This window comes from Mammaliicoccus vitulinus (assembly GCF_029024305.1).
In the GTDB taxonomy this organism is placed as follows: domain Bacteria; phylum Bacillota; class Bacilli; order Staphylococcales; family Staphylococcaceae; genus Mammaliicoccus; species Mammaliicoccus vitulinus.
This window is the reverse complement of sequence record NZ_CP118974.1, coordinates 922,741-980,411: the sequence shown is the minus strand read 5'-3', so window position 1 is coordinate 980,411 and position 57,671 is coordinate 922,741. Positions and strand designations below refer to the sequence as shown.

The 57,671-nt window shown below is 31.2% G+C and carries 56 protein-coding genes, 9 tRNA genes, 1 pseudogene and 1 riboswitch (2 of these 67 only partly in view); of the genes and pseudogenes, 20 read left to right on the top strand and 46 right to left on the bottom strand.

Annotation, left to right across the window (positions count from 1 at the left end):
* Nucleotides 1-423, bottom strand: partial view of a peptidoglycan release complex glucosaminidase SagB gene (sagB, locus tag PYW35_RS05005; RefSeq protein ID WP_016912411.1) — the 5' end (the start) only. It extends 516 nt beyond the left edge of the window; 423 of the gene's 939 nt are visible here — the first part of the coding sequence; the start codon lies at nucleotides 421-423; its stop codon lies off the left edge, out of view.
* Nucleotides 424-609: 186 nt separating this feature from the next.
* Nucleotides 610-831 (bottom strand): hypothetical protein, encoded by a 222-nt coding sequence (locus tag PYW35_RS05000; RefSeq protein WP_016912412.1) that lies wholly within the window; start codon nucleotides 829-831, stop codon nucleotides 610-612.
* Between the two features lie 287 nt (nucleotides 832-1,118).
* Between PYW35_RS05000 and PYW35_RS04995 the strand changes: the two genes are divergently transcribed.
* Together PYW35_RS04995 and PYW35_RS04990 are read left to right on the top strand one after the other, a co-directional pair.
* The gene (locus PYW35_RS04995; RefSeq protein WP_204107807.1) at nucleotides 1,119-1,595 is read left to right on the top strand and encodes a sigma-70 family RNA polymerase sigma factor; all 477 of its coding nucleotides are present in this window, start codon (nucleotides 1,119-1,121) and stop codon (nucleotides 1,593-1,595) included.
* Nucleotides 1,596-1,668: 73 nt separating this feature from the next.
* Nucleotides 1,669-2,124 carry a competence protein ComK gene (locus PYW35_RS04990; protein ID WP_103323491.1) on the top strand — a complete coding sequence of 152 codons (456 nt, stop codon included), beginning with the start codon at nucleotides 1,669-1,671 and terminating at the stop codon, nucleotides 2,122-2,124.
* Nucleotides 2,125-2,365: 241 nt separating this feature from the next.
* On the opposite strand, the gene PYW35_RS04985 is transcribed toward PYW35_RS04990, so the two are convergent.
* Both PYW35_RS04985 and PYW35_RS04980 read right to left on the bottom strand, forming a co-directional pair.
* Nucleotides 2,366-3,199, bottom strand: a complete 834-nt coding sequence (locus tag PYW35_RS04985) for a DUF5996 family protein (RefSeq protein ID WP_204107806.1) — start codon at nucleotides 3,197-3,199, stop codon at nucleotides 2,366-2,368.
* Nucleotides 3,200-3,220: 21 nt separating this feature from the next.
* Nucleotides 3,221-3,676, bottom strand: a complete 456-nt coding sequence (locus PYW35_RS04980; RefSeq protein WP_016913081.1) for a hypothetical protein — start codon at nucleotides 3,674-3,676, stop codon at nucleotides 3,221-3,223.
* 98 nt (nucleotides 3,677-3,774) lie between these two features.
* Here PYW35_RS04980 and PYW35_RS04975 point away from each other — a divergent pair, with 98 nt between their 5' ends.
* Complete coding sequence (locus PYW35_RS04975; RefSeq protein WP_103323490.1) at nucleotides 3,775-4,461, top strand: helix-turn-helix domain-containing protein; 687 nt, start codon at nucleotides 3,775-3,777, stop codon at nucleotides 4,459-4,461.
* Here PYW35_RS04975 and PYW35_RS04970 read toward each other — a convergent pair.
* Both PYW35_RS04970 and PYW35_RS04965 read right to left on the bottom strand, forming a co-directional pair.
* Nucleotides 4,452-5,084, bottom strand: coding sequence for an HAD-IA family hydrolase (locus PYW35_RS04970; RefSeq protein ID WP_103323489.1), 633 nt, complete (start codon nucleotides 5,082-5,084; stop codon nucleotides 4,452-4,454). The genes PYW35_RS04975 and PYW35_RS04970 overlap by 10 nt on opposite strands.
* A 54-nt stretch (nucleotides 5,085-5,138) precedes the next feature.
* Nucleotides 5,139-5,528, bottom strand: coding sequence for a hypothetical protein (locus tag PYW35_RS04965; protein ID WP_103323488.1), 390 nt, complete (start codon nucleotides 5,526-5,528; stop codon nucleotides 5,139-5,141).
* A 212-nt stretch (nucleotides 5,529-5,740) separates the two neighbouring features.
* On the opposite strand from PYW35_RS04965, the gene PYW35_RS04960 reads away from it, so the two are divergent.
* Nucleotides 5,741-7,084: a PepSY-associated TM helix domain-containing protein gene (locus PYW35_RS04960; RefSeq protein WP_103323487.1), complete on the top strand. Its 1,344-nt coding sequence runs from the start codon at nucleotides 5,741-5,743 to the stop codon at nucleotides 7,082-7,084.
* 303 nt (nucleotides 7,085-7,387) lie between these two features.
* Here PYW35_RS04960 and PYW35_RS04955 read toward each other — a convergent pair whose 3' ends face one another.
* The 3 genes from PYW35_RS04955 to PYW35_RS04945 all read right to left on the bottom strand — a co-directional run bounded on the left by PYW35_RS04955 (nucleotide 7,388) and on the right by PYW35_RS04945 (nucleotide 9,396).
* On the bottom strand, nucleotides 7,388-7,552 hold the full coding sequence (locus PYW35_RS04955) for a hypothetical protein (RefSeq protein ID WP_016913116.1): 165 nt from the start codon (nucleotides 7,550-7,552) through the stop codon (nucleotides 7,388-7,390).
* A 96-nt stretch (nucleotides 7,553-7,648) separates the two neighbouring features.
* On the bottom strand, nucleotides 7,649-8,506 hold the full coding sequence (locus tag PYW35_RS04950) for a cation diffusion facilitator family transporter (RefSeq protein WP_016913117.1): 858 nt from the start codon (nucleotides 8,504-8,506) through the stop codon (nucleotides 7,649-7,651).
* A 179-nt stretch (nucleotides 8,507-8,685) separates the two neighbouring features.
* Nucleotides 8,686-9,396 carry a transaldolase gene (locus tag PYW35_RS04945; RefSeq protein WP_016913118.1) on the bottom strand — a complete coding sequence of 237 codons (711 nt, stop codon included), beginning with the start codon at nucleotides 9,394-9,396 and terminating at the stop codon, nucleotides 8,686-8,688.
* A 196-nt stretch (nucleotides 9,397-9,592) separates the two neighbouring features.
* On the opposite strand from PYW35_RS04945, the gene PYW35_RS04940 reads away from it, so the two are divergent.
* Genes PYW35_RS04940 through PYW35_RS04925 form a run of 4 tightly spaced genes read left to right on the top strand, consistent with a single transcriptional unit; the run spans nucleotide 9,593 to nucleotide 11,543 of the window.
* On the top strand, nucleotides 9,593-10,441 hold the full coding sequence (locus tag PYW35_RS04940; protein WP_016913119.1) for an MBL fold metallo-hydrolase: 849 nt from the start codon (nucleotides 9,593-9,595) through the stop codon (nucleotides 10,439-10,441).
* Between the two features lie 46 nt (nucleotides 10,442-10,487).
* Entirely contained in the window at nucleotides 10,488-10,790 is a 303-nt protein-coding gene (locus tag PYW35_RS04935; RefSeq protein WP_016913120.1) for a hypothetical protein, read from the top strand.
* A gap of 43 nt (nucleotides 10,791-10,833) precedes the next feature.
* On the top strand, nucleotides 10,834-11,199 hold the full coding sequence (gene crcB / locus PYW35_RS04930; RefSeq protein WP_103323496.1) for a fluoride efflux transporter CrcB: 366 nt from the start codon (nucleotides 10,834-10,836) through the stop codon (nucleotides 11,197-11,199).
* Nucleotides 11,196-11,543, top strand: coding sequence for a fluoride efflux transporter FluC (locus PYW35_RS04925; protein ID WP_103323497.1), 348 nt, complete (start codon nucleotides 11,196-11,198; stop codon nucleotides 11,541-11,543). Before crcB ends, PYW35_RS04925 begins: the two co-directional genes overlap by 4 nt.
* A gap of 261 nt (nucleotides 11,544-11,804) precedes the next feature.
* Here the strand turns inward: PYW35_RS04925 and PYW35_RS04920 are convergent, their stop codons facing one another.
* The 4 genes from PYW35_RS04920 to metK all read right to left on the bottom strand — a co-directional run bounded on the left by PYW35_RS04920 (nucleotide 11,805) and on the right by metK (nucleotide 16,442).
* Entirely contained in the window at nucleotides 11,805-12,647 is an 843-nt protein-coding gene (locus tag PYW35_RS04920; protein ID WP_103323498.1) for an aldo/keto reductase, read from the bottom strand.
* 30 nt (nucleotides 12,648-12,677) lie between these two features.
* Nucleotides 12,678-14,060, bottom strand: a complete 1,383-nt coding sequence (locus PYW35_RS04915; RefSeq protein ID WP_103323499.1) for an NAD-dependent succinate-semialdehyde dehydrogenase — start codon at nucleotides 14,058-14,060, stop codon at nucleotides 12,678-12,680.
* Between the two features lie 60 nt (nucleotides 14,061-14,120).
* Entirely contained in the window at nucleotides 14,121-15,032 is a 912-nt protein-coding gene (locus tag PYW35_RS04910; RefSeq protein WP_016912166.1) for a nuclease-related domain-containing protein, read from the bottom strand.
* 216 nt (nucleotides 15,033-15,248) lie between these two features.
* Complete coding sequence (gene metK, locus PYW35_RS04905; protein ID WP_103323500.1) at nucleotides 15,249-16,442, bottom strand: methionine adenosyltransferase; 1,194 nt, start codon at nucleotides 16,440-16,442, stop codon at nucleotides 15,249-15,251.
* Nucleotides 16,443-16,545: 103 nt separating this feature from the next.
* Nucleotides 16,546-16,659, bottom strand: a riboswitch (SAM riboswitch).
* Nucleotides 16,660-16,840: 181 nt separating this feature from the next.
* On the opposite strand from metK, the gene pckA reads away from it, so the two are divergent.
* Entirely contained in the window at nucleotides 16,841-18,439 is a 1,599-nt protein-coding gene (gene pckA, locus PYW35_RS04900) for a phosphoenolpyruvate carboxykinase (ATP) (RefSeq protein WP_016912168.1), read from the top strand.
* Nucleotides 18,440-18,535: 96 nt separating this feature from the next.
* Here pckA and PYW35_RS04895 read toward each other — a convergent pair whose 3' ends face one another.
* Both PYW35_RS04895 and ytkD read right to left on the bottom strand, forming a co-directional pair.
* Complete coding sequence (locus tag PYW35_RS04895) at nucleotides 18,536-19,300, bottom strand: alpha/beta hydrolase family protein (RefSeq protein ID WP_204107804.1); 765 nt, start codon at nucleotides 19,298-19,300, stop codon at nucleotides 18,536-18,538.
* On the bottom strand, nucleotides 19,284-19,748 hold the full coding sequence (ytkD, locus tag PYW35_RS04890) for an RNA deprotection pyrophosphohydrolase (RefSeq protein WP_103323501.1): 465 nt from the start codon (nucleotides 19,746-19,748) through the stop codon (nucleotides 19,284-19,286). The genes PYW35_RS04895 and ytkD overlap by 17 nt, the downstream gene beginning before the upstream one ends.
* Nucleotides 19,749-19,814: 66 nt before the next feature.
* Here ytkD and PYW35_RS04885 point away from each other — a divergent pair, with 66 nt between their 5' ends.
* Together PYW35_RS04885 and yidD are read left to right on the top strand one after the other, a co-directional pair.
* Nucleotides 19,815-20,600: a hypothetical protein gene (locus PYW35_RS04885; RefSeq protein ID WP_204107803.1), complete on the top strand. Its 786-nt coding sequence runs from the start codon at nucleotides 19,815-19,817 to the stop codon at nucleotides 20,598-20,600.
* Between the two features lie 10 nt (nucleotides 20,601-20,610).
* The gene (gene yidD, locus PYW35_RS04880) at nucleotides 20,611-20,841 is read left to right on the top strand and encodes a membrane protein insertion efficiency factor YidD (RefSeq protein WP_016912172.1); all 231 of its coding nucleotides are present in this window, start codon (nucleotides 20,611-20,613) and stop codon (nucleotides 20,839-20,841) included.
* Between the two features lie 40 nt (nucleotides 20,842-20,881).
* Here the strand turns inward: yidD and menC are convergent, their stop codons facing one another.
* The 4 genes from menC to PYW35_RS04860 form a co-directional block, all read right to left on the bottom strand.
* On the bottom strand, nucleotides 20,882-21,880 hold the full coding sequence (gene menC, locus PYW35_RS04875; RefSeq protein ID WP_103323502.1) for an o-succinylbenzoate synthase: 999 nt from the start codon (nucleotides 21,878-21,880) through the stop codon (nucleotides 20,882-20,884).
* A complete protein-coding gene (menE, locus tag PYW35_RS04870) occupies nucleotides 21,873-23,270 on the bottom strand; it encodes an o-succinylbenzoate--CoA ligase (RefSeq protein WP_103323503.1) in 1,398 nt (465 codons plus the stop codon). Before menE ends, menC begins: the two co-directional genes overlap by 8 nt.
* A gap of 243 nt (nucleotides 23,271-23,513) precedes the next feature.
* Nucleotides 23,514-24,671 (bottom strand): MFS transporter, encoded by a 1,158-nt coding sequence (locus tag PYW35_RS04865; RefSeq protein ID WP_103323504.1) that lies wholly within the window; start codon nucleotides 24,669-24,671, stop codon nucleotides 23,514-23,516.
* A 137-nt stretch (nucleotides 24,672-24,808) separates the two neighbouring features.
* Nucleotides 24,809-25,651: a DegV family protein gene (locus PYW35_RS04860; RefSeq protein ID WP_103323505.1), complete on the bottom strand. Its 843-nt coding sequence runs from the start codon at nucleotides 25,649-25,651 to the stop codon at nucleotides 24,809-24,811.
* A gap of 415 nt (nucleotides 25,652-26,066) precedes the next feature.
* Here PYW35_RS04860 and PYW35_RS04855 point away from each other — a divergent pair.
* Both PYW35_RS04855 and PYW35_RS04850 read left to right on the top strand, forming a co-directional pair.
* Nucleotides 26,067-26,409, top strand: a pseudogene (locus PYW35_RS04855) (helix-turn-helix domain-containing protein).
* A gap of 60 nt (nucleotides 26,410-26,469) precedes the next feature.
* Nucleotides 26,470-27,018, top strand: coding sequence for an Ltp family lipoprotein (locus tag PYW35_RS04850; RefSeq protein ID WP_103322745.1), 549 nt, complete (start codon nucleotides 26,470-26,472; stop codon nucleotides 27,016-27,018).
* Nucleotides 27,019-27,372: 354 nt separating this feature from the next.
* Here PYW35_RS04850 and PYW35_RS04845 read toward each other — a convergent pair.
* From PYW35_RS04845 to hemE, 12 genes are all read right to left on the bottom strand, one after another.
* Nucleotides 27,373-27,461, bottom strand: a tRNA-Ser gene (locus PYW35_RS04845).
* Between the two features lie 42 nt (nucleotides 27,462-27,503).
* Nucleotides 27,504-27,575 (bottom strand) — tRNA-Glu (locus PYW35_RS04840).
* 3 nt (nucleotides 27,576-27,578) lie between these two features.
* Nucleotides 27,579-27,653, bottom strand: a tRNA-Asn gene (locus tag PYW35_RS04835).
* A 7-nt stretch (nucleotides 27,654-27,660) separates the two neighbouring features.
* Nucleotides 27,661-27,734 (bottom strand) — tRNA-Gly (locus tag PYW35_RS04830).
* Nucleotides 27,735-27,750: 16 nt separating this feature from the next.
* Nucleotides 27,751-27,826, bottom strand: a tRNA-His gene (locus tag PYW35_RS04825).
* 18 nt (nucleotides 27,827-27,844) lie between these two features.
* Nucleotides 27,845-27,917: transfer RNA gene (locus PYW35_RS04820), tRNA-Phe, on the bottom strand.
* 10 nt (nucleotides 27,918-27,927) lie between these two features.
* Nucleotides 27,928-28,003, bottom strand: a tRNA-Asp gene (locus PYW35_RS04815).
* A gap of 16 nt (nucleotides 28,004-28,019) precedes the next feature.
* A tRNA-Met gene (locus PYW35_RS04810) sits at nucleotides 28,020-28,093 on the bottom strand.
* An 87-nt stretch (nucleotides 28,094-28,180) separates the two neighbouring features.
* Nucleotides 28,181-28,255: transfer RNA gene (locus tag PYW35_RS04805), tRNA-Glu, on the bottom strand.
* A 206-nt stretch (nucleotides 28,256-28,461) separates the two neighbouring features.
* Nucleotides 28,462-29,856, bottom strand: coding sequence for a protoporphyrinogen oxidase (gene hemY / locus PYW35_RS04800; protein WP_103322746.1), 1,395 nt, complete (start codon nucleotides 29,854-29,856; stop codon nucleotides 28,462-28,464).
* Between the two features lie 32 nt (nucleotides 29,857-29,888).
* Nucleotides 29,889-30,809 carry a ferrochelatase gene (gene hemH / locus PYW35_RS04795; RefSeq protein WP_103322747.1) on the bottom strand — a complete coding sequence of 307 codons (921 nt, stop codon included), beginning with the start codon at nucleotides 30,807-30,809 and terminating at the stop codon, nucleotides 29,889-29,891.
* Nucleotides 30,810-30,854: 45 nt separating this feature from the next.
* Nucleotides 30,855-31,904 carry a uroporphyrinogen decarboxylase gene (gene hemE, locus PYW35_RS04790; RefSeq protein WP_103322748.1) on the bottom strand — a complete coding sequence of 350 codons (1,050 nt, stop codon included), beginning with the start codon at nucleotides 31,902-31,904 and terminating at the stop codon, nucleotides 30,855-30,857.
* Nucleotides 31,905-32,070: 166 nt separating this feature from the next.
* Here hemE and PYW35_RS04785 point away from each other — a divergent pair, with 166 nt between their 5' ends.
* On the top strand, nucleotides 32,071-32,577 hold the full coding sequence (locus PYW35_RS04785; protein WP_016912886.1) for an antibiotic biosynthesis monooxygenase family protein: 507 nt from the start codon (nucleotides 32,071-32,073) through the stop codon (nucleotides 32,575-32,577).
* 379 nt (nucleotides 32,578-32,956) lie between these two features.
* Here PYW35_RS04785 and ecsB read toward each other — a convergent pair whose 3' ends face one another.
* Nucleotides 32,957-34,177 carry an ABC transporter permease EcsB gene (gene ecsB, locus PYW35_RS04780; RefSeq protein WP_103322749.1) on the bottom strand — a complete coding sequence of 407 codons (1,221 nt, stop codon included), beginning with the start codon at nucleotides 34,175-34,177 and terminating at the stop codon, nucleotides 32,957-32,959.
* Nucleotides 34,170-34,907, bottom strand: a complete 738-nt coding sequence (locus PYW35_RS04775; RefSeq protein ID WP_103322750.1) for an ABC transporter ATP-binding protein — start codon at nucleotides 34,905-34,907, stop codon at nucleotides 34,170-34,172. The genes ecsB and PYW35_RS04775 overlap by 8 nt, the downstream gene beginning before the upstream one ends.
* A 128-nt stretch (nucleotides 34,908-35,035) precedes the next feature.
* Between PYW35_RS04775 and PYW35_RS04770 the strand changes: the two genes are divergently transcribed.
* From PYW35_RS04770 to PYW35_RS04750, 5 genes are all read left to right on the top strand, one after another.
* Nucleotides 35,036-35,458 carry an HIT family protein gene (locus PYW35_RS04770; RefSeq protein WP_103322751.1) on the top strand — a complete coding sequence of 141 codons (423 nt, stop codon included), beginning with the start codon at nucleotides 35,036-35,038 and terminating at the stop codon, nucleotides 35,456-35,458.
* 64 nt (nucleotides 35,459-35,522) lie between these two features.
* Nucleotides 35,523-35,900: a YtxH domain-containing protein gene (locus tag PYW35_RS04765; RefSeq protein WP_016913027.1), complete on the top strand. Its 378-nt coding sequence runs from the start codon at nucleotides 35,523-35,525 to the stop codon at nucleotides 35,898-35,900.
* A 96-nt stretch (nucleotides 35,901-35,996) separates the two neighbouring features.
* Entirely contained in the window at nucleotides 35,997-36,542 is a 546-nt protein-coding gene (locus PYW35_RS04760) for an HTH-type transcriptional regulator Hpr (RefSeq protein ID WP_016913026.1), read from the top strand.
* 37 nt (nucleotides 36,543-36,579) lie between these two features.
* A complete protein-coding gene (locus tag PYW35_RS04755; protein ID WP_016913025.1) occupies nucleotides 36,580-37,143 on the top strand; it encodes a DUF3267 domain-containing protein in 564 nt (187 codons plus the stop codon).
* A gap of 71 nt (nucleotides 37,144-37,214) precedes the next feature.
* On the top strand, nucleotides 37,215-38,183 hold the full coding sequence (locus PYW35_RS04750; RefSeq protein WP_016913024.1) for a peptidylprolyl isomerase: 969 nt from the start codon (nucleotides 37,215-37,217) through the stop codon (nucleotides 38,181-38,183).
* Between the two features lie 606 nt (nucleotides 38,184-38,789).
* Here the strand turns inward: PYW35_RS04750 and yhaM are convergent.
* The 11 genes from yhaM to PYW35_RS04695 all read right to left on the bottom strand — a co-directional run bounded on the left by yhaM (nucleotide 38,790) and on the right by PYW35_RS04695 (nucleotide 52,983).
* Complete coding sequence (yhaM, locus tag PYW35_RS04745) at nucleotides 38,790-39,731, bottom strand: 3'-5' exoribonuclease YhaM (RefSeq protein WP_103322752.1); 942 nt, start codon at nucleotides 39,729-39,731, stop codon at nucleotides 38,790-38,792.
* Nucleotides 39,728-42,661: an ATP-binding protein gene (locus PYW35_RS04740; RefSeq protein WP_103322753.1), complete on the bottom strand. Its 2,934-nt coding sequence runs from the start codon at nucleotides 42,659-42,661 to the stop codon at nucleotides 39,728-39,730. The genes yhaM and PYW35_RS04740 overlap by 4 nt, the downstream gene beginning before the upstream one ends.
* A gap of 4 nt (nucleotides 42,662-42,665) precedes the next feature.
* Nucleotides 42,666-43,850 carry a metallophosphoesterase family protein gene (locus tag PYW35_RS04735; protein WP_016912005.1) on the bottom strand — a complete coding sequence of 395 codons (1,185 nt, stop codon included), beginning with the start codon at nucleotides 43,848-43,850 and terminating at the stop codon, nucleotides 42,666-42,668.
* Nucleotides 43,851-43,901: 51 nt separating this feature from the next.
* Nucleotides 43,902-45,683, bottom strand: coding sequence for an IS1182 family transposase (locus tag PYW35_RS04730; RefSeq protein ID WP_233709560.1), 1,782 nt, complete (start codon nucleotides 45,681-45,683; stop codon nucleotides 43,902-43,904).
* Between the two features lie 293 nt (nucleotides 45,684-45,976).
* Nucleotides 45,977-46,345, bottom strand: a complete 369-nt coding sequence (locus tag PYW35_RS04725; protein WP_103323112.1) for a YlbF/YmcA family competence regulator — start codon at nucleotides 46,343-46,345, stop codon at nucleotides 45,977-45,979.
* A 74-nt stretch (nucleotides 46,346-46,419) separates the two neighbouring features.
* Complete coding sequence (locus tag PYW35_RS04720; RefSeq protein WP_103323113.1) at nucleotides 46,420-47,550, bottom strand: DUF445 domain-containing protein; 1,131 nt, start codon at nucleotides 47,548-47,550, stop codon at nucleotides 46,420-46,422.
* Nucleotides 47,551-47,614: 64 nt separating this feature from the next.
* A complete protein-coding gene (xdrA, locus tag PYW35_RS04715; RefSeq protein ID WP_016912008.1) occupies nucleotides 47,615-48,073 on the bottom strand; it encodes an XRE family transcriptional regulator XdrA in 459 nt (152 codons plus the stop codon).
* A gap of 159 nt (nucleotides 48,074-48,232) precedes the next feature.
* Nucleotides 48,233-49,513, bottom strand: a complete 1,281-nt coding sequence (locus tag PYW35_RS04710; RefSeq protein WP_103323114.1) for a dicarboxylate/amino acid:cation symporter — start codon at nucleotides 49,511-49,513, stop codon at nucleotides 48,233-48,235.
* Nucleotides 49,514-49,669: 156 nt separating this feature from the next.
* Complete coding sequence (locus tag PYW35_RS04705) at nucleotides 49,670-50,299, bottom strand: response regulator (protein ID WP_016912010.1); 630 nt, start codon at nucleotides 50,297-50,299, stop codon at nucleotides 49,670-49,672.
* Between the two features lie 18 nt (nucleotides 50,300-50,317).
* Nucleotides 50,318-51,427 carry a GAF domain-containing sensor histidine kinase gene (locus PYW35_RS04700; protein WP_016912011.1) on the bottom strand — a complete coding sequence of 370 codons (1,110 nt, stop codon included), beginning with the start codon at nucleotides 51,425-51,427 and terminating at the stop codon, nucleotides 50,318-50,320.
* A gap of 17 nt (nucleotides 51,428-51,444) precedes the next feature.
* Complete coding sequence (locus tag PYW35_RS04695) at nucleotides 51,445-52,983, bottom strand: bifunctional GNAT family N-acetyltransferase/carbon-nitrogen hydrolase family protein (protein ID WP_103323115.1); 1,539 nt, start codon at nucleotides 52,981-52,983, stop codon at nucleotides 51,445-51,447.
* A 104-nt stretch (nucleotides 52,984-53,087) separates the two neighbouring features.
* Here PYW35_RS04695 and PYW35_RS04690 point away from each other — a divergent pair, with 104 nt between their 5' ends.
* Entirely contained in the window at nucleotides 53,088-53,909 is an 822-nt protein-coding gene (locus tag PYW35_RS04690) for an RluA family pseudouridine synthase (RefSeq protein WP_103323116.1), read from the top strand.
* Between the two features lie 69 nt (nucleotides 53,910-53,978).
* Here PYW35_RS04690 and PYW35_RS04685 read toward each other — a convergent pair whose 3' ends face one another.
* The gene (locus tag PYW35_RS04685) at nucleotides 53,979-56,144 is read right to left on the bottom strand and encodes an RNA degradosome polyphosphate kinase (RefSeq protein ID WP_016912014.1); all 2,166 of its coding nucleotides are present in this window, start codon (nucleotides 56,142-56,144) and stop codon (nucleotides 53,979-53,981) included.
* Nucleotides 56,145-56,215: 71 nt separating this feature from the next.
* Nucleotides 56,216-57,671, bottom strand: the 3' portion of a protein-coding gene (gene ppx / locus PYW35_RS04680; RefSeq protein WP_103323117.1) for an exopolyphosphatase. The gene runs 71 nt beyond the window's last position; the window shows 1,456 of its 1,527 coding nt (coding positions 72-1,527); its start codon lies off the right edge, out of view; the stop codon is at nucleotides 56,216-56,218.

The following is a 57,671-nucleotide window of genomic DNA, read 5'->3' as shown; positions in this document are numbered from 1 at the left end:
ATGCTCTTTCTTCGCTGCTTTTAAAAATTCTGTTGTATATTGCTCAAGTACTTCTTGTTTTCTTAGCATATGATGTATTCTTTTTTCTTCAATACCTTGATATTCTGATAGATTCAAGAATTGATAGACTTGCTTTTCATCGTTCAAGATTTTTTCTACATCCATCACTTCATGAATTTCACTTCTCGAAGCGTTTTTCCAATTGCCTGACTCTGTTGCTACTTGCATTCTAGTATCATTTTTATATTGTTTATTTACTGCTTTACTTAAAGTTAATGGTACTTCGACATTATCTTCTTGTTTATCTACTTCATAAAACTTCAAATGATCTGAAATCAAATAATAAAACAGGCCAACAATAATTGATAAAACTAATAATAATACAACTATATTCTTAATTGTTTCTAGCCTGGCATTTTTCATCGTTTCACCTCAAAATTTGTAAACCAACGACCAATTATAATCTATTAACTTGTTTTTATAATCGCAAAAAGTTCACTCTCTATATTCTATAGGATTACTACTTATTATTCAAAAATAAATATGTTACGTTTTAATTACTATTATATTTCAACAAAAAAAGCAAACATGCTTTAAAAGTATGTTTGCTTATTTATACGGTGTGTAATCCATAAATATAAATGACATTGCTGCTGATCTATTTTTATAGTTATAATGACTAAGGTTTATCGTTCCTTCTTCTTCGCCATTTCTATAATTCATAAATCTGTTTACATTATTAATCATAACAAAATCTGCATTATCTCTAATTTTATTTAATTCATTGTTTCTTGCAAAAAAATGTTCCAAATTTAGATGTTCGTAATCCATATGATGAGCCTCCTAATCTTTGCCCCAATAAAACATATGTCCATATATACCCAAATATACACGTTTATATAAGAATTGTAAATCATTTAAATCTATATTTTCAGCACTTATTTTCTTGATATTCGTAACTTTAAATGCACTTTTTTATAATATTGGTTGTATTTATTACAACTATTGTTATTTTACTTCGATTTTATCATTAATCACAAATTTTAAAGCTTTTTTATTATCACTTACAATACTTCTATCCGGAAATAATTGTGTGCATGCTCACCTCAAAGGACAACATGGAAAACAATAATTTTAATCACTACTATATGAAATATGAAAAGATGATACATTATTTATTGCATCGTTACAATATAAAATATGCTTATGATGATTATTTTCAACTCATGCTTATAAAACTATGGGAGTTATTACAAACTTTTGATGAGTTAAAAACAAATGCGATGGATAAATATATTTATACTAAACTAAAGTTTTACTTAATTGATTGTATTAGAAAATACAGCAAAGAAATGGACCGCTTCATTCCTACTTCGGACAATATTATGCTCGATCAAAGTTATGTCGAACATTATCATTGTGAATTGTATAGTATGCTTGAATTTTTATCACCTGAGGAACTCACGTGGTTTAATTTAACGTTACAAGGTTTTTCTACGCAAGAAATTGCAATATATATGGATAAAAGTGAATCTACTATTAAATATTATAGAAAAAATGCTAGAAACAAATTAAAGTCACATTATTTATTTTAGTTACAACGATATAACTTCTTTTTACAATCACCTATTTTGTTCATTTAGTATAATGATATTTAGGGGTGGCTATATGATATCCAAAATCAATCCGAATATGACAATCATTAAACAATCAGAAGATCCTCAATATAAATTCCAAATCGAATATTTAGATCAATCAATCCTCAATACGAACCTTTCAATTCATCTACTTATAAATGATGCTTTAAAAATTGAAGGTGCTAGCATGAAGACTAGAGAACAATACGCAAAATACGTTCTCAGAATTTCTAAGCTTATTCCTATCATGATTTATGCTACTCAAGACTTTGTTCTATTTCCAACGAGTGCTAAAAATCATATTCATTATATGCTCATAAATAGTAAACACATCACAAATATTGAAGCGTATAAATGTTATACGAGGCTTCTGTTTATCAATAATACCTCAAAAGTTATTTGTCATGATTTCCATACTATAAGCAGAAAAATGGGAGAATCATTAAGACTGCTACAACATCAAAAGCATCACATATTCAACTCATGATGCTTCATTCGCTGAAAAATCCTAGGACATTATTCCCTTTCTCAAAATAAAAAACAACTCATTTCACTGATTTATTCAGCTAGAAATGAGTTGTTTTTTATAAAACCTACGATTTTGTTCGTGCATGCTTGCCTGGGGGTATGGCTCGAGCCTGTAGTCTCTCACTCATACTATTCCCCCGGGCGTCCGCACTTTACAAAATCATTAGAGTTTACGACATTTATATCCGGAATCATTTTTTTTATTTTTCATGATGTGACAGTTTACTACTCACGCCTGATAACAATGCTTGATATGCGCTGTTAAAGAAAGTAAGCAACATTTCGTCTCTTCTTATAATACTTTCTAAGTCTTCTTCATAAATTAAAAAGCTACCATCTTTACCATTGTATTCTGCATACGATGGTTCTACTTGTTTTAAGTTAATTTTATCTTGCTTAAATGGATTAATCTTAATAACATAATAAGGAGACTCTCTATATTTATCCCCAAAGTAATAGCATAGTGAAACTGTATATTCATGATTACCTTCTACATAAAATATAGATGTTACATCAAATTTATCCCAAAATAATCCTGTTTTTACATCTTTAATATTTCTTGAATGTAAAAATTGATAATGATCATATTGAGCTTGTTGCATCAACCTTAATGCATGGTAAGCAGTTTTAGGATTAAATGTTCGTTCTTTATCATCTTTATCCAATGTTTTTTCGTAAGGAATATGGTAAGGTTTCGTATTAATTTTAATTTCAATATCATTATCCAATAACGTATCAAACACAAAATCATAATATTCTTTTATTGTTCGTCCAGATTTAACGATGATCGTTTCTTCTTTACCATCTACTTTAACTACTAATAGCTGATCTAATAAATCTAAAGTGATTTCAAATTCATGATTGTCTTTTTTTAATACGCCTGTAGATAACCCAACTTGATTAACGGTTAACATCACGTGTTTATACAATAGTTCAGGTTGTTTTACAGTTAAACAACATTTCCCCATAATTTGTGCGATATACCTTATTGTTGCACGTGTATCACGCCATTCATCAAAATATAACAAGCTCATCTATGAACCCCCCTAGTTAATCTACGTAATATCTTTAAATCTTCTAGCTATAAGTAAACGCCTAGTAAAATAAGCATTAATCCACTTAATCCCTTTATATCCTATGAACAACAATACTAAACCGATAACGAGATATAATAATTGTAAAGTCAATGCTTCGCTCATGGATTTAGTGAAATATAAAGTGAACGTCCCCAATATTAATAACGTAGCAGTAATAAGTATACCTGCCATCAATACATTACCGAACAACAATCCACCTAAAGTTATGATTTTATATAAACTACTTGGTGGAGCAGCCTTATCTATAATTTCATTTTCTACAAAATGATTAACAAATTTGCTTGGTTTACCATATTTTTCATATAAAAGTTCTTGATCAGTGCTATTCAACTTTTCATGAGCTCTATTTTTTTCTTTTTTATTTATGAACCATAATTTTTTATAAACAATGGCTTTGTATTGTTCATTATTCATTGTACACCTCTAAAAAGTCATTAATATTTTAATTATAACATTAAATAAAGTAAGCGTTGTTAATTTTTCTTAAATCAGACTATGAAGGATTTGATATTATGTTTTCGTTTCAAGTGTATAATCTAAACAAAGAGTATTCATGTATTTATAATTGTGAAAACTTATCACTACTCTATGTAACAGATGGAGAAATCCAAGTATTCTACTATTCACTCAATAAATATTCTTATGTAAAAAAAGGCTTTTATAGCATCGTACCTTTTGATGAATATAGTTATATCAATGCTTTAAATGGCGATGTAAAAATAATAAGCTTAAACTATCTTCTCATTTATACGATCGCCAATAATCTATACAATAACCTCATTTCAAAAGATTATACTAATTTACCTTTTTCTAAAAATGAGTATATAACTCAATATCATTTAAACCTTTTAGCTAAATATTCACCTTTTAAAGACTCCAGTTTAAGTACTGAAATATCATATAGTATCAACACATTACTCTATCTTCTACAAGAGAATATTCGAAAAGCATTTGATATATACTCATCTCAAACAATCCATCAACAACCATATAGTTTAAACTACACAAATATTAAACGCCGCAGATTATTTGATGCTTCAGTTGAATTACTTAACAATCCTCAAAAATCCATTGCACATATTGCTACTGAATTTGGATTTTACGATCAAGCTCATTTTACAAAAGTATTTAAAAAATATCGAAACATAACGCCACATGCATTTAGACAACGACATGCTTTCTTCAAACATTATAAATAAAGATTAATAATGTCTTTAGCTTCTATATTTTTATGCAATAGGTCTAACGAATCAAAATTCAAATCTTCTGTTATGTCATGAGTAATGACAATAACATCCATGCCAGCGTCAATTGCAGCTTTGGCACCATTTGTAGTATCTTCAATAGCTAAGCATTTACTAGGTTTAACATTTAGTTCATGAGCAGCCTGAATATATAATTCTGGATTTGGTTTTACAAACGCGACATCTTCACGTCCTTTGACGACATCTATATATTTATCTAATTCTAATCTTAAAACGTTTGGCATAATGTGTTCTTTATAACTACTTGTTGCTATACCCATTTTGATTTGATTTTGGTGACCGTATTCTACCAATTCTTTCACTACTGGTTTCATAGGCAATCGTTTTGTTCCTTCATAATGATCTTTGAACATTTCTTCTAAAGCTAATTCTGAGCCTAAAGCGGTGAGGATTTTATGATCTAATTCTTTAGAGACAGAGCCAATCGAAGCTTTGTATTCCTCAAGACTAATGGGTTCATTATTCTTGTCATTAATGTGTTTATTTAAAGTGTTAAATAAATTTATTTCTGTATCTATAATTGTACCGTCAAAATCGAATATTATTGCATCGTACATATTTTACACTCCATTCTAAAAAATAAAAGCCACGTTAAACGTGGCTTAATTTGATTATAGTTCTTCTGATTTAAGCGTCAACTCTAAACGGTCGATAATATTCTCTATTTGAATTAGACTCAGCGCTTTTTCTTGTGCTATTTGTTCTCTATTTGAAGCTAGAAATTGCACAATGATTTGCAGAGGAATAACTGCCCCTTTTTGTGTATCATCCTCATTGATTATAAACAAACCATCTAATTTGCTCAAGCTTAAATCATTTTGTTTTTCTGTAGATAAATCATTTTGAAAATATACTGCGCCGTGAGGAAAATCTTTATGTTTTCTCTCTTCCAAACTTGTTACAGCTTCATGTATATTTTCTTGATTTAATCCACTATAGAATTGATCAATTATTTGTTTACGACTTTTTTTATCGTTGTATAATTCTAAATTTTTTAACAAAGCTATTCACCTCATCTCGTTTCATCAATTTTAACATTTTATACTGAATTTTTAGAGTATTTTAATATTACATTTTCAAGTCATTTGTTACATGATATTTCTGATATTCACCAAAGGTTCATAATTAACTTATTTTCCGTATTGTAATTAGATATAAAAAATTATAACTTTAGATAGAGTTAATATATAAAATTGAAATAGAGGTTACAATTATGAATAAAATTTTTAATCCATTAAGAAGGTTACATTTTTACGCAGCTTTCTTTATAACACCTTTATTGTTAACCCTCTCTCTTACAGGTATCGGTTATTTATTTTACACTAATGTTGAAAATAACATATATCATCATGAGTTCTTTTCAGATAGTGATACTAAAGGCCATCAATCTTTAGATGACGCTGTACAAGAAATAAAAGAGGTTTATAAAGGTTATGAAATTCAAAAGATCAGTATAATGGATGAACCATATAATAATAGAGTAACAATTGGGAATGATGATGGTGAGTCTAGATATATATTTTTAGATGAACATAACCAAAGAGTTGCTAATCAAAATGCTCAATATACATATGCCAACGTACTACGTGAAACACATAGCTCACTTATGGTTGGTGGTAGTTTTGTAAACTATTTAGTTGAATTAGCAGCATGTTGGACTATTTTTATGATTATTTCTGGTGTTTACTTAACGTTTAAATCTAAAGCATTGAAAAAAACAAACAAGAAAACTTCATTTTTGTTTAATAGACGCGTACATGCCATTTTAGGATTAATTATTGCGATCCCTATCTTTGTTATCGTCTTAACGGGATTACCATGGTCGGCATTTATGGGTAAACAGATTAATCAGTTTGCAGAAGACCATCCTAAGTTAGGTTATTCAGCTTTAAAATCTAACCCACCTCAATCTGAAGATAATGAATTACCTTGGGCGACTAGAAATAAAGAAAAACCTACATCTAAAAAAGATCCACATGCAGAGCATCACGGCGCATCTAATAGCTTAATAGGTGCTGAAGGACAACAAAGTATCGAAAACATCATTGTGCAAGCAGAAAACAAAAATATTAAAAAGCCATTTTCAATCGTTTATCCAGCAGATGATAAAGGCGTATTTACAGTTTCGAAAAGTAGTAATACAGGTGTTACTGGTTTAGATGTAGCTCCTAAAGAAGAAACAACAGCATATTTTGATCAATACTCTGGAAAACTTCTTGATCAAGTGGATTACGAAGACTATGGTATTGTCGGCAAATGGTTTAGCTTTGGTATCCCATTACATGAAGGACACCTATTCGGTACAGCAAATAAAGTGATTAACCTACTCGTATGCTTAACATTTATTGGAGGAATTGTATTTGGATTCTTATCTTGGATGAGACGAAAAAATGCTGGTTCTTTTGGAGCACCTCCTCAAATGAAAGGCAGAGTTCCAATTGGACTCATAGCATTTTTAATAGTGTTAGGTATCATAATGCCACTATTCGGCGCGTCACTTATCATCGTTGCTATTGTTGAATATTTCATTTGGAGAAAAAATAAGAAAAAAGTTTAGAAGAACTCTCAGACTGCCAACAAAGTCACTAAAAGTGAACTTGTTGGCAGTTTTTTATTTTAAAAACTTATTCCTATTTATCATGTGGACCCTGACTTGATAAATTCACGGGCTCTATTTATCATGTGAGCCATGACTTGATAAATTCAAAATAAAATTTAACATAGAATCAACTCCTAAATAAAATTTTATCTATATTATAAAAAAATGGCGACAAAGTCTAAGACTTTATCGCCACTCTTTTCTATAGTTCTTTTAATAAGCCTTATGATATATATGACTTCATTAAATAATTTATGTGATTTAGCTATTACTCTCATCATAATCATTACAAACTGCTTTTAACAAGTTTCTCAAATCATCATCGTCCATATCTTCTGGAACTCGAACTTTAATGAGGTGATTTTGATCTGATATCACATGAAAATAATGATGATCATTTTCATAGCCTTTTCCGAGTATTTGCATTCATAACATCCCCTTAAGATATTGCCAAACACTTATACTTTAATAGTATCATATTTATTTGTATTATTTTAATAATTTATTTATTAAGTAAATATTTTATAAATTTGGTTCTGCATGTACATATGAAGAATAAACGCCGGCTTCTCTTAATTGGTTTTCAACTAAATCACATATATCGTGTGCTTCATCTAGTGTTAAGTTTTTGTCTACAACTATTGTTACATCTAAAAAGACGCTATTTCCGTGATATCTACCTTTAATAGATGGAATATCGATTACACCTGGTATATCTTCTATTGCTTCTACATAATTATTTAAATCCTTTTCATGGAAACCGTCACTCAAAGTAAAGATAGATTCTTTAAATATTGTAAAACCTGTATAAACGATAATGCCCCCAAGAATAATGGCTAATATAATATCCATTATTGGATATCCAAATTGAGTAAAAATAAGTCCTATCCCTGTACCCATACTTACTAAAGCATCTGAAAGGTTATCTCTAGCAGCAGATTTTAACGATGTACTTTTTGTTTTTTTAGATAGATTCGAGTTATATAAATATACGAAAAACATGATAATACCACTTGCCATACTTACCCAAATTGTTAAAGTACTTGGTTCACTATAATCTCCTTGTACAAGCTTAGGAATATTAGTAGAAATAACTTCAATCCCTACAAACATGATTATGAATGAAACGATTAAAGTCGTAATATTTTCTGTCTTCATATGTCCATACGGGTGATTTTTATCTGCAGGCTTGATTGAAATTTTTAAACCGATAAGAACTGCTACAGAAACAAATATATCTGTTAAATTATTTAAACTGTCCGCTCTTAATGCTGATGAATGATAACTTGTACCGACTATATATTTTAAAATAGATAGCACTATATAAGTAACTAAACTAATATATGCTCCTCTTTGAGCAATTCTTAAATTGTTTGCCATATTCAACACTCCATTTTTTCACTGAAATTTGATTATATAACAAAACTTAAGACAAGTTAATGAATTAGTTATAGTAAAATAATATAAATTATTCTGCTTATTTAAGTTTTAGGTATCCCTACATTTTAAAATATAAATAAAAAAACAACTCAAGATTATGAGTTGCTTTTATTTATATTTTAAAGAATGCTTAATCCGCTTGCTTTAATATCTTTAGCAAATCCTTGAACGGTATCTACTGATAATTCATTAACGTCTCTGCCAATGTTAGGTACTTTAGCAACAACATCTTTTGGACATGTAATAATATCTACACCAATTTCATCTGCTTGAACTACATTAAATAACTCTCTACAACTAGCCCATAACAATTTAACGCCTTCTTTACTATGACACACTTTTTCTGATTCTTTCATTAGTGGTAGTGGATCCACTCCAGTATCTGCAATTCTTCCAGCAAATACTGAAACATATGTTTCAACACCTGGTTTAATTACTTCTACAATTTCTTTTACTTGTTCAATCGTATAAACAGCAGTAACGTTAACTTTTACATCATTTTCAGAAAGCTGTTTAATAAGTGGAATCATTGATTCACCTTGAGTGTTCACTACTGGAATTTTTACGAATACATTTTCACCATACTGTTTTAATATTTCAGCTTCTTTAGCCATCGTTTCTATATCATCCGCAAATACTTCAAATGATATTGAAGCATCTGGAATTGCTTTAACTACTTCTTCAGCAAATGTTTTATAATCTGTTACACCCGCTTTTTTCATTAAACTAGGATTAGTTGTAAAACCGTCTACTTCTTTATTTTGATACGCTTGCTTCATTTCTTTGATGTCTGCACCATCAGCAAAAACTTGTACTTTAAGATTACTCATGAAATTCATTCCTTTCTAACTTATGTGAATTTATCGTACCATAGTTTGCAATCGCTTACTAAATCATTTGATTTAAATAACAATATTGAGTTCTTATAAATGTATTTTGGATGGTTTTATGTCATAATTAACTTAAATATATATTTTGAAATAATTGTAAGTAATATAAATATAATTACTTAGGTGGTGATTTTTGATGGCTGAGAATTCAGAAACAATAAAACAGTTCAAACTTTATACTACTGGATCATTTCTAGGTGACGAAGCAGTCCTCCTCAATAGTAATAAAAGTCTAGTTGAACGGTATTATATTTTTTCTTATTATTTAGAAATAAATGATTTTAAAATATTAATTAATACAGGGTTCTCTGAGCATGTTAAGCCAAGTACAGAGTTAAAAACTTTAAAATTATTTCATAGGCAGGATTATAAAATATATGAAACTTTGCCTAGTCAATTATTAAAAGATCATGTTCATCCTGATGAAATTGATTATTGTATTATCACAAACTTTGCAAGCCACCACATAGGGTATTTAAATGCTTTTAAAAATGCTACTATTATCACTTCTAATGAAGCATATCATAACTTTATTACACAACAAGTGACGAATAATAATCTACAATTAAGTTTCCACGTTATGCCTGATGATTTTAAAGAGCGGATTGAATTCGTAGAAGATTTTGTTCAAACCGACCATCCTATTTTAGGTAAAGGTTTTAAAGTTTTTAATCAAGATGCGTTAGTCAGTTACGAATTACCTGGAGCAATGCCTGGACAGATTGGTTTAATGATGAAGTTTTCAAACCTCATGATTTTCATGTGTAGTGACGCTGCATGGTGTCGTTCAAATATTGAAAAAAACAACTTACCAACTAAAAGATTGTTGCGTAAAGCTTATAATGGAGAACTTTTTATTGAAACTCACTCAAAACTAATCGATTTAAAAACTGATATGAAACCTCCACTTTTTATCATTCCTAGCCATTGTAAAAAAATGGATGACTTTGATGAAGTCATGCAGTTATTAGATGCATTAAAATAATTTATATGTTAATATAAACGATTATATAGACTTTTTGGAGGGCATCATGGATAAAGCTAAACGCTATTTTTATATATCAGTTGTACTCATTATTATCAGTTTATTTTTAAGTGCACAGAATCCACTCGTAGAAACGATGTTTGGATCATTAGTTTCCCTCGTTTTAATAAGCAGTATTTTAAACGGTATATTATTATTTATTGCAGTTATTACGACTGACAAATCAATAAAGTATCAAACTGATAAACACAAAACAATTTCTAAATTGAACAAACTATTACCAATTGCTTTATTCATCGTTATTATTTATCATATTATTGTTATTATAAGATTCTTTGGAATAATTTAAGGGAAACGTAAAGTTTCTCTTTTTTTAATGAGGAGGTTTATATATGGTCTATCTTGCAATTTTTATAGGTGGTGCTTTTGGCGGTGGCTTAAGGTATTTAACATCAGTCATGATTCACAATACAACATTTCCCCTATCTACTATAATCATAAATGTATTAGGCGCTTTACTAATGGGCGTTATGACAAGTTATTTTATAAGTTACTTTAAAACACATCCAAATATTAAAAAAATGATAACAACAGGTTTCATCGGTGCTTTTACTACATATTCATCTCTTAGTTTAGAAACAGTTGTCCTATTAAAAAATGGTCATATTATCATAGCGATCTTATATTTGATATTGAGTATGATATTTGGATTTATCTTTATAGCAATAGGCTATAAGAAAGGAACAATTCATTCATGACTTTACTATTTATTATGATGAGTTCAGGTATTGGCGCAGTTTGTAGACAGTTAGTTAATGATATTTTCACAAAAGTTTATACTATTTCTTTTCCAATAGCAACTTTAGTTGTAAATATAATTGGTAGTTTAATCATTGGTTTTGCTGCACAACATTTAAACTCTGACTCATATAGTTACGCAATTATAGCGATAGGATTTTGTGGAGGATTCACGACATTTTCCACACACTTTTTAGAAGTCTACGAACAATATTTATTAAAATCATATAAAAAAATGACGATCTACATATTATTAACGATCATACTATCAATAGGTTCATGTTATTTAGGTTATCACATTTAAATATACTAAGATTAGTAGTGAAGAATTTGATACATAAATCCCAACTTAAAATAAATCACCCAATCCGTTGGAATCATTTTCGGATTGGGTGATTTTATATTTCTGATTTTGTAAAGTGCTGACGCCCGGGGGAATAGTATGAGCGAGAGACTACAGGCTCGAGCCATACCCCCAGGCAAACATGCACTTTACAAAATCATTATAGTTTAGGACATTTATGTCCCAGACGCTTTTTTATAGAAACTAATTTTAGTGCTTCTTTTATTCTGCTGAAAATGTTTCTGGATCTGGACCTATTCTTTCATCTTTATTTAATGCATTCAATCTTGATAATTGACTATCTGATAATTCAAAATCAAATACATTTAAATTTTCTTCTATACGAGATGGTGTAACTGATTTTGGAATTACGACTATGTTCTCATCAATATTCCATCTTATAATGACTTGTGCAGGTGTTTTACCTAATTCATTTGCAATTTCTTTAACAACTTCGTCTTCTAAAATTTGACCATTCATGAGCGGAGACCAAGATTGCGCAACGATCTTTTGTGCTTCTAAATAAGCTCTTAAATCTTTTTGAATTAAATAAGGATGGCATTCTATTTGATTAATAACTGGTTTGATAGAAGCTTGTTTCAACAATTCTTCTAAATGATTTACATGAAAATTACTAACGCCAATATTTTTAATTTTGCCTTCGTTATATAAATCTTCCATCGCTTTCCAAGTTTCAGAAATTAATGCTGTGTCTTGACCAGGCCAATGAATTAAATATAAATCAACATAATCTAATCCTAATCTTTTTAATGATGCTTCATATGCTAATTGAACATTTTCTCTACCATAATCAGACATCCAAAGTTTAGTTGTAATAAATAAATCTTCTCTTTTTAAGCCTGATTCTTCTAAGCCCTCTTTAATACCTTGCCCTACTTTTTCTTCGTTATTGTATATTTGAGCAGTATCTATATGTGTATAGCCGCTGATGATTGCATGTTTGACCGCTTCTCGACACTCATCATTATTTTCTACTCTAAACGTACCTAATCCTAGCGCTGGTATCGTATTGCCGTTGTATAACTCAACTAATTTCTGTGTCATTGTATTGCCTCCTGTTTTTTTCTTAGAAACTTAAATTAATATTGAAACAACCTTTGTCTCAAGATACGGTTCAATACCTTCAGAGCCACCTTCTCTACCAAAACCACTTTCTTTCATGCCACCAAACGGTATATGAGCTGCACTTGGACCTCCATCGTTCCAACCAATTACACCATAATCTAAGTTCTCATACAATTGTATACCAATACGATAGTTTTCTGTAAAGAAATACGCTGCAAGACCAAATGGTGTATCATTAGCTTTTTCAATGACCTCATCAATTTCTTTATAAGTTTGAATGGGTGCTACAGGTCCAAATGTTTCTTCTACCATAATTTTCATATCATCTGTTACGTCTGCCAGTACAGTAGGTGTAACATAATAACCACCGTCTTTATAACTTGTTCCCCCCGTTACAAGACGTGCACCTTTACTTGTTGCATCTTCTATATGTGATTGTATTTTTTCAAAGCCATCCGCATTAATAACGGGTCCAATATCTGTTGACTCATCTTGACCGTTACCTACTTTTAATTTGCTTACTTCTGTTTTTAAAGCTTTTTCAAACGCCTCTTTTACGGATTCGTGAACATAAATTCTGTTTGCACAGACACACGTTTGACCAGCATTTCTAAATTTAGAAGTTATAGTTCCTTTAACAGCTTTATCAATATCTGCATCTTCATGAACAATCAATGGTGCGTGACCACCGAGCTCTAACGTTATTTTTTTAAGTGTTGAACTAGATTGCTCCATTAATTGTTTACCAACCGGCGTTGATCCCGTGTACGTGATTTTTGATATTAATGGATGCTTAGTAAATATTTGACCTAATTCTTTTCCTGACCCATTCACATATTGAATAACATCTTTATCAAATCCCGCTTCATGTGCTAAATCAACTAGTTTCATAGTTGTAAGAGGTGTATCTTGTGCAGGTTTACATATAAATGTACAACCTGCTGCTAATGCTGGTGCCGCTTTTCTAGTCATCATTGCTGCCGGGAAATTCCATGGCGTTATACTTGCAACTACTCCAACTGGCGCTCTCGTTACAACTAATCTCTTATTTTCTACATGTTCAGGTATCGTTCTCCCGTAAGTGCGTTTCGCTTCTTCCGCAAACCATAAAATATAGTCAGTCGCATATTTAACTTCACCCATAGATTCTTTTAAAGGTTTACCACTTTCTCGAGTCATAATTAAAGCAATTTCTTTTTGATTTTCTAAAATTAACTCATGCCATTTATACAATAAAGCACTTCTGTCATGAGCCGGTTTTTTCTTATAAGTTTGAAAGGCTTTATGCGAACGTTCAATTTTTTCGTTAATCTCTTCTTCACTGTTATTTCTTAACGTTTCAATCACTTCACCAGTTGCAGGATTCTTAACATCAAATTTTTCGTTACCCATTTTATAACCACCTTTTTATAATATAAAAAATAGCGCTACATATTATGCAGCGCTTTGTTATTACGGATTAAACTTTTCAATTTCATCCATAATTCTTTCAAGATCTTCCACACTATACTGGAATCTGCCATGAAAAACAAATTTATTAAAGAAATGTTGTAATTGTTTTTCTCCTACTAACACTTTAATGTTAGGGTCTTGTGAGTAATTGCTAATAGTCGCTTCACTCACTTCATTAGGATGGAAGTAGATGATTGGTGTTGGTGTATATTTAAGCTCAAGTTGTCTTTGTAATTCTTCAGTTGTGTCATCAACTTCTTTAACTTCACTAGTATATGAATGAAATGCTGCAGTTTTATTATTTGATTGTTTTTCTAGTAATAACGTTTGTTCTTTATTCGGATTTAAATCCAATGTTTCAAAGACTTGTCCTAATACTGGAAAATCACTAAACTGCTGTTCGGTAATACCATGATAGATATGACCACTTACTAGATTTGAGTCAATTACGTAAATACCTGTTCTCGTTAATACTAAATGGTCAATTTGTCTCACTTTACCTAAAGGATCTTTCGGTAAAAAGATATTAGCCATTATATGCATATCTTCAGGTCTAATTCTACGCTCATTGACAAGCTGATCTCTCAGCTCTAATAAATGTCTATCAGTTATATATTCCCCTTCATTCTTAGAAAATAACTTTAATGAGTCAATTTCTCTTTCTTTTTGTGAAATTTCTTGTTGATGTGATTCTTTTTGTTTAGTTAGAACCTTTTTATTCTCTACTCTTTCATGATCTAACTTCTCTTTGTGTTCAGATTTTAGCGACTCGCTTTGTTGTTTATGAGCTTCTTGAATCTTAGTCAAAGATTTTTTCTTTTGTTTTAATGAAACAAAGAATAATATAATAAATAATATCGCAATGATAACTGCTGCGATTAATCCATAATGAATCGGTTCTAATTGACTCATAATTGTAGATCGCTCCTTTTCATAAGTATTACTTCTATTATAGTAAAAAAAACAAATAAATTCAGTATTTATCATTAAATATATCCATTATTGTAATGTTATTTTTAATACTTCGTACATCTGAATAGTTATTCCCCACTTTAATGGTAAATTAATTAAAACACTAATAAAAAAACTCTGTACAAATCGGTAAGATTTTTACAGAGTTTTTACAACTTATTTAAGTAAATCTTTTAATAAGTCTACTTTATCTAATGATTCCCATGGCAATTGAACATCCGTTCTTCCAAAATGTCCATATGCTGCAGTTTGTTTATAAATTGGTCGTCTTAAGTTTAACATTTGAATAATTCCAGCAGGTCTTAAATCAAACACTTCTCTTATTTTTTCTACTAAAGTTGTTTCATCAACTTTACCAGTACCAAATGTTTCTATTGAAATAGAAACTGGCTGTGCTACACCAATAGCATATGCTAATTGAACTTCACATTTATCTGCAAGTCCACTAGCAACGATATTTTTCGCTACATAACGAGCTGCATAAGCGCCTGATCTATCAACTTTTGTTGGATCTTTACCACTGAAACATCCACCGCCATGTCTTGCATAACCGCCGTATGTATCTACGATAATTTTTCTTCCAGTTAAGCCTGCATCACCTTGTGGTCCACCAATAACAAATCTACCAGTTGGATTAATAAAGAATTTAGTTTCATCGTCTAACAACTCTTTAGGAACGATTGGATAAATTACATGATCCTTAATATCTTGTTGAATTTTTTCAAGCTCTATTTTTTCATGATGTTGTGAAGAAATAACAATTGTATCAACTCTTACAGGTTTTTCATTCTCATCATATTCAACTGTCACTTGTGTCTTACCGTCTGGACGTAAGTAATCTAACGTACCATCTTTACGTACATCAGTTAATCTTTTAGCTAATTGATGTGCTAAATAACCAGGTAAAGGCATATAAGTTTCAGTTTCATTTGTTGCATACCCGAACATAAGACCTTGGTCTCCTGCTCCAATAGATTCTATTTCATGATCTGTTAAATCATCTCTATCTTCTAAAGCACAATCTACTCCTTGAGCTATATCTGGAGATTGTTCATCAATAGCCGTTAAAATTGCCATCGTTTGGAAGTCATAACCATATTTCGCTCTCGTATATCCTATATCTTTTACAGTTTGTCTTACTACTTTTGGAATATCAACATATGTTGATGTTGATATTTCACCAGCAATTAGTGCCATACCTGTTGTTACTGTTGTTTCGCAAGCGACTCTAGCTTTAGGGTCACCTTTTAATAATTCGTCCAAAATTGCGTCAGAAATTTGATCCGCAATCTTATCTGGATGCCCTTCTGTTACTGATTCAGATGTGAAGAGTCTTCTATTCTTAAACATAAAAAATCTCCTTTAAATAAAGTTGTACGGTCTCTTCCTCAGCGCAAATAAAAAGTGCCCACTCTCAATAAACATATAGAGAGAAGGCACACTCGTCCATTCGCTCTTATCGTTCAGACAATATTGGTCTGCAAACGGTTTGGCACCTTTCTTTCAAAATAGAAAGAGGTTGCTGGGTTTCATTGGGTCCATGTCCCTCCACCACTCAGGATAAGAGAATCCGTCAAAAATGATGATACTAGAGTTTTCAGATTATGTCAATGCAACGGAATATATTTCAAATGTCATAAATTTTTTAAATAAATTTTCTGATTAGTATAGACTATATATTTTAATGTGTTATACTAATTCCATGAAAATGCTTACAATTTAAATATTAGACATGGGGGTCGTCATTTATGGCAATACAGTCAATTACAGAATCAATCGAACTTTCTAATCTTCTTAACAAAGAAACTACGCACAAACAACTTTCTAGAACTGAATTATACAGACACATTCTAGAATCAGGCGAAGGTGTACTAACTGAATCTGGAGCTATCAGAATGGAAACAGGAAAGTATACCGGACGCTCACCTAAAGACAAATTCATTGTTGAAGAAGCAGATACTGAACAAGACATTGATTGGGGATCAGTCAATCAACCTATTTCAGAGAGTAGCTTTTTAAATTTATATGATCAAGTTATTGACTATTTAAACCAAAAATCACAACTTTATGTCTTTAATGGCTATGCAGGTGCAGATAAATCTTCACGTTTAGATTTACGTGTAATCAATGAATTACCTTGGCATAACCTATTTGCCCAAAACATGTTTATTCGCCCAGAAACGAAAGAAGAAGCACTTAATATTAATCCTAACTTCACTGTTATAAGTGCTCCTGGATTTAAAGCGAACCCAGAAAAGGATGGAACAAATTCTGAAACGTTCATTATTACTTCATTCAAACACCGCGTGATATTAATTGGTGGAACAGAATACGCTGGTGAAATGAAAAAAGGTATCTTCTCTGTCATGAATTATTTATTACCTAAAAAAGGTATTATGAGTATGCATTGCTCAGCAAACGTTGGCTATAATAAAGATGTTGCTTTGTTCTTCGGTTTATCAGGAACAGGAAAGACAACTTTATCTGCAGACCCAAACAGAAAACTTATCGGAGACGACGAACATGGTTGGAACGAAAACGGTGTATTCAACATTGAAGGTGGTTGCTACGCCAAAACTGTAAGCCTCAGCCGTGAAAAAGAACCTCAAATTTATGATGCTATCCGATATGGTACAGTATTAGAAAATGTAGGCGTTAAATCATGTGGAACAGTTGATTATGACGACACTTCATTAACAGAAAATACTAGAGCAGCTTATCCAATTGAGTTTATAGATAATATTGTAACACCATCAATAGCTGGTCATCCTAATACGATCATCTTCTTAACAGCAGATGCTTTCGGAGTCTTACCTCCTATTTCAAAATTGAATAAATCACAAGCGATGTATCACTTCTTAAGTGGGTTCACATCTAAATTAGCAGGTACAGAAAGAGGCGTAACAAGTCCACAACCTGTATTCTCAACTTGTTTCGGTTCACCATTCTTACCATTACATGCAACAGAATATGCTGAATTACTCGGTCAATTAATCGACAAACATGATGTAGATGTTTATTTAGTAAACACTGGTTGGACTGGCGGCGAATACGGCGTAGGTTCTAGAATGGACTTAAAACATACACGCTCAATGATTCGTCGCGCAATAAGCGGAGAAATTAAAAACTCTGAATTCATTAAAGATGATATATTCGGTCTCAATATACCAAAACATGTATCTGGCGTACCTTCAGAAGTATTATATCCACGTAATACATGGGTTTCAACAGATGCATACGATGAAAAAGCAAAACAATTAGCTAAAGACTTCAAAGAGAACTTCAGTAAGTTCGGAGCATCTTCAGAACACATTCAAGAAGAAGGCGGATTTACTTATAATCATTAAATAAACAGATGAGAACATCAAATAAAGAAGCATATCACACTACTGATTTTATTCAGTAAATAGCGTGATATGCTTCTTTTTGATTAAAAAATGTTTTTATTTTTCGCATTCATACATCCAATTTTTAATTTTAATCAATGTTTGTTGCTCTATTTTCGGCCTAAAAACATGCCCTTCACCTTTTTCATAAATCGTTCTATATTTAACTTGTTCTTTTTTTAAATGTTCTTCTAAATGATATGCCATATTGATATTAACTTGTTTATCTTGATCTCCATGGACAATTAATATAGGCGGACTATCACTATGAATATGTTTCAATGCATTTCTCTGTTCATATTCTTCAGATTGTTTTTTTGGATGCCCAATCATTCTTTTTAACATATTTCTTAAATCAATTCTTTCTTCATACATCATTAACAAGTCTGTTACCCCACCCCAAATTATATAACTCGTTGCATTTACTGATTGGTAAGTGAGTAAACCTTGTATACCACCTCTAGAAAATCCTACAATGTGAACCGGTATTTCTGGATATAATGCTTTTAATATATTTATACCTACAACAACATCATTTAAATCGTCTCCACAAAAACGATCTCTACCTTCACTTCCGTTGCTTCCCCGATAATATGGCGCAAATACTAAAGTGTTATTATTTTTAAATTGAGACATTCTCGCTGGTCTCACCTTACCCACTTGTCCTTTACCCCCACGTAAATACACGACGATTCGCTCAACATCTTTGTGTGGTGTCATGAGTAGTCCCCTTAATTTAAGCTGATCTACTTCATATATTACTTCTTCTGTAAGGTGATCATTAAAGAAGACAGGCATTCTTTTTTTACTTAAGAAATCCAAGTTTATTCACCCTTTCAACGCACTGTAATATTGCCTTATCTTTCAATAAAAAGCTCTTTTTTTGTTCCATAACATCATCAATGTTTTTAACGATGATTGGGCCATATGTTTCATAGTACTCATCTTTTTCTTCAATAGAATCAATTTCAATAAAATATACATCTTTATCAAAAGGTATTTCATCATGAACGATATATGATGCTATAAATGTAATCTCTTTAGCAATGGCACCTGTTTCTTCGTATAACTCTCGCTCTATCGCTTCTTTATTCGTCTCATTATGCTCTACTTTCCCGCCAGGAAACTCTATTCCTCGAATTTTATGATGTGTCAAAACATAATTTTCTTTGTAAATAGGTATACCGAGAACATGTTTAGCTTTTTGCACGTCGTCTCGTTCTTTATATTCTAAATCTACATTTAATCCATATGGATCTTTATAGCGCATGATACACGACCTCTTTCTTAGATTGTGATAAACTGTATATATATTTTATTAGAAAGGTAGAAAACATTGAAAAAGTTAACCTTAACGACCTTTGTATTAACAATTACTCTTATTCTAGCAAGTTGTAGTCCACAAGGTCAAAATTATTATAAAAATAGTAGTGATGCCATTGAAGCATTTCAAAAAAATATTAAAGATGTGGATACACACTCTATAAAATCTAAAAATGAAACGACAGTAAATTTTCAAGATAAAAAGACTCAGTTAAAACAAAATTCATATGGACGAACGAACCATCATGATAAACTCGCATTTAATGTTGAGCAATCAAGTAATACGAAACAATTTAATACACAGAATAAAAGTGTATTTATTAATTCAAATGAAATCCAATCATCACCAAAGACGAAATATTTAAATTATCGTGCTCAAAACGCAGAAATTGATTATTATCAAAAAATAGGCCAAGATTGGTTTGATTTAACTACATTTAATCAAAGTTTGTTAAAACCTATCGAAGACGATATTTCTATTAATGAAAATACACTTTCATATGAAGGCACGAACAGCGTCATGAAATATTTATATCAATTAGGATTTAACCAATCACCATTAGTTGATCAAAAATCATTAAGTAATATTAATGATTTAAAAATTAAAAAAGGTAAATTCAATATCACATTCCAAGAAGATAAAACGTTACCTAAAAAGTTAACGTTCGATATTGTTGCAACTGGAAAAATCAAAAACGAAACAATTAATATCCATATGAAACAAACAACACAGTTTTATAAATTTAATAATACTGATGTTCAGCCATATAAAAACTTAACTGACAATCATTATAAATAGGAGCATTGTTATGAAAACATTATTCATTAAATTAATTCGCTTATATCAACGCTATATATCCCCTCTGACACCACCTACGTGCAGGTTTCAACCAACTTGTTCTAATTATGCTGTAGAAGCTATTTCGGAGTATGGTGTCTTAAAAGGAACATGGCTAGGCACGAAAAGAATATTAAAATGTCACCCATTCCATGCTGGTGGATACGATCCAGTACCACCTAAGAAAGACCATAAGCACTAATATCTAAAAGGCATATACGCACTGATGCGCGTATATGCCTTTATTTTATTAATTTATTTATGTCTATTTTTGGCGGTGAATATATAATTTTATTATTTTCTAAAACAGCTTTCTCAAAAACAATATCATCAACGAAGTAATAATCACTTGGCGTTATATCACTAGGATAGTTGCTTTGCTCAGCTAAATAAGCAGTGAAATAACCACTCAAACCAAACTCATACATACCACCTATTACATATTTAAGGTTATGCGCTTTACAATAATCGATAATCTCTAAAGCTTTATCTATTCCACCTACTCGAGAAGGCTTAATAACAACCCCATCAATTATCTGAGAATCATTAAATTGTTTAATTTGTTCTAAATTTAATGCCGACTCATCAATAAATATCGGTAATGATAATGACTTATGATATTCATAATAGGAATCAAATGTACGAAATGGTTGCTCTATATAAATAAAATTCTGATGTTCAAATGTGTTCAACAAAGAAATTTCGTTTTGACTTAATACACCATTAGCGTCGATTGCTCTTTGTATATTGGGATAATTTTTTTCTAAAAACGCAATGTCATTTTTAATATCGTCATGCCATTTGATTTTAATTCTTGAAGGTAATTGCCCATTATATTGTTTGAAATATGTTTCAATATCATGATTAACAGTAGCACCATATTCAACCTTAACATCATGTAATTCATGAAACTTCTGAAAGAAAATCATAGACATAACACTTCGCGCATTTGGAAAATCGTTGAGTTCATCTATTAATTGACAGCTTAATTTATAATGATTTATTTGATCAAATTCATGCTTTTTAAACCAATTCGTTAATACCTCTTTTATAGATTCTATTGTTTCAAAATGATACCAATCCGTCTTAAATGCATTACACTCTCCGTAATAATTATGACCATCAACATCTTGCCATTCAACGATTAATACTTCACGCTCTTCAAGTTCTACTAAAGGCGTTTTGATGGGAACTCTAAATGGTGCCTTAAACATATAAAAGTTCATATTATTTTTACGCATGCGTTATCCACTCTTTCACTTTATATCTTGAAAGCTTTCCAGTTGACGTTCTTGGTATTTCTGTCATTTTATAAAAATATTTAGGATGTTTATATTTTGCTAAATACTCATCAAGCAGACACTTAAATTCACTGCTATCAATATTTTTATGAGATTCGTATACTAACGCAGGTACTTGTCCCCATTTTTCATCTTCGACAGGAACAGCGACACAATTTGTAACTTCTGGATGATTTAAAATAATATGTTCAATTTCATAAGGATATATATTTTCACCACCACTAATAATCAAATCTTTTCTTCTATCATAAATATATACATATCCATTATCATCTATTGAGCCGATATCACCTGTTTTAAAGTAGCCATCTTCAAATGTATCCGCATTACTGCCATTCGTTAAATAGCCATTCATAACATTTTTACCTAACACTGACACTTCACCATGACCTTCAGCATTTTTGTTCATAATTTTAAGTTTAACATTTGAAGGTATTTTACCGACAGTACGTGGTTCTATGCGCAACATTTCAGGACTTGCTGTTACAAACTGTGAACAAGTTTCTGTCATACCGAATGAGTTATAGATAGGCAATTGATATTCAAGTGATTTATTGATAATCGCTTCGGATAATTTCGCTCCACCTAATAGTATTTTCTCTAACTGGTAAGGCTGTGTGAGCTCATCGTTAATCAACCATTGTAATGTTTGTGGAACGAGTGAAATGTGTGTAATATCTTCATGTTTAATTAAATACATGACACGATCAACATCAAATTTAGGTTCTAATACAACAGTAAAGCCTTCAATTAAACTACGAATAAGCACGCTTAATCCAGATATATGATAAATAGGTAGGACAGATAACCATTTCGTTAACGAATGATAACCAAGACTTTCTTTGCAACCAATTGCGCTATAATAATGATTAGAAAAAGTTTGAGGTACCGCTTTAGCTGGCCCTGTCGTTCCGGAAGTAAACATAATTGTCGCGATATCATCCATATTAAGATGGAAATCTAAATTTTTATTATTTATGCTCGTAATATCATTAATTATGATATGATTTTGTTTTATATTAAGGGGTTTGTAAGTTAATACCGTTTCAACACCTATACTTTCTAACTGTTGTTCGATTTCTCTTGAAGTTAATTTCGTATTAACCATGACAATTTCAACATTCGCTAACCAAGCTCCAACAATTAATGAAACATGATGCACATCATTCTTTATATAGAATGCCACTCTTTTTAAATTAAGTTGGTTTAAATAAGATGCATAAACTTTTGCTCTGTTAAACAATTGTCGATATGTCAGTTCAACATCACCTTGTTTAATCGCTATTTTGTTCGGTGTCTCAATATTACGTTCTTCAATCCAATGTTTCATATTTGGACCTCCTTATACAATTATTCATTATAACGATAATTTAATAAATGAACATAAAAAATGCTCTATAATTTAGAACTAGATTATGATTAAACATAAAAGAGCTTAAAATATCATTCTCTTTTCAAAATAAATCACCCAATCCGTTAAATTTATTTTCGGATTGGGTGATTTTTATGTTTCTAATATTGTAAAGTCTATGCTTGCTTAGGTATGGCTCGAGACGATAGTCTCTCACTCATACTATTCTCCTCTTTTTTTAGAAACTATACGTTCTAATATAAAGAAGATTAATCCTATTAATGTTAAAAACGGAGCTACTAATGCTAAGTCTTTAACTTCTAGTTGGCTTACAACGATTCCACCGATAAATGCACCTAGTGCATTACCAATGTTAAATGCAGATTGATTCATCGTACTTGCTAGCATTGGCGCATCTTTTGAAATGACCATGCTCTTAAATTGCAATGAAGGACTCATACTAAATCCTATTAATCCAAATACAAATATACCTACAATCATTAGTAAACTATTACTTTGAATAAAATACATCATAAAAATATAAATTGGGAAGCCTATAAAAATAATATTTAAAGATCTATTTAAGTTCCAGTCTGCTAGTTTACCACCAATTATATTACCGAATGTTACACCAACACCGAATATGATAAGCACAAATGAAATCCAACGTTCTTCTATATGTGAAACGTCAGTTAATATTTGAGAAATATATGTGAAATATGCAAATACACTACTAAATCCAAATAATGTTACGCCAAGTGTTAGCCATAACTTAACATCTTTTAATACGTTTAATTCATTTTTAATAGATATCGGTTGCGTGTCTTTTTGATTAGGTACAAATTTTATAATACCTATTAATGTTAATAAGCCTAATACACTAATAATAATAAAAGTCATTTTCCATCCGAATATTTGTCCAACAAAAGTCCCAAAAGGTACACCAATAATGTTACTCATCGTTAAACCTGTGAACATAAGCGCCATTGCACTTGCTCTTTTATGAGGTGGTACCATATTTGCAGCTAATATTGATCCTATACCAAAGAATGAACCGTGAGCTAAAGCAGCTACAATTCTACTTAACATTAATAAACCATAACTTGGTGCAATTCCACCGATACCATTACCAATAATAAAGATTCCCATTAATAAAATCAGTAAATTTTTTCTCGGTAATTTATATGTCGCAAGGACAATAATTGGTCCACCAATTGCAACACTTAGTGCATAACCAGTAATAAGTTGTCCAGCATCAGATACTGTTACATTCAAATCTCTTGCAATATTTGGTAGCAATCCCATAATTACGAACTCTGTCATACCTATTGCAAATGCACCAAGACTTAATATCCATATCGCTAAAGGATACTTCTTCATCTAACACCTCTCCTTTAACCTTATTATTTTAATCAGATTTATCCATAGTATTACTTTTATAAGCATATGACAAGAGTTTTTTATTATTTTATTAAATAAAAAAACTGAGAAATAAATTCTCAGTTTATAAAACGTTTTCATTCTGTTGTATTAATCCAACCTATACCAATCGTACCGAAACCAGTATGAACAGAAGCAACCGGTACTAATGGTTCAACATATACATTAATATCATTACTTAATGTTAAAATCCGTTCTTTCCAAATATGTGCTTCACGCTCATTGCCAGCATGTAATACACCTATACTTGTAACCCCTTTATCAATCATTTCATTAATACGTTTTATTAAATAAGCTTCAATTTTCTTCATACCTCTAGACTTAAGCTCTAAATCTATCGTGCCATGTTCTAGTTTCAATAAAAGCTTAATATGCAGCAAACTACTTAATAAGTATTTACTATTAGAAACTCTACCACTATTTTTTAATTGCTGTAGATTTCTTGGTAATAAGTACAATTCACTCGTCTGTTTAATATTTTCTAACTTATTCACAATCTCATCGAATGATTTATTCTCATCATAAAGTTGCTTCCCGTATTCAATTAACGATCTTTGAGGATAACTACCCGTACCACTATCTATGACATGAATCTTCATAGGAAAAGATTTTGAATTTGAAAGTGATGATGCATACGTACCTGACAAGCTGCTAGAAGGATGAATAGCTATAACATGCGTATATCCTTCATCTTCAATTTGTTGATATGTTTCAATAAAATCTTGAGGCGTAGGTTGCGCAGTCTTTGCTCCATTTCCATTATCTTTTAACATATCGAAAAATGATTTAGAACTTTCAAACTCTGTATCTTTATATGGCTTTCCTTCTATAATTGTTGATAAAGAAACTACAAATAAATCTTTCTCGTCAATATTTTGATCAATATAAGTCGTTGTATCAATTAACCATGCTAATTTCATGACTTCCTCCATTGTATATAAAATATACGAATCTTTTATGTGTATTATTTTAACTCTAAGTTTATTAATACCATATATTCTATCGCTATACAATTAAAAATAGAAGCCATAAATTCCAACAAACATATAATAAAACGACTTATTATAATCCTAGTATAACATCACTGTTTTAAAACATATTTAAAAGTGTTGTTATGGTAATAATCCTAATATAAATTAATAAAAATATTGCCATTATTATTATTTAAATATATTAATAAAAACTTGTGATATATTTTTCACCTCGCTTTCGATAACTCAATATTAGTATGACTTAAAGTAAATAGAATTTCCTAAAAGTGATATTTTTCTTATAAAGCAAATTGGTATATTGTAAATTTACTTTACATTAAGTAATATTAAAGAAGATAAATTCATGAAATATAAATGTGCTAGAAAAATTTTATCAGAGAATTTACAAAGTCTTATGAACCAATATAATGTAACTCAAAAATAATTATCTGAAGAATTAGGCATAAGTCAGTCAACAATATCTAATTGGATTAAAGAATTTAAATATCCAAGAATTGATAAAGTAGAAATGTTAGCACAATATTTTAACGTACCAAAATCTGCTATAACTGAACAAAAAAAGTAATATAACATACCAATCAACTACGATTACAGCACATCTTGATGGAGAAGTAAGTGGCCTAGACGAAGATGAAATGCAAAAAGTATTAGAATACGTAAAGTTTTTGAAATCACAAAACAAATAGTTAATCGCACTACTTCGGTAGTACTTTAATAAAAATATAAAATAAAGGGAGAAGTGTGTAATGACAAATGAACGTAAAAATTTAACGAATGAGGAGTTATTGGAAAGACAGCAACAACAATTCGAGAATTACAAACAAGAACAAAAGAAGAAATCTAAAAAGAAATGGTTATTTGGTTGTGGTGGTTGTTTAGGACTCATCATTATAATCGTAATCAAATTCGCAGCATGTTCTGCAACCATGGTAAATGAAGTAGACAAAGAAATTAATAAAGATACATCAGAAGTAGAGAAAGACAACAACGCAACTTCCGAACAAAACGCAGCACTAAATTCAGCGAAAACATATTCTGATACTATGCATATGTCTAAAGCAGGTATTTATGACCAACTTACATCAGACGCAGGAGATAAATTCTCAGCTAAAGACGCACAGTACGCGGTTGACCATTTAAAAGCTAACTATAAAGAGAATGCTTTGAAAGCAGCTAAATCATACGTTAAAGACCAAAATATGTCTAAAGATGCAGTTTACGACCAATTGATTTCTAACGCGGGTGATAAATTCACGGAAGAAGAAGCCCAATACGCAGTAGATAATTTAGAATAACTACACACCTCACTTAATGTGAGGTTTTCTTATAAAGAGGATTAAAATGGAATTACTAAAATAAAAACAATGCTTCTACTATATAGCAGTATGACGTAAAACACCCTTCTTTTAAATCGGATAAGAAAAGGAAATCGGATTTATAACAAAAGCTGAAGCAACAAATGGAGCTTAACAATTAATTAGAGATTTAGAAGATAGCAATATGATTGAACATAAAAAAAGCAAGGCAAAAAAGTGAGAGAATTATTCTCTTGACACTTTTTTGCCACTTGCTCGATTAGGTTTACTTACCTATTGCAAGAAAACCTAGTAATATCAACGTCTTGGATGAGTTGATTATTAAGGTACAAACGGAGAGTGAGGGATTCGAACCCTCGAGACGCTTGTGACGCCTACACACTTTCCAGGCGTGCTCCTTCGGCCAACTCGGACAACTCTCCACAAACAAAAAAATCAGAAGCGATATTTCACCTCTGATTATATGACCCCTACGGGACTCGAACCCGTGTTACCGCCGTGAAAGGGCGGTGTCTTAACCGCTTGACCAAGGGGCCTTATGGCTCCACAGGTAGGACTCGAACCTACGACCGATCGGTTAACAGCCGATAGCTCTACCACTGAGCTACTGTGGAATAATAATGGAGCGGGTGATCGGAATCGAACCGACAACATCAGCTTGGAAGGCTGAGGTTTTACCACTAAACTACACCCGCTTAATTAATATAAATATGGGGCGACTGATGGGAATCGAACCCACGAATGTCGGAACCACAATCCGATGCGTTAACCACTTCGCCACAATCGCCATACTTGTTAAAAAGTATGGCTCAGGACGGAATCGAACCGCCGACACAAGGATTTTCAGTCCTTTGCTCTACCGACTGAGCTACTGAGCCAAAATAAAAATGGCGGTCCCGACGGGAATCGAACCCGCGATCTCCTGCGTGACAGGCAGGCATGTTAACCGCTACACCACGGGACCTTCATTTAAAAAAGTATTGCGGGAGGTGGATTTGAACCACCGACCTTCGGGTTATGAGCCCGACGAGCTACCGAACTGCTCCATCCCGCGTTAATATTAAGTAATTTGACTACCCTTTAAATATAACACATTTATTAATATTATGTCAAGAAAATATTAATTCTTTTTTATAAAAAATGGTGACCCCTACGGGACTCGAACCCGTGTTACCGCCGTGAAAGGGCGGTGTCTTAACCGCTTGACCAAGGGGCCTCTAATTGAGAACTTCTTAAGTATATATAGAAAACCATAGAACGTCAATGCTATTTCTTTACTTTTCTTAATAAAAATTTGAACTTTTAACATCTATGTAACAATTCTCACTAAAGGGAAAAATAAACATCGGAATCTTTCGATTTTAACACATAAAAAAGGTGAAAACGATCGATTCTTTATATCGTTTTCACCTAAATTTATAATCATTTCAAGTAATTTATCATTTTATGACTAGCGTCTTGAGCCATTTTTACACAGTCAGGTAGTCCGACTGCATCAAAAGAAGCTCCAGTAATTATTAAATTATTGTAGTTTTTTTCTATATGTTGCTCTATATCTCTAATACGATCAATGTGCCCTACTTCATATTGAGGCATACTATGAGGTAATTTCGTTACAATTGAAAATTCTGGTTCGCCTTTAATTGTCATGATTTTATTTAAATCATTTAAAGCAACTTGTTTTAATTGTTCTTCATCTTTATGGTGAATAATGTTTGAACCTGGCTTACCAACGTATGCTCTTAACAACACTTTACCTTCAGGTGTTGTATGTGGCCATTTTTTATTTGTCCATGTACACGCTGTAATGGCAGTATCACTCGTTCTAGCAATGACGAATCCTGTGCCATCTTTATCATTAACGACTTGTTCTTTATCAAATGCCATAACAACTGTTGCTACACTTGTAGAAGGCATATAATTGAAATAGTCTAGCTTCAAGTCATCATCAAACCATTTAACAAAATGTTGATGTGGAATTGTAACAATTACACCATCATACTCATGACGTTCACCGTTAATTGTTAAAATGGACTTATCGTTTTCTTCAGTAAAATTTTGAACAGTTGAATTCAGATGTATATTAACGCCTTTGCTTTCTAAATCATTTCGCAAAGTATTCACAAATGATTCAAGCCCATGTTTAAATTGTTTAAATTGACCTTTAGGTTTCACAGTCACTTTTTTATCGGCATTATTTTTTGCTTTCTGAGCGATCATTCCTTTAATTAAACCGCCCTCTTCTTCCTCTTGCTCTTTAAAATGAGGAAAAGTAGTCTTCAAGCTTAAATTATCAATATTCGCTCCATATATACCCGCCATAAGTGGCTCAATCAAATTTTCTAACACTTCATTTCCTAAACGTTGTCTAAAGAAATGACCAATAGATATATCGGTGTTCATTGGTTTCACCGGTAAAAAGTAATCCAAACCAGCTCTTAATTTAGCTGCTGGTGAAATAAGTTGTGTTTTTAGAAACGGCTTTATTTCTGTTGGTATACCCATTATTGAACCGCCTGGGATAGGATAAAGTTTATTATGACTATAAATATATGATTGTCCCGTTTTATTCGTAACGAGATCATCCGCTATACCAATTTCTTCAGCTAATTCAGTCATAATTGTTTTTCTTCCTAAATATGATTCAGGACCTAATTCAATCGTATAGCCATTTTTACGATAAGTCTTAATTTTACCGCCTACTCTATTTGATTGTTCATATACGTCAATTTCAACATCTGGACATTCTTTTCTTAAATAATGGGCAGCAGATAACCCAGTTATCCCTGCCCCTATTATTGCAATACGTTTTGACATGCTTAACACTTCTTTCTTATTCGAAAATCGAATTAGAATTTTTTCTTAATTGCTGATACCATTGCTTCTATAAATTTAGGATCAATATTTGGCATAGGTGGTCTATGGTAATTTACGCCTAATTCATCACATACAACTTTACACTCATAGTCGTTATCATATAGAACTTCTAAATGTTCACATACAAAACCTACTGGCGTATAAATAAAATGTTTATATCCATGTTCGTTATACAAATCTCTCGTTAAATCTTGAACATCTGGTCCTAACCAAGGTTCACCAGTTTGTCCTTCTGATTGCCAACCAACAGAAACATGTTTAACATTTGATTGTTCACTCAAAATTTTAGCTGTTTCTTCTAATTGATCTGGATAAGGGTCATTAGCTTTTTTAATTTTTTCAGGTAAACTATGTGCTGAAACAATTAAAACAGTCTCATCATGACTTTCTTCTGGAATCATTTGTAAAGTATCATTGATCATTGTTGTCCAATAAGAAATAAATGCTGGTTCATTATAAAATTGCTCAACATGATGCAAATTAATACCGTATTTATCCGCTTCTTCTTTAGCACGTTTATTATAACTACCTACAGAGAAGTTAGAATAATGTGGAGCTAAAACAATTGTAATAGCTTCATCAATGCCATCATTGTGCATTTGTTCAACGGCATCTTCAATAAATGGATGGATGTGTTTTAAACCGATATATAATTTAAATTCAACATCATCATAAGTATCATTTAATGCACCTAATAAACTTTCAGCTTGTTTTTCAGTTGTTCCAGCTAATGGTGAAATGCCACCGATTGCTTTGTAACGTCCTTTTAAATCTTCAATTTGTTCATCAGATGGCTTACGACCATGTCTGATATGCGTATAGTATGGCACGATATCACTTTCTTTATATGGCGTACCATATGCCATAACTAAAAGTCCCACTTTTTTATTCATTTTCTATACTCCCTTTAAGTAAAATTAAAGCTATTTATTGATTAATCATAGTTGTGATTTATGGTTTGCTGAATATTCATGTACAAATTGCGCTACTTTTTTCAATGTAGCAGGTTGAACTTCAGGAAACACGCCATGTCCAAGATTAAATATATAATTATGATCTACTAATCCTTGATCTAATATTTGAATTAATCGCTGTTCAATTACTTCCCAAGATGCTAATAATAAAGCTGGATCTAAATTACCTTGTAATGTTTTAGTTATGCCCTTCTCACGCGCTTCCTTAATTTGTAAGCGCCAATCTAAACCTATAACATCAACTGGTAATTGATTCCATTCTTCTATTAAATGACTTGCGCCAACACCAAATGTTGTTACAGGTACATTTTTTTCTTTTATTGCCGTAATTATTTTATTCATTGATGGTCTAATAAAGTAATGATAATCTTCAGCATTTAAAGCGCCTACCCAAGAATCAAATACTTGTATCATTTTACAACCAGCGTCAATTTGAGCATGTGTATAGCGAATAGCCATATCAGCAAGTAAATCCATTAATTTAAACCAAGCTTCTGGTTGTGTATACATAAACGCCTTAGTTTTATTATAATTTTTTGATGGTCCACCTTCAATCATATAGCTCGCAAGCGTAAATGGCGCTCCTGTGAAACCTATCAAAGGCACATTTAGTTGTTCTTTAGTTAAAATTTTGATTGTATCTAATACATACTTCACATCTTCTTCAGGATTAATTCTTCCTAATTTGTTAACATCAGAAATATCTTTTATTGGGTTATGTATCACTGGACCAATTCCAGATTTAATTTCTACATCTACACCAATTCCTGTTAAAGGCGTCATAATATCTTTATATAAAATTGCAGCATCTGTATTATATTGATCTACAGGTAACTTTGTAACGTATGCACAAAGTTCAGGTTGATGCGTAATTTCAAATAATGAATACTTTTCTTTAATCTTTCTATATTCAGGTTGTGATCGACCTGCTTGCCTCATAAACCAAACTGGCGTATGAGTTGTACTTTCACCTTTTGCTGCTTTTAAAATTGTATCGTTAAACGGTACACTCATTTATTTCACCTCATTATAATCATTACAATCTATTTTAACATATTCTATTATAAAGACATCTTTGTGTACAAAAATTCATAAATTATACAAAAGATTTAATGAATCAGTTGATTTTAGCGCTTACATGTTTATAATCAAATTAAAGAGATATAGGAGGTTTGTAATTATGAAATGTTATATAACAACAGGTACGTATCATTTTCTTCATAGTATTTTAAAAAAATATCCTGAAGAAAACATTCATCATTATACGAGACAAGATACGACGGTACTTATTCATGAAACATCTGGAGAAACAGTATTCTCACAACCTAGAGAATATCGAATTCTAGAATCTAAAGGTGAATTTGTTAATCATGAATTTTTAGCTGTTAGCTACATTCCTGTATCAGAAGAAATGCAACACCGATTTGAAAATCATTATGTAGATATTGATGGTCAGTTTGATAACTTTGAAGGTTTTGAATCATTTAGACTACTTAGACCTAGAAAAGGCGATACTTATATGATTATTGTTGGTTTTGATTCAAATGAACTTTATGAAGATTTTACGAAATCATCATTATATACAGAATATTTTTCAAGAGATGCTACGAGAAAATTCTCAGGTGCAGATCAATATTCAACAGCAAATTATACTAAGTATTGGTATAGACCAGATGAAGATGAATAAAACAAAAGGGAATCTAGGACTTTAACATCCTAGATTCCCTTTTGATTTGTCCACACGATTTTGTAAAGTGCTGACGCCCGAGGGAATAGTATAAGAGAGAGACTACAGGCTCGAACCATACCCCCAGGCAAGCATGCACGAGCAAAATCGTAAGATTTTAAAACATAGCAAGCTATTTACTAAAAAAACAGTAGCGTGAGTTGAGAATGGTATTTAATAACGATTTTGTAAAGTGCTGACGCCCGGGGGAATAGTATGAGAGAGAGACTACAGGCTCGAACCATACCCCCAGGCAAGCATGCACGAGCAAAATCGTAAGATTTTAAAATATAAAAATATCTCTTCACTAGGCTATAACCTAATGAAGAGATATTTTATTTTAGTCTCTCAATAATTCTTGATGTTTTTTAATCTTTTTAATCGATGAATCTATCGTTAACCAACCTACTATAAAGAATACAACTACAAAATATGTTGTTGATATGAATTTAACAATATATATAATCGACAGAATAACACCTAATATTAACATCATATTTATTAAAAACTGATGATAGCCTTTTATGACTTGATGTTCACTGACTGGCCATACTTGTGGCCATAAACCATATGCTTGCTGTTTATAAAATTGAGAAAGTTGCAAAATAAGTAAATACATTATCAACGCGCCAAGTATAGCGGAGATAACTGATTGATCTATCCACCATATAAGCAGTAACCCAATGATTAAAAATCTTAAAACAATAAAGAATGCATCTTTACCTCTTGCGAAACTTCTTACAAACAAGTATTTATACATATAGTCTTGATTAAATTTCTTCGATCTTGGTACTTTTAAAAATACATCTAAATATCTTCTTCTAACCGTTCTTTCATTTAACACTTTTACATCTGTGAACATATTGACGAATTTATAGTAATTCATTTTATGATTATGTTCTAGAGATACCAATGTTTCCCACTGATAAAATGTACCTCTATTAATGTTTTCCATTAATATAATCAGCGCTATCAATATGACGATAGACAATAAGCCTGAAAGCATCCCTACTTTTAACGTTGTATAATACCCACTAGCAAATACGATAAAAAGCAAGACATTAACGCCCCATATTTCTAAGCCATATTTTAGCCAGAACCATTTTATAACTAAACCTAATATTGGAAAGATGAAACTTAATACCATTACAGTAATGTATAAATGAAATTCGCTTCCCAATAATTGATAAAATAATGGAAGGCCTATCACTAGAATTACGACTGGTAAATAAAGTCTATTTATATAACTATAAGTTATCGCTTTTTTTATATATGTTGATAAATGCTTTTCAAACGGTAATAAATATAACTTATCCGCTTCTCGAAACAACGTTCTCATTGGAAAGATTGAACAAATAGATAATACTAAAGAAACAATCAATCTATAATTAATATTTTGAGGAATATCTTTCAACCAATTACTGTAGCCTAACGCAAATGCTCCGAGCATAATTGTTATAAAGATTAAAAAATGACCATTAAATATAAATTTATTATACTTAAGCTTCTCTAACACTTCTTCTTTTTGTCTTAAGTTATATAAAGTTTTAGCATCATTCATAACTGTCACCTTTTGTTAAATGGATATAAATATCATCCAATGTTGCATTTGTAAGACCAGTTTCAGCTCTTAATTCATCTAAATTCCCCATTGCGATCAACTTACCTTGATGTAAAATAATAAACCTATCACAATATCTTTCCGCAGTTGCTAAAATATGCGTAGACATAAGTACGGATGAACCTTGATTACGTCTTTCTACTATTAAATCTAACATTGTTTGAATACCGAGCGGATCTAATCCTAAAAATGGTTCATCTATAATGTATTGTGTTGGCTCTACTAAAAAAGCACATACAATCATAACTTTTTGTTTCATACCTTTAGAAAAATGAATCGGGAATACTTTTAGCTCTTTATCAAGTCTCAGCCTTTTCAATAACGGCATAGCTTTTGACATTGCTGTATCTTTATCAATTCCATATGCCATTGCAGTCATATATATATGTTCTTCTAATGTTAACTCATCATATAATACTGGACTTTCAGGTATATATGTAAGATTTCTTCTATATGATTCTATATCTGATTTGATATCAATATTATTTATGGACATCTCACCTTTTTGTGGTGTTAATAAACCTAATATATGTTTAATAGTCGTACTTTTTCCCGCACCGTTTAATCCTATCAGTCCGACGACTTCACTTGGTTTACATTCGAATGAGATATCATGGATAACAGCCTTTTTCCCATATCCACCTGTTAAATTGTTCACTTTAATTGTCACGTGAAAACACCTCCAAAGTATATTGTAGCATGTTCTTATTGTTACATTCATTAAATAATATCTTTATCAGTGAGATGATACTACTTGCATGATATAATAAAGCTAATATTTACATAGGAGATGATATTATGTCAGAAACAATCTTTAGCAAAATTATCGATGGTGAAATTCCTTCTTACAAAATTTATGAAAATGATTATGTCTATGCTTTCTTAGATATATCTCAAGTTTCTAAAGGTCATACACTTCTCGTACCGAAAAAAGCATCACCTAATATTTATGAAACAGATCCTGAAACGATGAAACATATAGCAGAAGCGTTACCGATTGTCGCTAATGCTATTAAAAAAGCATTCAATCCAGACGGTTTGAATATCATCCAAAATAATGGCGAGTATGCTTCACAATCTGTATTCCATATTCATTTTCATTTAATCCCAAGGTATAAAGAAGACATAGATGGATTCGGATATATTTGGAATACTAATGAAGACCAAATAGATGACGATAAAAAGGCAGAAATTGCAAAAACGATCCAGCAACAATTTTAATTCATTGCATATTTCCAAGCTTTAAGGGTATATATTCAAGTAAGAGAAATCAAGGAGGATTATTATGAAATTTTCAAGATTAGCTATCGGTGTTGGTGTAGGACTTGTTACTGGTTTTACAACAGCAATATTAAATACAGATCGTTCAGGTGATGCTTTAAAGACAGATTTAAAATCCACTGCTGACGGTTCAAAAATTCAATTAAGCGAAATTAAAGATAATGCAATGGAAATTAAAGATTATGTATTAAAAACTAAAGATGAAAGCCAAATTGCCATTCAATCGTTAAGTGAAGAAATCAAAACGATGATTAATGAATTTAAAGCAGATATCAATCCGAATATCGAACAAATTCAGAAAAATATTGAGAATATAAGCAATCGTGGAAATGAAATCCAAAAAGAAATCCAAAATACGAAGCTTCCGTTTCTAAAAAAATAGAAAACGTGTTAAAATTATTATATTATGAAAGTGTTATATGTAAGCATGATACATTAGTATCATGCTTTTATTATACAATTAAAGGGGGATATTGCGATGGCGAACGAACGGGACATGATCGAAAAAATGTTATTCACACATAAAGTTTCTCAATTATCTAAAGCTTTATGGAAGACGATTGAAAAAGATTGGCAACAATGGATTAAACCATTTGATTTAAATATTAATGAGCATCACATTCTTATTATCATCAGAAGTTTAGACGAAGCAACAATTTCAGAAGTTAGTAAATATGGTGTTATGCATGTTTCTACAGTTTTCAATTTTGCTAAAAACTTAGAAAAACGCGGCTATTTAACGATGCCTAAAAGCCAACATGATAAACGTACAACATATTTAGAGTTATCGGATAAAGGGCTTGAAGTATTAAGAAAAACGTATGTGAGCTATACAAACGATACGAATAGATTATATGATATTGCAGCTGAATATGAAAAAGTTATGTATAGTATGCCAGAGTTTACAGACGTAAAGTATATTGTTGGGCAAATATACGGCAGTGACTTTATTAATCACATTGAACAAAACCACGAACAATTAAGAAAATATCTACTTGACGAACACTCTGAGGATGATGCATAATATCAAGATAAATCTAACTTAGAAGGTGACGTATCTTATGTTCTTATGTTCTAAATCAATTAACATACATTCTCGATATGGACTACAGAGAATTGTATTAATCAGTGCTTTAGTTTCATTTTTAACATTTATAGTCACTTACGAAATATTTAATTATATACAAACACAACCATTAAAGGACGATAAGTTTATTTTATTCTTATTCGTCCTTTGCTTAATTTATCCAATCCATAAATTATTGCACTTGATTGTACTAATTTATTATCGTAAGTCATTTAAAATGAATAAAACTACTAAAGCGAAACGCGCTTTACCATTATATAATATTAGAGTGGATCAACCCGTTAATAAAATTGTGTTTTGTTTAGCACTTATCTGTCCATTAATTGCAATAACTACCCTATCACTTGTATTAATTAATATTATCCCTCAATATGGACACTACATTTTATTTATAATGTCTATAAATATTGGTATATCAATTATTGACTTACTTTATTTTAAAATAATTTTATTTACAAAAAGAGGTACTTATATTGAAGAAAGAAAGAACGGTATCGAATTGTTAACAAAACGTTCACTGGATGCTGAACATTTATAAGTTATTTTTTGTATTTAAATTACTAAATATGCTATATTTATCATTGTATTCTTACAAAAGGAGTTCTATTTATGAAATCAATTAAAAAAATAGTGTTACCTATAACACTTTCAGCATCTGTATTAACATTAGGAGCTTGTGGTAACGGTTCAGATAACTCCGGAGAAACTTTAGTTGAAACTAAGGCTGGAAATGTAACTTCACAAGACGTTTTAGACAAGATGGGTAACAACGAAGTAGCCCAAAATGCATTCCAAATTGTACTTAACAAAGTCTTAAAAGATAAATACGAAGACAAAGTTGATACTAAGAAATTAGACGAACAAGTTGATAAACAAATTGAGCAATATGGTGGTAAGAAGAAATTTGAAGAAGCACTTCAACAAGAAAAACCAGGTGCAACTTTAGAAGACTTTAAAGAATCTCAAAAAACTTCTAAATTCCAAGAAGAATTTATCAATGATGCGGTGAACGTTTCCGATAAAGAAATTGATAAAAACACTAAAAAAGGTTCTCATATCTTAATAAAAGTTAAATCAGAAGATTCAAAAGATGGTTTAAGTGATAAAGCAGCTAAGAAAAAAGCTGATGAATTACTAGCTCAAATCAAGAAAAATCCAGATGACTTCGACAAAATTGCTAAAAAAGAATCACAAGATGAAGGTACTAAAGATAAAAATGGTTCACTAGGTTTCGTATTGAAAGGTCAAATGGATGAATCATTTGAAAAAGCACTATTCGACCTTAAAGACGACGAAATTTCAGATGTTGTTAAATCTCAATATGGATACCATATTATAAGAGCAGATAAAGGCGAAGCATCTAAAAAAGAAAAAGACAGCCTTAAAGAACAATATCGTCAAATGAAAATTCAAAAAGAACCTAAGATTATCATTAATGCTTACAAAAAATTATTAGATGAATACAAAGTAGATTACAAAGATAAAGACATTAAAAAAGCAATTGAAGATAACATCTTAAACGAAAAAGCACTACAACAACAACAAATGCAAGCTGCTCAACAACAGTCAGCTAGCTAAATATGATATAACAAAACGAAAAGTTTTGGATATTAAAAAAGAGCGTAAATTCTTATTTTCAAAGAATTTGCGCTCTTTTTGCTTTATCTTTTAAGTCTTCGTGCGTTTTGCACGTAAATTTATCATGTCAGGCTCCACTTGATAAATAGAACCCGTGATTTTATCATGTCAGGCTCCACTTGATAAATAGAACTCTTGATTTTATCATGTCAGGCTCCACTTGATAAATAGAACCCGTGATTTTATCAAGTCAGACTCCACATGATAAATAGAACCCTTGATTTTATCAAGTCAGACTCCACATGATAAATAGAACCCGTGATTTTATCATGTCAGGCTCCACATGATAAATAGAACCCGTGATTTTATCAAGTCAGACTCCACATGATAAATAGCAAACAATCTTTATAATATTCTCCACGATTTTGCAAAGTGCGGACGCCCGGGGGAATAGTATGCCGCGCGCGACTACAGGCTCGAACCATCCCCCCCAGGCAAGCATGCACGAGCAAAATCGTAAGATATTAAAAAAGATCTCTTCACTAGGCTATAACCTAATGAAGAGATCTTTCATTTTAACTACGGGTATTTATGTCCCTACCTGTTTTAATCTAACGTTTCAGGTTTATAAAATTGTCTATTCTCTAGAGCAAAGATACGTTCTGTATATTGACCTTTATCTACTTTTTTAAGATGCTTTTCAAACATCATCATTCTAGCATCAATATTATCGATAAAGTGCAAAATCTCAGCTTCTTTTACCATTGGTAATTTTGGTGAGCCGTATTCTAATTTACCATGGTGACTTAATACTAAATGTCTTAGTAATAGTACTTCTTCACCTTCTATATTGTGTTCTTTAGCTACTTGCGATATTTCATCACTTACTATAGAAATATGACCTAACAAATTACCTTCTACCGTATAAGTTGTTGCGACTGGTCCTGATAATTCCTTAACTTTTCCTAAGTCATGCAAAATAACACCACTATATAATAAACTTCTATTTAATATTGGATATATGTCACACAAAGCTTTTGCTTGCCTCAACATTGTCACGACATGATAACTGAGTCCTGAGACGAAATTATGATGATGTGAGCTCGCTGCTGGGAATGTGAAATATTCTTTTTGATATTTTTTGAGTAATAAACGTGTAATTCTTTGTAATTTAGCATTCTCAATGTCTAATAAAAATGTCATAATTTCTTCTGACATTTCATCAATTGTTAAAGGTGCTGCTTCTAAAAAGTTTTCTAGTTTTACATTATCTTCGTCTACAGCAACTCTAAATTGATTAATTTTCATTTGTTTACGTCCGCGGTAATCTATTACATCACCTTTAACGCGTATAATTGTCTCAGGTACAAGTAATTGAATATCTTCGCTTGATACAGTCCATACTTTAGCTTCTATATCTCCACTCTTATCTTTCAAGTAAAGTGTCATATATGGTTTACCTTGAGCAGTTACACCTTGAATGGCGCGATGTATTAAAAAATAATGATCAACTGGGTCTCCTGGCTTTAATGTTTCGATTGTTCTCATTTGCTCTTAGCTCCTTCTATTTTTGTCAGAGTTATCGTTTGTTTTTGTGGTACGTTTTGATCTTTGTTACATGTAAAGTAAAGTATTTGAATATCTTCTGACATGCTCATTAAATATTTAATCATAATTTCTTTACGATGCTTATCAAAGTGGACAAATGCGTCATCCACTATTATCGGGAATGGATAGTATTTTTGCAAGGATTTAATCAAGCTAAATCTAAGCGCAATATACAACAGTTCTTTTGTTGACTGACTTAACTCAGTTGGGTGGAATACTTGACCATTTTCATGTCTTACTTGTACATTTTGGTCTTCATAGATCACTTGATTGTATCTATCTTCTGTTAATGCACTTAAAATATCTGTTGCATCTTTCACAACATAAGGTAATCTCTTATCCTTAATTTGCTTAATATGCGCTTCAACTAAGTTTTGCAAATAACTTAATGCTGCCCAATCATTTGCTGTTTCATTAACTTTATCTTTAAGTAAATGATATTCATGTCTCAATGCTGACAATGTTTCATCGGTTTCCATATGATTAATTTTAGCATTTAAATCACTAAGTTCTGCTTGTACATTTAAGTAGTTGTCATTGTATTCATCAACTTGCAGTTCTAATTGATTTCTTTCATTTTCTAAGTCCGTTTTCGTCATATAACTCAGCTGAGTATTTTTATCGTAATCATAATTATGATTGTTGAGCAACTCAGTTAAATAGTTAAATCTCTCCATATCCTCATTATATGATATGTAAGATTTATGGTGTCGATAATATGATTCTTCGTCTTCTACATTAATGAAGCTAAATAATGATTGGATCACGTTATTGTTTTCTTCTAGCCTTTTTGAAAGTGCAGTGATTTCGTTTGTAAGCAGTGCTTGTTGTTCAACATTTCTTGATTGAATATTAAATTCTTTTTGATGCTCATCTAAAGCTTGTTTTACGTCATGAAATAATGAAACCTTTTGATAATGTAATCGTGCATGAGTTACGATACTTTCTGCTTCAAGATAAAATGCTTCAAGATCCGAATGTTTCTCATCTCTTAATTTAGTTAAACGCTTGATTTCGAATCTATTTTGCTTAATTTTCTTAATGGTCGTTAACGCATCATTTAATAATTGAGATGACAGTTGATTAGAAACATGAATACTTGCTTTTGTTTCTTTTATAGCACGTTCTTTCTGCTCTATTATTTCTTCGACTTGTTCTAACTCTTTCTTCAATTCAGCTTTCTTTGTATTTAAAATTTCTTGCGATTGGTAATAACCTTCTAATTCTTGTCTCATTTTAGTCTGTTCATCTAAGTTAAAATCTAAATCATAAAATTGCTTTAAATGTTTAACCTTTTCTTCTAATTCATCTATCTCTTTAGAAAAAGCTTGATCATGATCTAAATTTTTAGATTTTATAAAGAAAGATAATACGACTAAAATTATACCAACTATCGCAAAGATTGCACTAAATATAAGCTGAGAAGCGATAAAAGCATATATTGCAATTGCTATTAATAATATGCCACCGATACAAGAAGCTAATTTATATTGCTTACTTCTTTTTTCACTTTCTTCTTTTTGCTTTTTAAAGCTTTCTTCCATTTTTTTATAAAGTGATTTCTTCTCGCCTAACTCTAAAGCTTTTTGGTTATAAACTTTCTTTTGTTCATAATTTTCGTCAGAAACTAAATCATTGTGCAATCTATCAACATTATTATTGTATCTATCTCGCTCAATATCCAATTGATTTAAAGTTCGTTTTATTTGTTCGCGTTCAACTACATTTTCTTCTTTAACACGATTCACTTCTGCTATATGCGTCTTCATCGCTTCAGAAGTATCAACATCTAAATATTCATCATTCCAACCAATGTCTTGACGCAACAGTTCATTATCACGTTCTGTATCATCAATTTGTTTGTTTAATTGCTTTAATTCTTGATGCTTTTCTTTAATATCTGATTCTCGTTGTCTAATACTATTTAAAGCTTTTTCATCTCTTTCAGACATAACGTTCACATGATCTAAAGTATGAACAACTTGCGCTAGCTTTTCATTTCTTAATGTTAAATCACGCTTAATACTTTCATTTGAACGTACTGCAGATTCATATCTTTCAATACCTTGCTCTGGAAATTCATACGGTTCTATATTTAAGTTCGTTTCTAGCTTTTTCCATTCTACAACATCATTATGTAAAGAAATTTCTTTTTCTTTATTTGTTAATCGATTTGTAAGGTTACCTAAATTATCTTTTAACTGATTGAGTCTTCTCGATATTTTGTCACGCTCATCTTGAAGTCTTTCGTATTCCGATAACTTCTTTTCTTCGTTTTTAATTTTTATTTCTAAATCGTTTAACTGTTCTAATTGAACATTTAAAACTGGATTTTTACCATTCTTTTTATACAGTGCTTCTTTTTCACTTTGCATTAAATCGCTCATACCGGTAAATTCAGTAGAACCTAAAGCACCTGCTTGTAATAAGTACATTTGAAGTTGGTCTTCAGTTAAATTTTTATGAATATCTTGCAATCCTAATACATTAAAGGAGAAGATACCTTGATATGTCTTTTTATTAATATAATTAAGCTTTTGTTTGAGCCATTCTTCGTCTTTAATTTTACCATTTGATAGGTAAACTTTCACATCGCCAGTAACACGACCTTTGACTCTTTCTACTTCCACTTTTTGACCATCAAATTCCAGTTCTAATTTACCACCGTATTGATTGCCAAGACGTGGTTCTAACCTTGGCTCATTCTCTTTTTTTGTTGGAAACCCAAATAATATAGAGTGTATAAAAGCTTGAATTGTAGATTTACCTGCTTCATTTTCTCCATATATTTGCATAAAACTTTGATCAAATTTAATTTTTCTAGACATGAGTTGGCCATAGCCATAAATTTCTAAGGATATTATTTTCATCGCTTTAACCTCTCATTCTTCTTTTTAAAATAGCTTCCCCGCGTTCAATCAATGCTTGTTTGTCAATATCGCTAAATGGTTCTAAGAAACGATTGGCTTTAGGGTTCATATACAAATCACTTAATGCATCTTCAAGAATGGTATCATCTTGCAAAATATCATCGTTGAATTCATTAGCTAATGCTATTTCAGAGTCTTGTTCAAAAAAGACATTTAACTGTTCGATAAAAATAAAGTTTGTTTGGTTTTCTTCAAATTCTTGAATAAGCTGGATAACTTGATTGATTTCATCTTGTTTTAGAACGTCATCATGTTTAACATAAACATCTAATTGATAAAATGCTTTTCCTTCAGTACGCACACTATCTTTGAATTTTTGAATGGCTTCATATAAAGCATGTTTACCTTGAGCTTGTGTTTCAATTACTGCTTTTTCAAAACGTATGTACTGTGTAGGTTTAAAAGTAGCCTGCAATTTAGACTCATCGCCTTCAACAAGCAAATATCCTTTCTCACCTTTTTCTTTGAAGTGACGAGCTTGTATGTTTCCTGAATAATGTATTTGAGAAAGTTCACTAATCATTGCTCTTTCGTGAATATGTCCTAATGCCCAATAATGATATAACTTACTATTTAAGTCTTCAATATTAAATTCCGTATATCTCTTCTTTACATTCGAAGCTTGCGAATAAGTCCCATGTAACACACCAATATGTATACCTCTATTACCTGTTGATTCTGGATATTCATCTACTTTGTTCTCGTAACTTTGATCTTTTTGGTAGCTAAACCCATGTAAGTATACAACCTGACCGTTTTTTGTAATGAGTTGATGCGTAGATACTTGGTCGGTGAATACTGTAACGTTTTCTGGCCATACAGTATGAACACCTATTGATAATGGATCATGGTTACCATGTATGATATATACAAATATTTGTTCTTGTTCTAGTCTAATAAATTGCTCTCTTAGAAACACTTCTGCTCTAAGCGTTCTATTATCTTGATCAAATAGATCTCCTGCAATGACAACAAAGTCTACTTGCTCTTTAATAGCTTCATCCACAATTTTTGTGAAGCTATAATAAGCACTTTGTTTAACATCTTTTAAAATAGAAGGGCTTAAATAATGTCTAGACTTAAATGGACTATCAAGGTGTAAATCCGCACAATGTATAAATTTAATCATATACCTAACCTCTTTCAATATTAGCTCATTTCTTAATTATTTTATTCAAGCTCAAACAATAGAATAATCAGATTTAATAAAGACTTTTAATGCTTTAATTTTACCATATTCCGCGGCTGTACGATACATTGGACAGGTAAGAAAGCCGTTATAACAAAATAAAAAAGTGGCTGGGACATTAACATCCCAGATTAACTTAAAAGAGCGTAAATTCTTTAAAAAATAAGAATTTACGCTCTTTTTACTATAGTTTTTAATTTTGGTAGCTCTAAGAGCTACCATTTTTCTTATGTTTGTTGCCATTAAGGCAATCCCTAATTCACGTTTCACTTTTGTTTTCCCTCTAAGAGAAACTCGAGTGAAACCCAAAATAGCCTTCAAATATCCAAAAACTGGCTCTACATCAATCTTTCTTTGTTTGTAGATTTTTTCAGTTTCAGGTTTTGAAAGCAACTTTTGTGTCATATGTTTAAAGTATTCCCACACATTGTTTTTCATTATCTTTTTATTTGTACTCTGGTATGCATTTTTTCTACATAAATCAAATAGTTCGCAGTTATTACAATTATCACTTTCATATAACTTGAAATCTCGTTTATATTTATACTTATCGATTCGATAAGTATATCGTTTGAATGGCAATCTGCGATTGCTTGGACATATGATTTCATCTCTAAGTTCATCATACTTCCAATTTTGTGTGTTATATATGTTTTCTTTATATTTCTTGGTTTGTTCTTTTAAGTACATACTATAAGTTATCAATGGTGTTCTGTTAAATTCATCGAGAATCGTTTTATAATTTTCCTCACTGCCGTAGCCAGCATCTGCGACAATATAGTTTGGTAGATTAAAATAGTTATTTCTAATATTATTTAAAAATGGTGTAAGTGTTCTAGTATCAGTTGGATTAGGAAATATGTCATAAGATAAAACGAATTGTGAATTTGTTGCGATTTGTAAATTGTATCCTGGTTTTAATTGTCCGTTCATCATGTGGTCATCTTTCATTCTCATAAAAGTTGCATCATGATCTGTTTTAGAATAGCTATTTCTTTCACCTAACATATCCAATTGTTTTTTATACTTTATTTGCCTATTGATATTTTCACTTAACAACTTTTTAGTCTTTTTTATTTCCGTTCTTTCTGAACGCATCGTTTTTCGTTCTGCTACATCTTTAGAGTTGCTAATATCATTGTTTAAATCTTCGATTTTTTCTTCTAATCTGTTTTTGAATTCATAAAGTGTTTCAAGTGTAATATCTTGGGTCTCATCTTTTAACTCAGGTATTACTTCATTTACAATGGCTTCACGATAGATTTCTCTCGATTGTTCAACTACTTTTTTATTAAATCTTTCTGTGTTTTTTCTCCAAACAAAAGTGTATTTATTGGCATTTGCTTCAATCTTAGTACCGTCTATATAAATACTTTCCTCATCAATAAGGTTTTGTTCTATGAGTTGTGTTCTAAAATTTATAAATAGTGATTGTAATAATCGATCAATTATAGGATTAACTCTGAAACGATTTATCGTTCGATAAGAAGGTGTTTGATTCTGTGACAACCACATCATACGAACACTGTCTTTAAGAAGACTTTCAATTCTTCTTCCAGAAAAAACAGATTGTGTATATGAATAAAGTATAATCTTTAACATTAATTTAGGGTGATATGAGGATGCACCACGAACGTGAGTAAATTCGTAGAATTCTTCATTAGGTATGGTTTCTACGATTTGATTTACAAAATGAGCAATATCATTTTCTGGAATTAAAACTTCAATATCTAGTGGTAGAGTTAATTGAGACATGTTATAATTTTTATACATAGAGCACCTCGTTAATTTAGTTTTTGTTGTGATTAATTAAATTATACGAAAGTGCTTTATTTTTTTGTATAAGAATGGCTATTTTGTCACGATTTTGTAAAGTGCTGACGCCCGGGGGAATAGTATGCGTGAGAGACTACAGGCTCGAGCCATACCCCCAGGCAAGCATGCACGCACAAAATCGTAGATTTTATAAATAAAGGAAAGAGAGCTAATCCGAAAATTATGGATTAGCTCTCTTTATTTGAGGTTAGGACATTTATGTCCCAGACTCTCACAAGAATTATAACGTATTAACCTTCTTGATTTTCTTCAAGGCTACCATAGATATCTTCTAATGGTCTCATGATAACGCGGTTTAAATCTTGAATTAATTGACTCATAGCTTGTTCAGCTTGCATTAATTCAGCGATTGTATCATTTTGTTCAATTTCTTGAGCAGATTTTTGAGCTCTAGCGATATCTAATTCTGAAATTTCTTCGCCTTGCATTTGTTTAGTTTGTAATTCTAATTGAACTTCACGGAATTCATCGAATAACTGTTTAGTTTCTGGATTAGCATTAACTTTTTCGTATTGTTCTTTAATTTTGTTATATTCTTCACTTTCACGTAAAGTTTGTTCTAGTTCATTCGCTTTGTCGTAAATGTTTACTTCTGCCATAATTAATTCGCTCCTATAATAAATAAATGTATTAGAATATCAATTCCAATAACACTGTATCATAATTCTAGATCTTATACAAAAATAGCGATTATTCCTTGGAATAATCCTATTATCCCACCTAATACAAATCCTAGTAATGTAATTAATTTCAACTCTTTATTAGATATCTCTATGACTAATTTTTCTAAGTAAGATAACTCGAATTTATCTATTTGATTTTTAATTAATTCAGCCAACTTCATACGTTCTAAAATTAAGCTGATGTTATCTCCTACTTTTCGTACCATATACTCAATAAATCTTTCAGTACCTTCACCTTCCATATAACTGAATAATTTCGGTACTAATTCATAAAGCGGCGTGTTTAAATATTTATTAATATTAATAGATTCTGTTAATTCTTCAGCTATTAATAATTTCGTTTTGTCTTTTCTTTCTATTGTAAGAACATCTTTTAATGGCTTAGACATCCATTTTTCATATTGCATCTGAACTTGTAAATTTATCATGGTTTCAATTTTTTCTTGTTTAATAACATTTCTTAACTCATTTTTAACTTTATAAACGATATCTTCAGTTGTCATAAACATTTGAATCATGCCAACCATTTTACCTTTTTGTTCGAAAAATTCTTCTACCATTAAATAAATGTCTTGTTCGCCTTTTTCTGATGATAAATATTGATCAATTTTATTTAATATTTCAGGCGTTACGCGATCAACTTGGCGACTCAATTGCTCAAATATTTCTTCTGGAATTAGATTTTGTAGCTCATCATTTTTATGTGTTTCGTAATATTTATCAACTTTCTGTTGAATCGTCGCCTCAAGCGTTTCATTTATTTTTTCTTCTAATGGATAATCAATTCGATCAACAAAATCTTGAATCGTATACTTTTGCTCTTTCAAAGTATTGAATTGGATTTTGATTGTATCTTCAAGTACATGTTTTGTACTAGGATTAACAAGTTTTTCTTTAAACACTTCTGGTGTTAAGAGGTGTTTTGTAACCATTTCTCCTACTTTTTCCGATAGTTCATTTCTTCTTTTAGGTATTAACCCTGGCGTGAATGGTAATTTATAACCAAACAGTCTTATTTCATGGTATGGATGGAATAACATTTTAATGGCAATAAAGTTCGTAAAGCCACCAATTATCGCTCCAATAACCATCATACTTATAATTGTTAAAATTGTTGACATGGGAATTCTCCTTCTAAAAAAGCTACTTCTATAGAATAATCTAAGAAGTAGCTTTTAACAAATATTATACAAATAATGATTGTGTTTTACGTAAGAAATATGTTTCTGCTTCACGTTTTTTAGCAGTACCGAAGATAGGTTGACGTTCTTCATTTAATACTCTATACAAATCTGATTTTTTGTTAGATTGTAAAATATGTCCTGATTTAGAATCAAGTGTTACCCAATAAATATCACTAGTGTTGTCATGATTTGGATAAGCACAATGATGGCGAGATATAATTTGAATAACTTCTAATGGATCACAACCAAAAGTAGTGTTTAATACATCTGAATCTCTAAATAATGCACATATAGACACACATGTTGTCCAGTTAGGTAATACTCTCTCTTTTTCAATTTGTACTAAAGTTTTCTTAGATAATCCTACTGTATTCGCCATTGTATCTTGAGTATAACCTGCCTCAATACGAACCATTTTAAATTTTGTTTGGATTATCGTTGTAAATGTCTGTTTATCCATCTATATCTACCTTTCTTCTTAATATATATTATTAATTGATTTTATATGTTGCAAAAATACACGATTTTTTCAAGCACAAGTATCATCATAATACATTTTGAGACAAAATAAAAGAGGTAAATTGAATTTAATATCAATTTACCCCTTTAATACGTTAAATTATGATTCTTTTACGAACTTTGATTTTTCTCTTTCAGATAAAATTAACGCACATGCAGCATCGCCTGTAATATTTACAGATGTTCTCGTCATATCAAGTAGTCTATCAATACCTAATATAATACCGATTGCTGCGGGGTCTAAACCAACCGATGTCAGTACCATTGCTAACATAACAAGGCCAACACCTGGTACACCTGCTGTACCAATTGAGGCTATAACCGCAATTACGACAACAGTAGCCATTTGCATCACTGATAAATCCACTCCTGAAACTTGTGCAATGAATATGGTAGCTACACCTTGCATAATAGCTGTACCATCCATGTTTATAGTTGCACCTAAAGGTTGAACGAAGGAACTAATTTCCTTTCTCACACCCATTTCTTTCGTACATTCTAATGAAATTGGTAACGTTGCGTTAGAACTAGATGAACTAAATCCAACTGTCATAGCTGGGAAGAACATTTTAAAGAACCAGAATGGATTTTTATGAGCTAGTACTTTAACTGCCCCACCATATATAACAAAGAAATGTACAGCTAATGCTAGTAGTACAACAAAGAAATACATTCCTAGTTGTTTAATCGCACCAAAACCAGCGTTAGTAAATGCTGTCGCGACAAGTCCAAATGTTCCAATTGGCGCAAAGTAGTTCATAATCATTGTAACGATATACATCAGTATATCGTTTGTCTGCTCGAAAACTTTTTTTACCGCTTCTACTTTTCGACCAAGCTCTATCATACCGATACCAATAAAGATTGCAAATGTAATAATTGGTAACATATCTTGTTCAACCATAGATTTCATTGGATTTTGTGGGAACAAGTTAATTAATGTTTGGTCAAATGTTTGATTCTCTGGCGCAGCTGCATCACCGGATTTGGCTTTTTGTTCAGCACCATATTTTTTAACATCATCACTATTTAATAAATCTGATTGTCCTACACCTGGTTTAAATACTAAAGCTAACAGCATTGCTATTATAATAGCGATTGCTGTTGTACATAAAAAGAATGTTACTGTTTTCAATCCTATGCCACCAAGTAGTTTAGGATCACCTACACCTACTACACCAAGTACAATAGATACAAACACTACTGGTACTACAAGCATAAAGATTAAATTTAGAAATATTTGACCGAGCACATTAAATACATATTGATTTGTGTTTTGTACAAAGTCCGCTCCTGCGAACATATTAAATATTGAACCAATCGATATACCTAGTACTAAGGCTATTACAATTTTTAAAGTTAAATTCTTTTTGACCTTCATATACAAACTACCCCCTATAAAATAGTGAAATTATATCTCCCATGTAACACATTATACTTTAAGCGCTTTCATTTTGTAAATTTATTTTTTAAATAACTTATAAAAATACGAGTAAATATTGAATCGTTCAATACATACTCGTATCAATATTAGTCTTTAATTGATTAATTGATGTTCCATAGCATATACTGCAGCTTGAGTTCTGTCTGAAACTTTTAATTTATTTAGTATATGACTAACATGTGTTTTAATCGTTTTTTCTGAAACAAAAAGTGTATCTGCAATTTCTTTATTTGTTTTACCTTTAACCATTTCTGCTAATACTTCGAGTTCTCTTTTAGATAATTTATTTTCTCGATGTGGCTTTTGTGAACTTTCAGTAATAATAGATTGTACTTTTGGATGAATGCTTTTTTCACCTTTTAATACCGATCTAATTGTTTGAATCAGCGCTTCAGGTTCTACGTCTTTTATTTCATAGCCGTCAGCCCCTTTATCAAGTGCAGAAATAACATGTTCTTCATCATAAAAGCTTGTTAATACTAATATTTTGATATTCGGATATTTCTTCTTCACTATTTCAGTTATTTCTATACCATTCATTTCAGGCATCACTAGATCTAATAGTACAATTTCCGGCGTTTCATGATTTTCCAAGTAATCTAGTAATAAAGCGCCACTAGAAAAATCAGCAAGAATATCATAATCCGGAACAGTATCTAATAGAAATCTTAAGCCTTGTCTCACAATATGATGATCATCTACCAAGATTATTTTATAACTCATGTACGATGCCCCTAACATTTATAGTGGAATGGATATACTAATTTCCGTTCCTTTATTCAATTCAGAGTTAATGACGATATGCCCTTTCATAACTTGAACACGTTGTTTCATATTTTTTAATCCATGTGATAAACTATTTTCTAATTTATTGCTTTCGAATCCTTTTCCTTCATCTATAATGCGCGACTTAAATTCATTTTTATTTTGCTCTAAATAAATTTTCGCACGATTTTGCCCAGAATGTTTATTAATATTATTTAAAGATTCTTGAATAATGCGATACACATTCTCTTCTATCGTATTAGGTAAGTCTATTAAACCTTCTACTTCAAATTCTGGCTCAATATGGATAAATTGACTATATTGCTTTATGGCGGCTATCAAACCTTGTTCTAAACCAATTGGCTTTAATTGCCAGATAAGGGCTCTCATTTCATTTACAGCACTTTGACTCGTATCTTCTATAGTTTGAAAAGCTTCTTTAGCTGCTTGTTGATCGTTTAATCCTTTAGCAGCATGAGCAGTAATTTTTAAAGAGAATAACATCTGATTAACAGAATCGTGCAAGTCTCTAGCAAGCCTATTTCTTTCGTTAATACGTGCCGCTTCCTTCTCTTGATCCGTTAAAATGATACGCTTAATGGCTGACCCAATTTGAAACGCTACTGATTCTAGTAATTCTAAATCTTCTTCAGAGTATCGTTTCGTATGAGGTGTGGCAATATTCAACAATCCGAATTGTTCATTACCTGACCTAAGTGGTACAGTTGCATGATGTGTTATACCATCCGTTTTATCGTGATGCTCTTTAGTAGATTTTACAATTCTCGAGCACGTAATAATATTCGATGCTTTAGTTAATTTTTTATTTTGATATGCAGTAACACACCAACACGTACCCTCAGTCATATATTGGCAGTTATTGTGCGTTAATGCTGGTGGTAAGGCTTCTTCTGCAACTAACTCATGTTTGCCATCTTCATCTATAAAAAAGATCCAACCAGTGTGAAAATTACTGCCATTTACTAATTTTTTTAAGGCACCATGCATCATGCTGTACATCTCTGTCTCTTCATTCAAAAATTCTGCTATTTCTTTTAAGAGGCTTGTACGTGTTGGTTTTTCCATCTACATCACCTTTATTATTATTGAGTATGCGTTACATTATAGACATCATGTCTTCTATCTCTAAGATGTCTAACTGTTCCATTTTCTCTACCTCTTCTTAATACTTCTAAATCTATCTCGCCTATAGCTACCATTTCTAGATTTTCGCCTGTTTCTCCGACGATACCGTCACGTGCAAATCCGTAATCTGATGGTGAATAAATAGCTGAAGCACTGTATTGGATATCCATATTTTCAGTTTGAGGTAAATTACCACAAGTTCCTGATGTAACAGTATAAATTTGATTCTCGATCGCTCTTGCCATACAGCAATATTTAACACGTAAATAACTTTGTCTATCTTCAGTTGAGAACGGTGTAAATATAATTTTCGCACCTTTTTCAGTTGCTATTCTAGCCATTTCAGGGAACTCACTATCATAACAAATTTGAATTGCTATTTTGCCGCAATCAGTATCGAACACTTCTACACCATTACCTGGTGATACGCCCCACCACTTTCTTTCATTTGGTGTTACATGTATTTTGTATTGCTTTTCTATAGAGCCATCTCGACGGAATAAATAAGAAATATTATAAATATCTTCGCCTTCTTCTACGAAATGTGAGCCACCAATAATATTAATATTGTATTTCATCGCAAATTGATTAAACATTTCAATATATTGAGAAGTATAAGTCGTTAATTTTCTAATTGATTCTGCTGGATTACTTTGTTCATCAAAGCTCATGAGTTGTGTCGTTAAAAGTTCAGGGAACACGATAAAATCGCTATCTGCATCATATGCAACATCTATAAAATATTCAATTTGGTTTGCAAATTCATCGAAAGAATTAATTTTACGCATCATATAGTTTACAGTACATATTCTAACAGGTTCACTCGTTTTAAAACGAACATTACTTCGAGCTATGTAATCAGGGTTATTCCATTCCATTAAAGTGGCATATTTCATACTTTTTACATCATCATTTAAATAATTAGGGTTAATACGCATTAACGTAAAATCATTCATCAGTTGGAAAGTTAATACTGGATCTTTGATTCTATGTTTAATGACACCTTGTACATATTCTCTCGGAGTTAACTCATCACTGTATTCATGATAGTTCGGAATTCTGCCTCCGATGATGATACTTTTTAAGTTCAATTCATATGCAATTTCACGACGTGCTTCATATAATCTTGCGCCGACTTTCATCCCTCTATATTCAGGGTGAACCATAACTTCAATACCATATAAATTGTGACCGTGGTCATTATGATTTGTTATATAACCGTTGTTCGTAATACTATCCCACGTATGTCTATCATCATATTCATCAAAGTTAATGATCAGTGATGAGCATGATCCTATAATTTCGCCTTCAAATTCAACGACCATTTGACCTCTTGGAAACATTTTTAAGTGACTTTCTAAATGTCCTCTTTCCCAAGGTTCCATACCTGGAAAGCATTTAGATTGCAGTTCAATGACTTCATCTATATCTTCAAAAGTCATTTGTCTCGTATGAATACTTACATTAAATTCATTATTATCGATCGATTTTGACATGAATGATACTCCTTATCTATTTTTCTTGTTATACTAATTATAACTTATTTTTAGTTACAATATAATTTTTCCCGATTTTACGAGAAATATTCCTGGAGGATACTATGCAAATTACAATACCATCAAAATATGAAGGCCAAACAATTGAAGAAATGTTCAAATCTTTACACCTTCCAAAAAAAGAACTACACCTTTTGAGAATGTCAAAAGAGATTACGATAAATGATCAAGCGAGCGCTTTAAGAGACTCGTTAAGTGAAGGTGATAAACTGAGCATACCCGTTTTTAATGAGACGAGTCAGTATGTTCCTAGTTATCGTTTAGCTGAAGTTAAGTATGAAGATGAATACTTAGCTATCGTCGTTAAACCTAAAGGTGTAAAGACTCACCCTAATGATTTAAAAGAAGCAAACACACTTATGAATCATGTCATTTATACTTTAGATTCAGATTATGCAGAACCAGTTCATAGATTAGACCAAGAAACAGTTGGTTTATTACTTATCGCAAAACACCCAATTGCTAAAAAGATACTGGATCACATGCTAGAAGACAGAAAAATTACAAGAACATATAAAGCAGAAGTCGATAGTCATTTACCGCTTAAACCACAAACGATAGATATGCCAATTGGTAAGGATAAATTCCATCCGAACAAAAGACGTGTCTCACCAACCGGTCAACGTGCGATTACACACATTATCGAAAGTCATATGATTGATGAACGCACAGCAGAAGTTGAGCTTAAATTAGATACTGGTAGAACCCATCAAATCCGTGTTCATTTAACAGAAATAGGACACCCTGTTGTTGGAGATCCTTTATATAACAACAGTAAACTTAGACAATTACAATTACACAGTTATAAAATTGAATTCGAACATCCATTTAAAGATGAACTCGTATCTGTTACGTTAGATGATTAATTCACAACAACATAAAAAGCTGCCAATAAAGTCTCTGACCTTATTGGCAGCTTTTTATGTTGTTGAATTTCATCGTTTTAATCGTTCTTTAAACTTGTTTATGAAGTTATTTTTTTTACTTCTTACTGGTTTTCCAATGGTAATTTGTGATTGTCTCATTTCTTTAGCACTTAACATTGCTTCGTCCATCAACATTTCTTGTGAATTCATACGTTTATTTCCTGCATCATTGTATCGATATTCACCTTTAGAATTTTGAATGCGTCCTTTTAAACCATCGTTTAATTGTAAATTGATGATCTCTTTTAAACGTTTTACTAAATTAGGATCAAGAATTGGAAATAATATTTCTACACGTTTAATCATGTTTCTCGTCATCATATCTGCTGAAGAGAGATACATTTTTTCTTCACCGTTATGGAAGAAGTAATATATTCTAGAGTGCTCTAAAAATCTTCCTACTATACTTATAACTTCGATATTTTCACTGACACCTTTAATACCTGGTTTTAAGCAACAAATCCCCCGTATAATGAGTTTAATCTTTACGCCACATTGCGCAGCTTCGAATAATTTTTTAATAACTTTTTTATCAGTTAATGAGTTCATCTTAGCTATAATAAGTCCGTTGCCATGCTCTTTATGCGATTTTATTTCTTGTTCAATATGTTCTACGAAGAAGTCTCGTATTTCAAATGGTGCAACGATCAGCTCATTATACTCAGGTTTTAAGGAATAACCGCTTAAATAGTTAAAGAAATTAATCGCATCTTTTCCTATTTTAGGATTCGTCGTAATGATACCCATATCCGTGTAAATCTTAGCTGTTTTATCATTGTAATTTCCAGTACCTAAATGTACAAATGGCGTTACTTTTCCATTTACTTTTTTGATAACGAGCGTTATTTTACTGTGCGTTTTGAGGAAAGTCATACCATATATGACGTTACAACCTGCATCTTCTAGCATTCTCGCCCATTGCACATTGTTTTCTTCATCAAATCTAGCTTTTAGTTCAACAAGTACTGTAACTTGCTTGCCATTCTCTGCTGCATTCTTGAGTGCTTGGATAATAGGTGAATCACTGCTCACGCGATAAAGTGTTTGCTTAATAGCAAGCGTATTTGGATCTTCTGAAGCCTCTTTAATAAATTCTACTATTGGCTCAAAAGTTTCGTATGGGTGATGGAAAAAGATATCTCTTTCTAAAGATAATTCATAAATATTATTATTATTTAAAGAGGAAGGTAATTGTGGTGTATACGGTTTAAACAATAATTCAGGGTGTAAGTCTTCTAATTGCCCTACTAATGAGAATAAAACTGTTAAATCTAATGGGCCATTTACTCTGTATATATCTTTATTAGTTAATTCTAACTCGTTCATCAAAAATAAACTTTTCACTTCTGTATCGATATGTCTACTATCTATTTCTAATCTTACTGCTGCACCACTTTTTCTTTCTTTTAAAAATCGTTCTATTTCTATTAATAAATCTTCTGCGCCCTCTTCATGAATTGTTAAATCGGCATTTCTCGTCACTCTAAATGTATACGTATTGATGACTTCAAACCCATTAAATAATTGTTCAATAAATAATGAAATCACGTCTTCAAGAAATACGATATATTTGATACCATCATATTCTAACTTAATAATTCTCTCTAATAATGTTGGAACGGGTACTATTGCAGATTTTATTTCTCCATCATTTAATCTAATATCAACAAATAAATTCAGCATTTTATTATTTAATTTTGGAAATGGTCTATACGCATCAATTCCTAATGGAGAAAGCGTTGGCAATATTTCTGTATTAAATTGATTTTGTAGTTGCTCAATTAAAGTTTCTGGTAGTCTTTCAGGTTGTGTAATACATATTTTATAAGCTTTTAACAAATCTTTTAATTCATTAAATCTCTTATATTGAAGCTCGACGTTCATTCTATTTTTCTTTTCAATGCCGGCAAGTTGTTCTTTCGGAGTCATTTGTGCTTTGTTCTCTGGTTCATTAAAATTCATTGCTACTTGGTCTTTTAAACCTGCTACTCTAACCATAAAAAATTCATCTAAATTAGAACTGTGAATAGCTAAAAATTTTAATTGTTCTAGCAATGGATTGTTAGAATCAATTGCTTCTTCAAGAACACGATAATTAAAGTCTAGCCAACTTAACTCTCTGTTGTTGTAATACTCTGGATTGTCTAAATAAAATTGTTCCGCTTGTGCTTCCATAATTACCTCACCCTTTACATATTTCCGTTCATCATTAAAAACTCATACTGTTTTATTAAAACGTATAATTGTTAATCCTGTGTGAATATTATATTAAGTTTTTTCGAAAGTAATTTTTCTAGATGCTTTTTCTGTCTTTCTGATTGATATTCTTCTGCAATTGGGTCTGTTACATATTTTACTTTTAGTTCAAATTCATTTTTCTTTTCAATGAGTTCCATCGATTCTATACAATCTGTATTTGAAACATTTAATGCATTAGCAAATTTTATAATACCGCCAAGTTTTTGAATGAGTTCAATTTCACCATCTTTAAACCAAGACGTTTCTTTAACATAAAACTTGAGTAATGTTTTATTTTTAAAGCTTGATAAAAGTGCTAATTTAACGCGTTCTTTATGCGATAAACCATTAATACTTGAATTAGCGATAATATAATACGTGTGTTGAGAGCTGGAGTCTGCATCAATGAAAGAACCTAAATAATATAAATAAGCCGCTTCTTTAAATAATTCTCTGTCTTCTTTAGAAACTTCAAAACCAGTTATATCGATTACTTTATTCAGTAAATCTTCGGCTAATCTCATACGTTGCTTACCATTTGATGCATGTATATTGTATTCATTAGCTAAATATTTTAAAGCATCTGAGGTTACTTTATCCTTATTGAAAGATTTAGGGAATTCTTCTTCTAACCTTGTCATAACAACACCTTCACGTAACCCTTTTCTCGAGAAAGTATATCGTGTAGCGTTGGAAATTTCATACAGTGCATTAAATACGATGGAACTTGGGATAATAATATCTGTGCGATCTCTACTCAAACCATCTAAATCTTTCAAATCACTTTTATCTGATTTTTTCAAGACTTCATAAACTTCTTCTAAATCTTTTTTAGTCATATCATATCCGTGTACACCTGCTATAGGATAGTTGTTTAAAGATTGGTGGATACGTGCATTATTTCGGGCTGAACCACCAATTCCGATGATTGGAACTTTTTTATCTTTAATCCATTTTAGTGATTCAAATTGCTCTTTAACATATTTCTCACATTTTTTTATCGCATTTTTGTCATTATGATCTTTATCGACGAAGAACATTTTTTCCAAAGTTACGACACCGAAAGGAAAACTGATCGCTTCTTTTAATTTTTTATTTTCAAAATAAGTTATCTCAGTAGAACCACCACCAATATCGACTGTTATGCCATTTTCAATATTCAATGTATGTGTCACTGCATAGAATCCGTAAAATGCTTCATCTTCTTCAGGTATTATTTCAATATCTAAATTTGTCTTAGCTTTTACTTTTTCAATTATTTGATTAATATTTTGTGATTGTCTAACTGCTGCTGTTGCGGCAGGTACAAGTTCTTCAACATGAAATTTCTTGGCAACTTTTTTAAAGCTATTTAAAGTCTCTACTAGGACGTTTATACCTTCTTCATTCATATTTTTATCTTCATCTAAATATTGACTTAAACGAGCAGGTGTCTTTACGTTTTGTAATTCATTTAAACCTGTT

Bases quoted from the DNA above. Each gene is read 5' to 3' on its own strand.
- ytkD (WP_103323501.1), bottom strand. From the start codon at position 19,748: ATGCGCTATAAAGATCCATATGGATTAAATGTAGATTTAGAATATAAA.
- PYW35_RS04985 (WP_204107806.1), bottom strand. From the start codon at position 3,199: ATGAGCTTGTTATATTTTGATGAATGGCGTGATACACGTGCAACAATA.
- PYW35_RS04950 (WP_016913117.1), bottom strand. From the start codon at position 8,506: ATGGCAAACAATTTAAGAATTGCTCAAAGAGGAGCATATATTAGTTTA.
- PYW35_RS04700 (WP_016912011.1), bottom strand. From the start codon at position 51,427: ATGGAAAAACCAACACGTACAAGCCTCTTAAAAGAAATAGCAGAATTT.
- PYW35_RS04690 (WP_103323116.1), top strand. From the start codon at position 53,088: ATGCAAATTACAATACCATCAAAATATGAAGGCCAAACAATTGAAGAA.
- hemE (WP_103322748.1), bottom strand. From the start codon at position 31,904: ATGAGTGTACCGTTTAACGATACAATTTTAAAAGCAGCAAAAGGTGAA.
- PYW35_RS04920 (WP_103323498.1), bottom strand. From the start codon at position 12,647: ATGACACAGAAATTAGTTGAGTTATACAACGGCAATACGATACCAGCG.
- PYW35_RS04765 (WP_016913027.1), top strand. From the start codon at position 35,523: ATGAAATTTTCAAGATTAGCTATCGGTGTTGGTGTAGGACTTGTTACT.
- PYW35_RS04755 (WP_016913025.1), top strand. From the start codon at position 36,580: ATGTTCTTATGTTCTAAATCAATTAACATACATTCTCGATATGGACTA.
- crcB (WP_103323496.1), top strand. From the start codon at position 10,834: ATGGTCTATCTTGCAATTTTTATAGGTGGTGCTTTTGGCGGTGGCTTA.
- PYW35_RS04935 (WP_016913120.1), top strand. From the start codon at position 10,488: ATGGATAAAGCTAAACGCTATTTTTATATATCAGTTGTACTCATTATT.
- PYW35_RS04945 (WP_016913118.1), bottom strand. From the start codon at position 9,396: ATGAGTAATCTTAAAGTACAAGTTTTTGCTGATGGTGCAGACATCAAA.
- PYW35_RS04705 (WP_016912010.1), bottom strand. From the start codon at position 50,299: ATGAGTTATAAAATAATCTTGGTAGATGATCATCATATTGTGAGACAA.
- PYW35_RS04975 (WP_103323490.1), top strand. From the start codon at position 3,775: ATGTTTTCGTTTCAAGTGTATAATCTAAACAAAGAGTATTCATGTATT.
- menE (WP_103323503.1), bottom strand. From the start codon at position 23,270: ATGAAACATTGGATTGAAGAACGTAATATTGAGACACCGAACAAAATA.
- PYW35_RS04970 (WP_103323489.1), bottom strand. From the start codon at position 5,084: ATGTACGATGCAATAATATTCGATTTTGACGGTACAATTATAGATACA.
- metK (WP_103323500.1), bottom strand. From the start codon at position 16,442: ATGTTTAAGAATAGAAGACTCTTCACATCTGAATCAGTAACAGAAGGG.
- PYW35_RS04955 (WP_016913116.1), bottom strand. From the start codon at position 7,552: ATGCAAATACTCGGAAAAGGCTATGAAAATGATCATCATTATTTTCAT.
- yhaM (WP_103322752.1), bottom strand. From the start codon at position 39,731: ATGAGAACAATCGAAACATTAAAGCCAGGAGACCCAGTTGATCATTAT.
- PYW35_RS04865 (WP_103323504.1), bottom strand. From the start codon at position 24,671: ATGAAGAAGTATCCTTTAGCGATATGGATATTAAGTCTTGGTGCATTT.
- yidD (WP_016912172.1), top strand. From the start codon at position 20,611: ATGAAAACATTATTCATTAAATTAATTCGCTTATATCAACGCTATATA.
- PYW35_RS04910 (WP_016912166.1), bottom strand. From the start codon at position 15,032: ATGAGTCAATTAGAACCGATTCATTATGGATTAATCGCAGCAGTTATC.
- PYW35_RS04995 (WP_204107807.1), top strand. From the start codon at position 1,119: ATGGAAAACAATAATTTTAATCACTACTATATGAAATATGAAAAGATG.
- ecsB (WP_103322749.1), bottom strand. From the start codon at position 34,177: ATGAATGATGCTAAAACTTTATATAACTTAAGACAAAAAGAAGAAGTG.
- hemH (WP_103322747.1), bottom strand. From the start codon at position 30,809: ATGAATAAAAAAGTGGGACTTTTAGTTATGGCATATGGTACGCCATAT.
- PYW35_RS04750 (WP_016913024.1), top strand. From the start codon at position 37,215: ATGAAATCAATTAAAAAAATAGTGTTACCTATAACACTTTCAGCATCT.
- hemY (WP_103322746.1), bottom strand. From the start codon at position 29,856: ATGTCAAAACGTATTGCAATAATAGGGGCAGGGATAACTGGGTTATCT.
- PYW35_RS04940 (WP_016913119.1), top strand. From the start codon at position 9,593: ATGGCTGAGAATTCAGAAACAATAAAACAGTTCAAACTTTATACTACT.
- PYW35_RS04685 (WP_016912014.1), bottom strand. From the start codon at position 56,144: ATGGAAGCACAAGCGGAACAATTTTATTTAGACAATCCAGAGTATTAC.
- PYW35_RS04925 (WP_103323497.1), top strand. From the start codon at position 11,196: ATGACTTTACTATTTATTATGATGAGTTCAGGTATTGGCGCAGTTTGT.
- PYW35_RS04980 (WP_016913081.1), bottom strand. From the start codon at position 3,676: ATGAATAATGAACAATACAAAGCCATTGTTTATAAAAAATTATGGTTC.
- PYW35_RS04990 (WP_103323491.1), top strand. From the start codon at position 1,669: ATGATATCCAAAATCAATCCGAATATGACAATCATTAAACAATCAGAA.
- PYW35_RS04710 (WP_103323114.1), bottom strand. From the start codon at position 49,513: ATGAAGGTCAAAAAGAATTTAACTTTAAAAATTGTAATAGCCTTAGTA.
- PYW35_RS04860 (WP_103323505.1), bottom strand. From the start codon at position 25,651: ATGAAATTAGCATGGTTAATTGATACAACGACTTATATTGATCAAAAT.
- PYW35_RS04960 (WP_103323487.1), top strand. From the start codon at position 5,741: ATGAATAAAATTTTTAATCCATTAAGAAGGTTACATTTTTACGCAGCT.
- PYW35_RS04850 (WP_103322745.1), top strand. From the start codon at position 26,470: ATGACAAATGAACGTAAAAATTTAACGAATGAGGAGTTATTGGAAAGA.
- PYW35_RS04695 (WP_103323115.1), bottom strand. From the start codon at position 52,983: ATGTCAAAATCGATCGATAATAATGAATTTAATGTAAGTATTCATACG.
- PYW35_RS05000 (WP_016912412.1), bottom strand. From the start codon at position 831: ATGGATTACGAACATCTAAATTTGGAACATTTTTTTGCAAGAAACAAT.
- PYW35_RS04915 (WP_103323499.1), bottom strand. From the start codon at position 14,060: ATGGGTAACGAAAAATTTGATGTTAAGAATCCTGCAACTGGTGAAGTG.
- PYW35_RS04730 (WP_233709560.1), bottom strand. From the start codon at position 45,683: ATGTATAAAAATTATAACATGTCTCAATTAACTCTACCACTAGATATT.
- PYW35_RS04725 (WP_103323112.1), bottom strand. From the start codon at position 46,345: ATGGCAGAAGTAAACATTTACGACAAAGCGAATGAACTAGAACAAACT.
- xdrA (WP_016912008.1), bottom strand. From the start codon at position 48,073: ATGGATAAACAGACATTTACAACGATAATCCAAACAAAATTTAAAATG.
- PYW35_RS04770 (WP_103322751.1), top strand. From the start codon at position 35,036: ATGTCAGAAACAATCTTTAGCAAAATTATCGATGGTGAAATTCCTTCT.
- menC (WP_103323502.1), bottom strand. From the start codon at position 21,880: ATGCGTAAAAATAATATGAACTTTTATATGTTTAAGGCACCATTTAGA.
- pckA (WP_016912168.1), top strand. From the start codon at position 16,841: ATGGCAATACAGTCAATTACAGAATCAATCGAACTTTCTAATCTTCTT.
- PYW35_RS04785 (WP_016912886.1), top strand. From the start codon at position 32,071: ATGAAATGTTATATAACAACAGGTACGTATCATTTTCTTCATAGTATT.
- PYW35_RS04760 (WP_016913026.1), top strand. From the start codon at position 35,997: ATGGCGAACGAACGGGACATGATCGAAAAAATGTTATTCACACATAAA.
- PYW35_RS04735 (WP_016912005.1), bottom strand. From the start codon at position 43,850: ATGATTAAATTTATACATTGTGCGGATTTACACCTTGATAGTCCATTT.
- PYW35_RS04720 (WP_103323113.1), bottom strand. From the start codon at position 47,550: ATGTCAACAATTTTAACAATTATAAGTATGATGGTTATTGGAGCGATA.
- PYW35_RS04740 (WP_103322753.1), bottom strand. From the start codon at position 42,661: ATGAAAATAATATCCTTAGAAATTTATGGCTATGGCCAACTCATGTCT.